At 57.1% G+C, this 57,671-nt stretch carries 46 protein-coding genes and 12 pseudogenes (1 of these 58 running past the window's edge); 35 read left to right on the top strand and 23 right to left on the bottom strand.

The features are described 5' to 3' along the window. Positions 1–809: 809 nt before the first annotated feature. Both AMC88_RS27060 and nodD3 read left to right on the top strand, forming a co-directional pair. Positions 810–1,835, top strand: coding sequence for an LLM class flavin-dependent oxidoreductase (locus tag AMC88_RS27060; RefSeq protein WP_011053483.1), 1,026 nt, complete (start codon positions 810–812; stop codon positions 1,833–1,835). Positions 1,836–1,986: 151 nt separating this feature from the next. Then, a complete protein-coding gene (gene nodD3 / locus AMC88_RS27055; RefSeq protein WP_004677763.1) occupies positions 1,987–2,895 on the top strand; it encodes a transcriptional regulator NodD3 in 909 nt (302 codons plus the stop codon). 407 nt (positions 2,896–3,302) lie between these two features. Here nodD3 and nodD2 read toward each other — a convergent pair whose 3' ends face one another. Continuing rightward, the gene (gene nodD2 / locus AMC88_RS27050) at positions 3,303–4,259 is read right to left on the bottom strand and encodes a transcriptional regulator NodD2 (protein ID WP_004677768.1); all 957 of its coding nucleotides are present in this window, start codon (positions 4,257–4,259) and stop codon (positions 3,303–3,305) included. Between the two features lie 387 nt (positions 4,260–4,646). Here nodD2 and AMC88_RS33400 point away from each other — a divergent pair. After that, positions 4,647–4,813: pseudogene (locus tag AMC88_RS33400) on the top strand (IS3 family transposase); the annotation flags it as partial. 111 nt (positions 4,814–4,924) lie between these two features. Here the strand turns inward: AMC88_RS33400 and AMC88_RS27040 are convergent. The 4 genes from AMC88_RS27040 to AMC88_RS27025 all read right to left on the bottom strand — a co-directional run bounded on the left by AMC88_RS27040 (position 4,925) and on the right by AMC88_RS27025 (position 9,014). Then, positions 4,925–6,514: a class I tRNA ligase family protein gene (locus tag AMC88_RS27040; protein WP_011053481.1), complete on the bottom strand. Its 1,590-nt coding sequence runs from the start codon at positions 6,512–6,514 to the stop codon at positions 4,925–4,927. Position 6,515: 1 nt separating this feature from the next. Then, complete coding sequence (locus AMC88_RS27035; RefSeq protein ID WP_004677772.1) at positions 6,516–6,845, bottom strand: cupin domain-containing protein; 330 nt, start codon at positions 6,843–6,845, stop codon at positions 6,516–6,518. A gap of 21 nt (positions 6,846–6,866) precedes the next feature. After that, a complete protein-coding gene (locus tag AMC88_RS27030; RefSeq protein WP_029875810.1) occupies positions 6,867–7,646 on the bottom strand; it encodes a phytanoyl-CoA dioxygenase family protein in 780 nt (259 codons plus the stop codon). Between the two features lie 81 nt (positions 7,647–7,727). Beyond that, positions 7,728–9,014 (bottom strand): lysine N(6)-hydroxylase/L-ornithine N(5)-oxygenase family protein, encoded by a 1,287-nt coding sequence (locus tag AMC88_RS27025; protein WP_010009012.1) that lies wholly within the window; start codon positions 9,012–9,014, stop codon positions 7,728–7,730. 763 nt (positions 9,015–9,777) lie between these two features. Here AMC88_RS27025 and AMC88_RS32690 point away from each other — a divergent pair. Next, positions 9,778–10,226 (top strand): annotated as a pseudogene (locus AMC88_RS32690) (IS3-like element ISRel21 family transposase); the annotation flags it as partial. 26 nt (positions 10,227–10,252) lie between these two features. Here the strand turns inward: AMC88_RS32690 and tnpC are convergent. The 3 genes from tnpC to tnpA are packed head-to-tail and all read right to left on the bottom strand — an operon-like array spanning position 10,253 to position 12,687. After that, positions 10,253–11,887 (bottom strand): IS66 family transposase, encoded by a 1,635-nt coding sequence (gene tnpC, locus AMC88_RS27015; protein WP_029875830.1) that lies wholly within the window; start codon positions 11,885–11,887, stop codon positions 10,253–10,255. 45 nt (positions 11,888–11,932) lie between these two features. Beyond that, positions 11,933–12,280 (bottom strand): IS66 family insertion sequence element accessory protein TnpB, encoded by a 348-nt coding sequence (tnpB, locus tag AMC88_RS27010; protein WP_008536947.1) that lies wholly within the window; start codon positions 12,278–12,280, stop codon positions 11,933–11,935. Further along, positions 12,277–12,687 (bottom strand): IS66-like element accessory protein TnpA, encoded by a 411-nt coding sequence (gene tnpA, locus AMC88_RS27005; RefSeq protein WP_029875829.1) that lies wholly within the window; start codon positions 12,685–12,687, stop codon positions 12,277–12,279. The genes tnpB and tnpA overlap by 4 nt, the downstream gene beginning before the upstream one ends. 79 nt (positions 12,688–12,766) lie before the next feature. Between tnpA and AMC88_RS27000 the strand changes: the two are divergent. Further along, positions 12,767–13,426: pseudogene (locus AMC88_RS27000) on the top strand (IS3-like element ISRel21 family transposase); the annotation flags it as partial. Between the two features lie 300 nt (positions 13,427–13,726). Here the strand turns inward: AMC88_RS27000 and AMC88_RS26995 are convergent. Beyond that, entirely contained in the window at positions 13,727–14,641 is a 915-nt protein-coding gene (locus AMC88_RS26995) for a hypothetical protein (protein ID WP_010034735.1), read from the bottom strand. Positions 14,642–15,578: 937 nt separating this feature from the next. Between AMC88_RS26995 and nodA the strand changes: the two genes are divergently transcribed. Then, positions 15,579–16,166, top strand: a complete 588-nt coding sequence (gene nodA, locus AMC88_RS26990) for a nodulation N-acyltransferase NodA (protein ID WP_004679687.1) — start codon at positions 15,579–15,581, stop codon at positions 16,164–16,166. Between the two features lie 410 nt (positions 16,167–16,576). Here the strand turns inward: nodA and AMC88_RS33805 are convergent. Next, positions 16,577–17,035, bottom strand: a pseudogene (locus AMC88_RS33805) (GDP-mannose 4,6-dehydratase). A 230-nt stretch (positions 17,036–17,265) separates the two neighbouring features. On the opposite strand from AMC88_RS33805, the pseudogene AMC88_RS32675 reads away from it, so the two are divergent. From AMC88_RS32675 to AMC88_RS26935, 9 genes and pseudogenes are all read left to right on the top strand, one after another. Next, positions 17,266–18,209 (top strand): annotated as a pseudogene (locus tag AMC88_RS32675) (IS630 family transposase). Positions 18,210–18,459: 250 nt separating this feature from the next. After that, positions 18,460–19,353 carry a nitrogenase iron protein gene (gene nifH / locus AMC88_RS26970; protein ID WP_004675840.1) on the top strand — a complete coding sequence of 298 codons (894 nt, stop codon included), beginning with the start codon at positions 18,460–18,462 and terminating at the stop codon, positions 19,351–19,353. Positions 19,354–19,460: 107 nt separating this feature from the next. Beyond that, positions 19,461–20,963: a nitrogenase molybdenum-iron protein alpha chain gene (gene nifD, locus AMC88_RS26965; protein ID WP_064820025.1), complete on the top strand. Its 1,503-nt coding sequence runs from the start codon at positions 19,461–19,463 to the stop codon at positions 20,961–20,963. Between the two features lie 123 nt (positions 20,964–21,086). Then, a complete protein-coding gene (gene nifK, locus AMC88_RS26960; RefSeq protein ID WP_018247184.1) occupies positions 21,087–22,628 on the top strand; it encodes a nitrogenase molybdenum-iron protein subunit beta in 1,542 nt (513 codons plus the stop codon). A gap of 58 nt (positions 22,629–22,686) precedes the next feature. Then, positions 22,687–22,989, top strand: a pseudogene (locus tag AMC88_RS26955) (nitrogenase component 1); the annotation flags it as partial. Between the two features lie 33 nt (positions 22,990–23,022). Then, the gene (locus AMC88_RS26950; protein ID WP_009991126.1) at positions 23,023–23,511 is read left to right on the top strand and encodes a NifX-associated nitrogen fixation protein; all 489 of its coding nucleotides are present in this window, start codon (positions 23,023–23,025) and stop codon (positions 23,509–23,511) included. 24 nt (positions 23,512–23,535) lie between these two features. Next, the gene (locus AMC88_RS26945; RefSeq protein WP_009991124.1) at positions 23,536–23,739 is read left to right on the top strand and encodes a CCE_0567 family metalloprotein; all 204 of its coding nucleotides are present in this window, start codon (positions 23,536–23,538) and stop codon (positions 23,737–23,739) included. Then, entirely contained in the window at positions 23,736–24,053 is a 318-nt protein-coding gene (gene fdxB, locus AMC88_RS26940) for a ferredoxin III, nif-specific (protein ID WP_004677870.1), read from the top strand. Before AMC88_RS26945 ends, fdxB begins: the two co-directional genes overlap by 4 nt. 874 nt (positions 24,054–24,927) lie before the next feature. Further along, the gene (locus AMC88_RS26935) at positions 24,928–25,383 is read left to right on the top strand and encodes a phasin (protein ID WP_010024976.1); all 456 of its coding nucleotides are present in this window, start codon (positions 24,928–24,930) and stop codon (positions 25,381–25,383) included. A gap of 13 nt (positions 25,384–25,396) precedes the next feature. Here AMC88_RS26935 and AMC88_RS32660 read toward each other — a convergent pair whose 3' ends face one another. Beyond that, entirely contained in the window at positions 25,397–25,627 is a 231-nt protein-coding gene (locus AMC88_RS32660) for an NAD(P) transhydrogenase subunit alpha (protein WP_225880318.1), read from the bottom strand. 478 nt (positions 25,628–26,105) lie between these two features. Here AMC88_RS32660 and hemN point away from each other — a divergent pair, with 478 nt between their 5' ends. After that, a complete protein-coding gene (hemN, locus tag AMC88_RS26930) occupies positions 26,106–27,458 on the top strand; it encodes an oxygen-independent coproporphyrinogen III oxidase (RefSeq protein ID WP_064820035.1) in 1,353 nt (450 codons plus the stop codon). 965 nt (positions 27,459–28,423) lie between these two features. On the opposite strand, the gene AMC88_RS26925 is transcribed toward hemN, so the two are convergent. Further along, on the bottom strand, positions 28,424–28,867 hold the full coding sequence (locus AMC88_RS26925; RefSeq protein WP_004674399.1) for a pseudoazurin: 444 nt from the start codon (positions 28,865–28,867) through the stop codon (positions 28,424–28,426). A 306-nt stretch (positions 28,868–29,173) separates the two neighbouring features. Then, positions 29,174–29,890: pseudogene (locus AMC88_RS33800) on the bottom strand (Crp/Fnr family transcriptional regulator); the annotation flags it as partial. Positions 29,891–30,131: 241 nt separating this feature from the next. Between AMC88_RS33800 and ccoN the strand changes: the two are divergent. The 10 genes from ccoN (at position 30,132) to AMC88_RS26870 (ending at position 39,063) form a co-directional block, all read left to right on the top strand. Then, a complete protein-coding gene (gene ccoN, locus AMC88_RS26915; protein ID WP_004674403.1) occupies positions 30,132–31,754 on the top strand; it encodes a cytochrome-c oxidase, cbb3-type subunit I in 1,623 nt (540 codons plus the stop codon). 8 nt (positions 31,755–31,762) lie between these two features. Beyond that, entirely contained in the window at positions 31,763–32,497 is a 735-nt protein-coding gene (gene ccoO, locus AMC88_RS26910; RefSeq protein ID WP_004674404.1) for a cytochrome-c oxidase, cbb3-type subunit II, read from the top strand. Between the two features lie 8 nt (positions 32,498–32,505). Further along, a complete protein-coding gene (locus AMC88_RS26905) occupies positions 32,506–32,658 on the top strand; it encodes a cbb3-type cytochrome c oxidase subunit 3 (protein ID WP_004674411.1) in 153 nt (50 codons plus the stop codon). A gap of 1 nt (position 32,659) precedes the next feature. Further along, entirely contained in the window at positions 32,660–33,523 is an 864-nt protein-coding gene (ccoP, locus tag AMC88_RS26900; protein ID WP_004674413.1) for a cytochrome-c oxidase, cbb3-type subunit III, read from the top strand. Between the two features lie 11 nt (positions 33,524–33,534). Then, positions 33,535–33,720: a hypothetical protein gene (locus AMC88_RS34270; RefSeq protein WP_004674416.1), complete on the top strand. Its 186-nt coding sequence runs from the start codon at positions 33,535–33,537 to the stop codon at positions 33,718–33,720. A 167-nt stretch (positions 33,721–33,887) separates the two neighbouring features. Continuing rightward, positions 33,888–35,462, top strand: coding sequence for a cytochrome c oxidase accessory protein CcoG (ccoG, locus tag AMC88_RS26890; protein WP_011053473.1), 1,575 nt, complete (start codon positions 33,888–33,890; stop codon positions 35,460–35,462). After that, complete coding sequence (locus tag AMC88_RS26885) at positions 35,459–35,944, top strand: FixH family protein (protein WP_011053472.1); 486 nt, start codon at positions 35,459–35,461, stop codon at positions 35,942–35,944. The genes ccoG and AMC88_RS26885 overlap by 4 nt, the downstream gene beginning before the upstream one ends. Continuing rightward, the gene (locus tag AMC88_RS26880) at positions 35,941–38,211 is read left to right on the top strand and encodes a cation-translocating P-type ATPase (RefSeq protein ID WP_064830114.1); all 2,271 of its coding nucleotides are present in this window, start codon (positions 35,941–35,943) and stop codon (positions 38,209–38,211) included. Before AMC88_RS26885 ends, AMC88_RS26880 begins: the two co-directional genes overlap by 4 nt. Next, entirely contained in the window at positions 38,208–38,366 is a 159-nt protein-coding gene (gene ccoS, locus AMC88_RS26875; RefSeq protein ID WP_011053470.1) for a cbb3-type cytochrome oxidase assembly protein CcoS, read from the top strand. Before AMC88_RS26880 ends, ccoS begins: the two co-directional genes overlap by 4 nt. A gap of 31 nt (positions 38,367–38,397) precedes the next feature. Then, complete coding sequence (locus tag AMC88_RS26870) at positions 38,398–39,063, top strand: Crp/Fnr family transcriptional regulator (RefSeq protein WP_064820033.1); 666 nt, start codon at positions 38,398–38,400, stop codon at positions 39,061–39,063. Positions 39,064–39,338: 275 nt separating this feature from the next. Here AMC88_RS26870 and AMC88_RS26865 read toward each other — a convergent pair. Continuing rightward, positions 39,339–39,524 (bottom strand): annotated as a pseudogene (locus AMC88_RS26865) (hypothetical protein); the annotation flags it as partial. 688 nt (positions 39,525–40,212) lie between these two features. Then, a complete protein-coding gene (locus AMC88_RS26860; protein ID WP_010025697.1) occupies positions 40,213–41,199 on the bottom strand; it encodes a nodulation protein NodZ in 987 nt (328 codons plus the stop codon). A gap of 1,627 nt (positions 41,200–42,826) precedes the next feature. On the opposite strand from AMC88_RS26860, the gene nodB reads away from it, so the two are divergent. The 7 genes and pseudogenes from nodB (at position 42,827) to AMC88_RS26825 (ending at position 48,543) form a co-directional block, all read left to right on the top strand. Next, on the top strand, positions 42,827–43,486 hold the full coding sequence (nodB, locus tag AMC88_RS26855; protein WP_011053465.1) for a chitooligosaccharide deacetylase NodB: 660 nt from the start codon (positions 42,827–42,829) through the stop codon (positions 43,484–43,486). A 7-nt stretch (positions 43,487–43,493) separates the two neighbouring features. Continuing rightward, positions 43,494–44,825: a chitooligosaccharide synthase NodC gene (gene nodC, locus AMC88_RS26850; RefSeq protein WP_029875592.1), complete on the top strand. Its 1,332-nt coding sequence runs from the start codon at positions 43,494–43,496 to the stop codon at positions 44,823–44,825. A 15-nt stretch (positions 44,826–44,840) separates the two neighbouring features. Beyond that, positions 44,841–45,458, top strand: a complete 618-nt coding sequence (gene nodS, locus AMC88_RS26845) for a nodulation methyltransferase NodS (protein WP_011053463.1) — start codon at positions 44,841–44,843, stop codon at positions 45,456–45,458. 35 nt (positions 45,459–45,493) lie between these two features. Next, positions 45,494–45,697, top strand: a pseudogene (locus AMC88_RS26840) (carbamoyltransferase N-terminal domain-containing protein); the annotation flags it as partial. A 480-nt stretch (positions 45,698–46,177) separates the two neighbouring features. Then, complete coding sequence (gene nodI / locus AMC88_RS26835; protein ID WP_016737487.1) at positions 46,178–47,128, top strand: nodulation factor ABC transporter ATP-binding protein NodI; 951 nt, start codon at positions 46,178–46,180, stop codon at positions 47,126–47,128. Positions 47,129–47,131: 3 nt separating this feature from the next. Next, positions 47,132–47,920 (top strand): ABC transporter permease, encoded by a 789-nt coding sequence (locus AMC88_RS26830; RefSeq protein ID WP_011053461.1) that lies wholly within the window; start codon positions 47,132–47,134, stop codon positions 47,918–47,920. 206 nt (positions 47,921–48,126) lie between these two features. Beyond that, a complete protein-coding gene (locus tag AMC88_RS26825) occupies positions 48,127–48,543 on the top strand; it encodes a cupin domain-containing protein (RefSeq protein WP_010020624.1) in 417 nt (138 codons plus the stop codon). A 352-nt stretch (positions 48,544–48,895) separates the two neighbouring features. Here the strand turns inward: AMC88_RS26825 and nodD1 are convergent, their stop codons facing one another. The 4 genes and pseudogenes from nodD1 to AMC88_RS33390 form a co-directional block, all read right to left on the bottom strand. Next, positions 48,896–49,834 carry a transcriptional regulator NodD1 gene (nodD1, locus tag AMC88_RS26820; RefSeq protein ID WP_029532439.1) on the bottom strand — a complete coding sequence of 313 codons (939 nt, stop codon included), beginning with the start codon at positions 49,832–49,834 and terminating at the stop codon, positions 48,896–48,898. A 168-nt stretch (positions 49,835–50,002) separates the two neighbouring features. Further along, complete coding sequence (nolE, locus tag AMC88_RS26815; RefSeq protein WP_064820032.1) at positions 50,003–50,335, bottom strand: nodulation protein NolE; 333 nt, start codon at positions 50,333–50,335, stop codon at positions 50,003–50,005. 388 nt (positions 50,336–50,723) lie between these two features. Then, positions 50,724–51,399, bottom strand: a pseudogene (gene istB, locus AMC88_RS26810) (IS21-like element helper ATPase IstB); the annotation flags it as partial. A 7-nt stretch (positions 51,400–51,406) separates the two neighbouring features. Continuing rightward, positions 51,407–51,701, bottom strand: a pseudogene (locus tag AMC88_RS33390) (transposase); the annotation flags it as partial. Positions 51,702–51,880: 179 nt separating this feature from the next. Here AMC88_RS33390 and AMC88_RS34790 point away from each other — a divergent pair. Then, a complete protein-coding gene (locus tag AMC88_RS34790) occupies positions 51,881–52,192 on the top strand; it encodes a MafI2 family immunity protein (protein WP_011053458.1) in 312 nt (103 codons plus the stop codon). On the opposite strand, the pseudogene AMC88_RS34750 reads toward AMC88_RS34790, so the two are convergent. The 4 genes and pseudogenes from AMC88_RS34750 to AMC88_RS32615 form a co-directional block, all read right to left on the bottom strand. Continuing rightward, positions 52,189–52,974, bottom strand: a pseudogene (locus tag AMC88_RS34750) (IS5 family transposase). The gene AMC88_RS34790 and the pseudogene AMC88_RS34750 overlap by 4 nt on opposite strands. 59 nt (positions 52,975–53,033) lie before the next feature. Continuing rightward, a complete protein-coding gene (locus tag AMC88_RS26790; RefSeq protein ID WP_011053455.1) occupies positions 53,034–53,429 on the bottom strand; it encodes an FkbM family methyltransferase in 396 nt (131 codons plus the stop codon). Between the two features lie 194 nt (positions 53,430–53,623). Further along, positions 53,624–55,681 carry a carbamoyltransferase family protein gene (locus AMC88_RS26785; RefSeq protein ID WP_011053454.1) on the bottom strand — a complete coding sequence of 686 codons (2,058 nt, stop codon included), beginning with the start codon at positions 55,679–55,681 and terminating at the stop codon, positions 53,624–53,626. Between the two features lie 760 nt (positions 55,682–56,441). Then, complete coding sequence (locus AMC88_RS32615; protein ID WP_011053452.1) at positions 56,442–56,858, bottom strand: hypothetical protein; 417 nt, start codon at positions 56,856–56,858, stop codon at positions 56,442–56,444. Positions 56,859–57,033: 175 nt separating this feature from the next. Between AMC88_RS32615 and AMC88_RS26775 the strand changes: the two genes are divergently transcribed. Continuing rightward, positions 57,034–57,671: the 5' portion of an MreC domain-containing protein gene (locus tag AMC88_RS26775; protein ID WP_029875595.1), read on the top strand. The gene runs 37 nt beyond the window's last position; 638 of the gene's 675 nt are visible here — the first part of the coding sequence; its start codon is at positions 57,034–57,036; its stop codon lies off the right edge, out of view.

Below are 57,671 nucleotides of genomic sequence, written 5' to 3'. Positions count from 1 at the left end.
TCGTAAAACCTGTGATCCTATGAAGTTAAGATCGGGAATGTTAAGGACATATAACAGCGTGCACGAAAGACGCGGAAGCCAACTGCGTCACATCTATTTCTGGTATCGGCGCTGTTGCGCTGCGGCCAAAACCGCACTGGCTCCTGATCCTTCCACCTTCGGAAGGGGCCGTGATCTCGCCTGGGTCGACCGTATGCTAGTTCGATCAGCAACCCTTTGACGGTGAAGATTCCTGGTTATTCACCTGGTGGATCAATGCCATACAAACAATCAATTTTACGAAGCCATGGGATGTTATTAAACACCTCGATTATGAATTGGGGACCCCATGATGTTGCTCCACCGAGAGCAGCCGAGGGCAAGGTCACAGACCTGGCCGGTAAATGGAGACGAACATGGCCAACGTGGAACTGCAGAAGGCGCTCTCGTCTGCCAATCAAGCGCCGAGACATAGCTCTGGGTCCTTTCTTCGCCTACTGCAGGAGCCTCGTCGCATTAAACCGAATACCAGCTTTAACACATTTGGGTCGCCACAAAAGCTGAACAACCACTATCCGATCTTGCCAATCCTTGGCTTCTCAAAAGTGAACGGAGCTGTGGGTATGCGAGATGGGGTGTTACCCACCGCGAAGTCATACATGAATACGAATGATTCAATGTCATTTCAACGTGAGCATTATGATTAGCTCATCGGCGTCAGCATCGTTTTTTAGAACCAGCAGCTTTTCGATGATTCCTGGCGAAAGACATCGGGGCCACCCTCCGGTCTTGGTCACCGAAAATTCGCCGCCAAACTTGGAGACATTTAAATGACAAACTCTCTTCCCGCAAAGCTGATGGTTGGTATCTTCGACCATTTGGACGAAGACGGAAGGGAGATTGGGCGCCAGTATGAAGATCGGATGAAGTTGGCAGAGGTCTGCGATCGCCTTGGCTTTTATGGATATCACGTCGCAGAGCACCACTGTACTCCCCACGGCAGAGGACCTTCGCCGAATCTATTTCTAGCAAGCGTAGCTCAGCGCACGCAGCATCTTCGTCTCGGTCCTTTGGTTATGCTGTTGAACCTTTATCATCCGTTACGTGCGTTTGAAGAAATTTGCATGCTGGATCATCTGAGCGGTGGCAGGCTCGAGTTGGGCATGGGGCGCGGCTCCTTACCAATCGAATGGAGCTTTTTCGGTATTGATGAGGAGGTGGCGACATCGCGCTATCTCGAAGCCAGCGAGATCGTCATCCAAGCGATGAAGGAAGGAGCTCAGGCTCTTTCCTACAAAGGCGACCACTTTGAACTAGACAAAGTCCCGTTGATGTTGCGGCCACACCAACGTCCTCAGCCTCCGAGATGGATTACAACCAGTCGTCCTGAGGTTGCGCGCTGGGCGGCTGAGAACGATACAAATCTTGCCTGCGGGGGCCCTGCTTCTGCTGTTCGCCAGATCACTGATGCCTACCGAGCACACGAGAGACGTACCGCCGGGGGCAGGAAACGGGCGCCGTTCCTTGGGTTGGTCCGAATGGTGGTGGCCGGCAGCACGACGAAGCATGCCATTTCGCTCGCGGCCCCGGCTTATCAACGGTGGCTTCGGAGCTTTAGGTTTCTGTACGAGATTAACGGGATACAGACTCCTCAGAACCTCCCGCCGGATTTTGATGCAGCAGTAGACTGTCAGTTGTGCGTAGTTGGTACTGCTGCTTCAGTTAGGCAAGATCTTCTCGATCATGTCGAGGAAGCAGGTGCTAATTATCTTCTTTGCCAGCTGGCGTTTGGTGATTTGCCATTGGAGGCTTCCTATTACACTGCAACGAGCGTTCACTCTGGAGTTATGGCTTAATCTGGACTGGCCTCAGGTTGCTTTCCGATCACAGAGATTAAGTCTCTGTGGCCGCGCCCTCAAATCGATTGAGGAGCGTCAAGGCGAATTCAGCCATCGCCGTAGGAACAGCCATTGTGGAATGGGCTGCACTATTGGATAGTTAAAAGATATGCGATTTAAGGGCCTCGATCTAAATCTCCTTGTCGCGCTCGATGCACTAATGATTGAGCGCAACCTTACTGCGGCGGCACGTAGCATTAATCTGAGCCAGCCCGCAATGAGTGCAGCTGTCCGCCGGCTCCGCTCCTATTTCCGCGATGAACTATTTACGATGCGTGGTCGTGAGTTCGTTCCAACTCCGCGTGCGGAAGACCTCGCGCCTGCGATTCGTGAGGCTTTACAGCATATTCGGCTCAATATCATACCCTGGGATAAATTTACTCCTGATCAATCAGATCGTCATTTCCGAGTAAGCTTATGCGATTTCGTTACAGTTGTTCTTTTTCAGAAGATACTGGAGCGTCTTGCGCGGGAAGCACCCGGCATTAGTTTTGACTTGCTGCCTCTTACTGACAATCCAGACGAGCTTTTGCGACGCGGCGACGTAGACTTCCTTATTAGCCCACCGCTATTCATGTCGAGCGCGCACCCTAAGATAGATCTATTTCAGGAACGACTGACTTGCGTCGGCTGCAGTAATAACAAACAACTTGAGGAAGCCCTTACTGCCGAGGAGTATTCTTCAATGGGGCACGCGGTAGTTAGGTTCGGTCGGACGCAGCAGCCTACCATAGAAGATTGCTTCTTGCAGGAGCATGGCCTCAAGAGGCGGGTCGAAGTCGTTGTTTCAAGCTTTAGCATGATCCCCGCCGCCCTAATGGGCACCGATCGCATCGCAACCGTTCCGTTACGACTAGTTGGGCTTTTTGAGGACACGATACCATTGCGGATGACTGCGCCCCCGATAGCGCTGCCGACATTCACCGAGGCAGTCCAATGGCCGGTACTTCACGACAAAGATCCGGCAAATATCTGGATGCGAGATATAATGGTTCAGGAGGCAGCGCGATTGCCGTGACCATCCTGAAACCTAGGAAGCTGGGCTGCATTGGGAGCGACGACCCGCGACGCGGCCGATTAGCTGAAGACGGCACCACCTGTGAGTGACCCTAGGCCATTTTATCGACGAAGCTGAGCGCTACGCCCGTCGCCGATCGGCCGCCCTTCGGACGATTGCGCGACGTGCTGTCTAGCACCTTCGGCGGCAAATCGAAGGGTGCTGGGGGACCACAATTGCTCCGCACCGCAACCCGCCGCTACCGCCGCAAATACAGCAACCCAAAACCGTCGGAGCGAACTCAAAACTGGATAAAACTTGGGGGCAAGGTCAGCGGCCTTCCCCGGATGGATACCTTTGAAAAGCCTCTTTGGTGGCTGTTGAACTTATTCGGGCTCGGGCGGATCTTACTCAAGCAGGAACCTTGGTCAGGAACCGGATTGTTGTAGCAACCCATGTATTTTAGGTGCGTTGGAGGACATCATACGGGAAGCTTCCTCAACCAATATCTCCCTGAACCAGATGCTCCCTGGATCGGCATTATGGAGCGCTGGCCATTGAACAGCTTCTGTGAAGACGGGGAGCGGTAACGGAAGGTTGATGATCCGCAAAGGGAAAGTACTTTCGTAATGCTCGACTAAGCGAAGCGGTAGGTTAGCTATGCGGTTCGTGCCACGCAGGACTGGTGGTATTAAGCTAAACCCTTGCACGACGACCTCCACCCGCCTCTGAATACCATTCTCGAGCAAGAACCAGCCCTCGACCGATGGCTTCAAAAAGCGCCCAAACGCGGCAGCGACGTGTCCCGTGGAGACATATTGCTCGATCGTCAGCGCTGAAGGTAGGTCCACATTTGTCGAACAGGCTACACATACAAACTTCTCTGTGAACAGTTTTGCACTCGGGTGTGCGCCCGAGAGAAAAAATTCAGGCACGATGAGGAAGTCGACGTCACCGCGGCTAAGCATCTCGTACGGATCACTATCCAAAGGCAGCAACTCAAAGCTGACTGCGGGCGCTTCTCGAGCAACTCGCTCAATGATTTTATTGAAGTATATCAGCATCATGAAATCGGACAGAACTATTCTAAAGCATCTGTCAGACTTCGACGGATTAAACGGCTCCCAAGAGATGATTGAGCATTGTACCTGCAAGAGAGTTTCACGCACTGCCGAGGCAAGTCCTTCGGCACGGGGCGTCAGCCGAAGTTCTCGACCATTCATTGTAAACAATTCGTCGCGGAAATAGTCCCGAAGCCTACCAATGGCGGCACTCATTGCTGGTTGACTTAGATTGATACTACGTGCGGCAGCCGTTAGGTTGCGCTCGGTCGTGAGCGCATCCAATGCAACGAGCAGGTTTAGATCAAGGCCCTTGAAACGCATCTTTAGTCACATCCAAACAACGGATATTTTATATCCAAACAATCGATTTTTCCAGTACAGAACCTTCCAGCATAGATCCAATGAAGGTTCGTCAAAAAGGCTTAGGTTAGTTTGGTGATCAATTAAGTAGGCCGCATAGTTACGATAGACGTTATAGTTGCAGATAATCCACTTTAAATATCGAATGGCACCTTAGCAATAGGCGATGTGGAGCGGCGTCACCGAGCGACATGAAATGCTAGTGAACGGATGGGCGGAAGTAGGTTCATCATATCGCGATACCGGAGAGGCTTTGCCGTACGCTGGCTATCGACTGGCGGGCTCCTTCTGTTTGGAAGCATGTTCAAGATATTGGTGGCGTGCCAGTAATTTGTGATGAAAAGATCAACGCGCCTGAAGGCGCTTGAGGAAGAGAACGCCACACTGAAGAGACTGCTCGCCGAGCAGATCCTGGATACGGCCCCACTTCCCGAGCTCCTTAAAAAATAGAAAGGCCCGCCGCCAAGCGCGACGCCGTCGCACGCCAGAAAGCCGTCGTGGGCCTTTCGGAACGAAGTAGGTCGCCCGACTGCCGCCTTGCGTTCTCCGCTATCGAGATGCCGTCATCCGGTCGGCGTCCGCGTTACTCGCCTCGGGATCGTCAAAGCGGTTGCCGTCATTAAAAGCTAAGAATTCGGCCGGACTTGCCTAAATCGTCTTTCATAAGCCTCTATGAAGGCTTCCGGAATCGGGTCGCTAAACAATGGGAAATCAACCGGTTTGCGTAAGCCGGTGCTTGGCCGGATAGTGCCGCCATCGAGCCCCGGCCGCCATCCGGCTCCGAAAAAGAAAGCACCATACCGCGCCGCAAGCATCGGGGTCACAGGATTAAGAAGGCTTAGAAATACGGAAACTTCCGCTGCGCTGACTGAGGTATCTGCCCTTGAAAAAGACGCAACGTCGAAAAAGGCGTCTATGGCGTCCATGGCATCCCAGACGCGCAAGTCCTGCACCGCTTCGGAATATCGTTTAACATTGTGGTTCTGCTCGACTGTCAGCTTGTCGGCCGTCAGCGTCTCGTTACATCCGGCGTACTTGCGCAAAGCCGTTTCGAAAGCACGAATTCTAGCCGCGGTCTGAAGCAGCCCCTCGATCAGAAAATCGTTGTCGTTTGCGCCAAATGGCTTGGCGATGCTAGCCAAATAGTAGCGCAGCACGTTCGTGTCGATATCTGCTGCCACCTCGTCAGCCCACACAGCGTGGTCACGGCTAGTAGAAAATTTCGCGCCTTCGAGCTTATAAAAGTCCTGAATTGCATGGTTGTATGGAATCGCATAACCGCGCGAGAACAAACTAGCAGTAACGCCGATCGTGTAATAAAACCGGTTATCCTGACCCATGAAGAATACGAGTCTCGTGCTCGCGTTGCGCATAGTGTCATCGAGATCTGCGCCATTTTGCTTGCAGAGGCGTTCGATTCCTGTCTCATAGCACCACAATCCTTCAAACCAAGTCATTAAAGTTTGGCCTGCCACCTCCACCGGGGAGTTCAAAGTCACACCACGGTCGAAATGCCGCGACATCGGCAATGCCATCAGTTTTGACCGTAGCCAGTCAAGTTCTTTGCGCTTTATGGATTCCGGCCATCCGCTCGCCTCAATGGCGTGATCGAGCCCCGGAGCAAATTTTTCAAGCTCAAAATGAACCTGTCGAATCGGGCGCAAGATAAGGCTCTGGCCGCATGTCGTGTGAATCGGGTTGCGTAGTAGATTGTGTTGCAGCGCCGAGCCGCAATCTTCGCAAAGGTTACTATCTGTTGGCGCGTTACAAGCTGGACACTCTCCGACCGCGAGTGAGTCTGCGGCGAACTCTTCGCACGTCCCGCAATACAGTTGCTCTCCGTCGCGCAGCTCAACGTAGCCGGACGCTCTTAGTTGGTCGTAGATCGCCAAGCTGCGGTCTTTGTGGTCTTCGCTTGAAGTCCTTACAAATACGTCCGGTTCAATATCAACTGACCGCAGACACTGCAGAATTTCTTCAATGTGCATGTGTGCGACGTCATCAACCGGCCTGCCAAGCTTTCGGGCTTTCACCAGCGTGTAAGTGCCATGTTCGTCCGCACCTGTCACGTGATAGGCCGCGTTGCCTACCATGCGGTGGTAGCGTACGAACACGTCGGCGAGAAGGTACACGCCACCTATATGCCCAAGATGCAGCTTGCCGTTCGGGCACGGCGGCGCCGAGCAGGCAAAAAAAGTATGTTGGTTTGCTCTCAATTCAATCCCACCATATCGAAAGGAACTTTAAGCTGGTTTGAGGGCTGCTATTTTTGATCGCGTGTTTTTGGTGCGGCGCTATATAGACCATCGTGTCCCCACTGACTGCGGAGGTTTCTCCATCGGATTGAAACACGCCGCTGCCCGAGATCAATACCCAGAGTTCGTGCTCTGGGTGCGAATGAAGATCGACCGCATCGCCAGGTACCACCTCCACAATCGATGTGCCGAAAGCCGTTGCGACTGCCTGCGGTAGATGCTCAAGTAACCGGCACACCAGAACGCCATACTCCTGGCGCATGATTGAGCGGTCGATCTGTTTCGTATACATGTTTGCCTCTGTCCTCTGCCTTCAATCGCGATAGAAAATGCCGTTCGGCGGCTTGAGCTCGTCGATGTTGGAGACCTTGCCCTCGGGAGGGTTGTAGGCGCGTTTCAGTTTGTTGTATTCGGCCCTCGTTGGCCCACCAGTTGAGGCACGCTGGAACACGAGATAAATCACCCTTCGAGAATTTTCACTTTTGTTGGGCTTTGAGTAATGTGGGGCATAGTCGTCAAAGATGAAAATGTCACCGGCCTTCCACGTTACGGGCTCCCAGGCCAGCCTGTCCGCGACCTCGGGGTACATTACGCCGCCGGCGTCCATTGGGAACACGCCCTTTTTGTGGTTCCCGGGGCTGAAGAAAAGCCCTCCGTTGTCTGGGCCGGAATCGTCGATGCCTATTGCAACAATCGCGTGCACCATCCGGTCTGGTAGCTTATGTGGGATATGGTAGATGTCCTGATGCGGGCGATAGCCGCCGCTGTCGGAGTACTTAAAGATCAGCAACTCTTTGAGCATGCGGGCATCTTCCCCCAGTAACTCTTCGACGATCGACTCGATACGGTGGTCAGCCAGCAGTAAATCACGCACGGGGGCGTTAAATTCGAGGAAGTTCTCGACCTTCGAAATGATCCTCCTACCGACAGTTGTTTTTTCGAACCATATCAGCCATTTGTCTTCACTTGTCTCCCAGCACGAAACATCAGCCACAAGAGCTGAAAGTTTATCTCGGCTTTCTAGATCGAGAAATGACTCAATCCTAATGTATCCAACGTCATCCCATGTTGATTTTTGTTCTTTGGTTAACATGTGTAACTCCTTTTTAGATTTAAAGCCGCCTGGTAAAGCTGCGTCGTGAGCAGGCGCCCCGAGCTGCACTGCACTGGAGTGTTATCTTGCGTTTTGTGTCTCTTGAGCGGGAAGTAAACCTAGGCACCCAAGGATCGGCCGATCTGGGACGTTCAGATAGTATTCACGCCGAAGCAGGCTATTGATGATGCGACCGTTTCGGTAGGCGACGAGCGATAGATTCACACTCTGCAAGCCACTTTGGACTGGGGATCGGTTTTGCAGATATACCTGGCCGGGGGCGTTGTCCTCGAATTGAACGGAGTAATCGTCCTTCACGACCGGCAGACCGCCTTCCATAGAAGCGGAAGCCAATAGGCGATCGATAAACGCTAGCGGGCGAGGCTCGAAACCGGTGGCGAGTACGACCCGATCAGCCACTACAGTCGGTCGCTGACAGGTGCCGTGCGAAGCCAACAGCGCGTGCCAACCGTCCGCATGAGGAGACAACTCCTTCATGACGACTGCGGGTAGCAGTTGAATGACATCGTCAATATTGCCAGTCGCGCTGCGGTGATAGATAGTTTCGTAAATGCGGTTGCTCAATTCTGCTGAAATGCCGTCACTGGTGAGTTTTTCGTCGTCGACAATAGTGCGACGTTTTTTAAGTGGCAGCGAATGAAAGCGCTGGCTGTAAGACGGCGTGTATGACACGTTGATAAAAGAGCTGTCATCCCTCGTGAACAGGTTCCCGCGTGACGTCACCCATGTAATTTTACCGATACCCGGACTGCCCAATAGGTGTTCAACAACCTCCGCACCGCTCTGCCCCCCACCAACGACTAATACGCGTTCACCGATGTCGATTTGTGGCCGATCCAGATAGCTCGCCACATGGTAGACCTTCTCGCCCAGCCAAGGTTTGGCGCATTCGGGAATTGTTGCAACGACACCGACGCCAATCGCAACTGAGCGTGCATGGTAGTGATCTCGAGTCGTCGTCACGCGGTAACCCTCGTCTAATCTGGTTACGTCGGTAACCTCCTCCCCAAACCGGAGTTGTGGCAACTGATGCGCAACCCATTGGAAATACTGTGTGAACTCTCTTCGCGACGTGGTCGCGTCGCACCGGTTTACGAAGCTGTACAGCCGTCCATGCACCGCGAGGTAGTTGAGAAACGAAAACGGACTGGTCGGATCTGCAAGTGTCACACAGTCCTTCAGCGGAGATACCTGCAGGCGACTGTTGGGCAGCAGCAGCCCAGGATGCCAATCGAAGCCGCTTTCCTTTTCGAAAAAGGCAGTGCGCAGCGGCGTCGGACACGCGAGTGCTGCAAGACTAAGATTAAAGGGTCCGATGCCTATACCGATGAGATCCAGCACTTGCATAAACACACTTCCTTTGGTTGGGCGGGCACGTGGGCAGCGATACGGAAATCATTATGAAGGACGTCTGTCTCCTACACCGCCCTCCACAATGTCTGACTGGCGATTGCGATGTTGAGAGCGACCAGACCCGCCATCACGAGCATGGCAACGTCGATGCCATAAACAGCAATTAATGTGCCACCGAGATACGGGAATTCGAACGAACCCACGAAAATAAGCGAGTGTAAAGACTTGGGAGGCCGTTGAGATTGACAGACCACGTTCGCCAGCGAGGTTCACCACCATCGCATTCAAGGTCGAATAAGTGAGACCGTAGCCTATCGCAAAGAGAACGGTGGCGACGACGTACAGCAGCTCGCTTCCCGGGTTCAAAACCAAAAGTCCGATCCCAATCAGTGTCGTCACGAAGAGGGTGAGTGCTAGGCGCCCAAGCGGCAACTTACCGATCATACCCGCGACGGAGAATCGCAATGTGACAGTCGTGACGGTGAATGTCAGAAAGAAGACATTCGGTGAGAGTCCGCGCGTTTCGGCATATATGCTTTAAAACGTGGACAGGCCTGCGAACGTACAAGCACCGATCGCCAACATGACCACCGGCAACACCGTTCTCCCCCACAAAATAGACATGGTCGTCGGATCGGATAAGCGACGGCGCTGGTAGAAAGTTGCGGCTGATGCTGATCTGAACCCTTCAAACTGGACCAATTTTGGTTAGAGTTTTCCGGTGCATTTTCCTGGCTGGGAAAGGGACCAGAAGACGATGAAAGCGTCGCAGTTTTCGGACGCTCAGAAGGCGTTCATTCTGAAGCAAGGTGATGAAGGCGTGTCGGTTGCTGAAATCTGCAGGAAGGCGGGGATCAGCCAGGCGACTTATTTCAACTGGAAGAAAAAATACGCGGGCATGCTGCCACCGGAGATGAAGAGGCTGAAACAGCTCGAGGACGAGAATTCGCGCCTGAAGAAGATCGTCGCGGATCTGACGCTGGACCGCGAGATGTTGCAGGATGTCATCCGCCGAAAGCTCTAAGGCCTGCTCGGAAGCGGGAGATGGTGAAAGGCATGTGCTGCGATTGGGCGATCTCGATCCGACGTGCTTGTGGAGCGTTGAACTTCGATCGATCAACTCACCACTATACCTCTCGCCGTGCTGATCAGGCCGGTCTGGAACGTCGTATTCGCGAGATCTGCGAGATCCGTGTGCGGTACGGCTGTAAGCATCCGGTGAAGGACGCAGGTCAGGCCGCTTGAGCATCCAGCGCCGTCGGCGTCCAGTTCCACGGAAGCAATTGTTCCAGTTTGCTCGTCGGCGTGTCAGCGATGTTGGCGAGGACATCAGCAAGCCAGGCTTGCGGATCGATGTCGTTGAGCTTTGCGCTCATGATCAGCGTCGCCATGAAGGCTGCGCGATCAGCACCACGATCCGATCCGGCGAAGAGCCATGACTTCCTTCCGAGAGCAAAGCCTCGCAGCGCCCGCTCGGCTGCATTGTTCGTCAGGCAAATTCTCCCATCTTCCAGGAATGACGTGAAGCCGTCCCAACGCTTCAGCATGTAATCGATAGCCTCGGCGACAGGAGAACTGCGCGACAGCTTTGCCCGCTCGGTCCGCATCCAGTCCTCGAGTTCTTTGACGAGTGAGAGGCTGTCGATGCGACGGCGCTGCAGGCGTTCGTCGGCGGCAAGCCCGTTGATCTCCCGCTCGATGTCGAACAGGGCATCGATCCGTTTGACAGCCTCCAGCGCCAGCGGCGAGATCGGCATGGCACGGCTGCCGCGTTTGGCATTCGTGGCAATGTCAGCGAGCACAAAGAACTTGCGGCGTGAGTGCGCCCAGCACAGTGCCTGCGTCAGCGGATCGGGATCGCGGTCAACCTTGAACAGGGGATTGTAGCCGCCATAAGCATCCGCTTGCAGAATGCCGGTAAAGGTCTTCAGGTGGCGCTCGGGATGCTCCTGCCGCCGGTCCCGCGACGCATAGTAAAGAGCTGCCGGTGGTGACTGCCCGCTGAACGGTCGGTCATCCCGGACATATGTCCAGATGCGCCCCGTATCGGTTTTGCCTTTCGCCAGGATCGGCACGGTGGTGTCGTCGCCATGCAGCCGCTCGGCGGCCAGAACATGCGCCTCGATCAACGAATGAATGGGCTTCAGCGCCGCCGCGCAAGCACCGACCTGGTCGGCCAGTGTCGATAAGCTGAGGTCGATCCCCTCTCGGCCATAGCGCTCGCTCTGGCGGTTCAGCGGTTGATGCTGGGCGAACTTCTCAAACAGGATCATCGCCAGCAGGTTCGGCCCGGCAAAACCGCGCGGCGTCACATGGAAAGGTGCGGGCGGCTGAGTGATCTTCTCGCATTCGCGGCAGGAGAACTTCTCCCGCACAGTCTGGATGACTTTCCACTGGCGCGGGATCACCTCCAGCGTCTCGGTGATGTCCTCGCCGAGCTTCGACAGCCTGGCGGAACCGCAGCAGCGGCAACTCGTCGGGGCGGCGATGACGACGCGCTCGCGCGGCAGGTGTTCGGGAAACGGCTTCCGTGATGGACGCTTTCGCTCGAACGCCCGGACTGTAGAAGCCTTGGCAGCAATCTCCGCCGCCAGTTCGTCTTCACCAGCGTCGGCTTCGAGTTCCTCGAGTTGCAGCTCCATCTGCTCGAGAAGTCGCGCCTTGCGCTCGGACCGGCTGCCGTAAAGTTCACGGCGAACCTTCTCGATCTCCAGCTTCAACCGCGCGATCAGCGCTTCTGAATGTGACACGAGCGCCTTGGCACTGGCGGCTTCCGCCTCGGCTTTCATACGCCAGGCACGCTCTTGCGCCAGCAGTGCAAGCGCACTGGCAAGATCGTCAGGAAGCTGTTCGGCCGCATCGTTCATGGTAGGATGGAATCATATTCGACCCAGCCATTCCAGTGCTTTTGCTCATCCTGCCGACGTCGGTCGCCAGGTTTTTTGCGGCATCCGCCAGTCTATACCTTCCAGCAGATAACCGAGCTGCGCCGGTGTGATCACCACCGATCCATCTGCCGCCGACGGCCAGACGAAGCGTCCGCGTTCAAGCTTCTTCGTAAACAGGCAGGCTCCCTGGCCGTCATGCCAGATGACCTTGATCAGGCCACCACCGCGACCGCGGAACACGAACAGGTGTCCGCACATCGGATCGCGCTTCAGCGTCTCCTGCACCATCAGCGATAGGCCGGGGAAGCCTTTGCGCATGTCCGTATGGCCTGTCGCCAGCCAGACCTTCACACCACTCGGAACCGGGATCATCTCCGTTCCAGCACGACATCGAGAATACGGCCCAGCGCCTCGGTATCGATGTCGCTGTCCACGCGAATACGACGGCCCCGACCCAGCTCAATCGTCACATCGCTACGCTTCCGGCGGGACTGCGATGGGGCAGGCGGCCCCGAGGGAATGGGCGTGGCTGGAGGCGCGGCCTCGGATAGGATCACCGGCACCAACGTGCTCGCCGTTTCCGTCTTCGGCTCCTCGATTTGGCAAAGCTCCTTGCGCCAACGGAAAAGCTGGCTGACATGGATACCGGCCGCACGGGCAATCTCGGAAAGCACCGCATCTGGCTCAAAGCAGGCCGCAACAAGCCGCTCTTTGTCTTCCCGAGACCAGCGCCGTCGGCGCTCGACAGACGTGATCACTTCAATCGGATGCTTCGTCATAGGACTACTCCTAGTGTTTGCACTAGGACTTCCGATGTTCGTCTCAACCTCGCAAGACGGCCCTCACCGGGCGCTTACGTACGGCTATCGCCGCGTGCATGTGCTGTTGGAACGCGAGGGTTGGGGCACCAACATCAAGCGAACCTACCGCATTTACAGGGACTTGGGGCTACAGTTGCGGAACAAGACACCGAAGCGGGGGGTAAAAGCCAAGCTTCGCGAGGATCGGCACATGGCCGTCGGACCCAACGACGTCTGGGCGATGGACTTCGTTCACGACCAACTCGCAACGGGTAAGAAACTGCGCGTGCTGACGGTGGTCGACACCTTCTCGCGCTACGTGCCGGTGCTTGATCCACGTCATAGCTATAGAGGCGAAGACGTTGTGCAAACCCTTGAACGGGTGTGCCAAAAAGCCGGCTATCCGAAAACGATCCGTGTCGACCAAGGGACCGAGTTCGTGTCGCGCGACTTGGACCTGTGGGCCTATTCCAAGGGTGTGACGTTGGACTTCTCACGCCCCGGCAAGCCGACTGATAATGCTTTCATCGAAGCGTTCAATGGCCGCTTCCGTGCAGAATGCCTGAACCAGCATTGGTTCCTGACCCTTGCGGATGCCCGCGAAAAGATGGAGGATTGGCGTAGATACTACAATGAGGAAAGACCTCATGGTGCGATCGGCAACAAGGTGCCGATCTCGTTGGTGAATTCGGGAGGCGCAACCAGCCCGCCTCCCTGAATGAAGCCGGAAAACTCTAGCATCCGGTGGTCCAACGTTTGGGAGCGTTTCAAGACCGCCGAGGCTCTAATCGCCGCCGGATGAAAATTCAGTGGCAGGTCATTTGGTCTCGATGTTGCACAAGGAGCCAATTCCAGCGGCCACGAAGTACTTGGTATGCACCCGTGGGAACAACATGGGCGCTTCAATTGAACGGAAACTCAAATTTATGGCTGGCTCTGACAAATTACGGACGATCAGCGATAGTTCGGGTCTCCAGCGGGATTGCAGCATGAGGCCGGCAGTCAATACCAAAGGACATTACTGCGACTTCGCCGAATGCCGGTAATAGACATCCGCCAGAATGTGGTGGTCATGGCGGTAGACTTCGGCCATGATATTATAGAGGCTTGGATCGTGAGCCTCGAAATCTTCTGATGTGGCAATGGTGAGATTGCCTCGGCTGTAAGCCAAGTTCGTATTGAACCAAAATCGCGTGCCCTCGGCCCAATACTCATCGACGTTGTTCTCCATATAGGAACACGCCCAGAGGCCTTTCTCGTAGGCGTGCGAATAGGCACGTTCAACTCGTGCAACGAGATCAGGATCTACCGTGCGCAGCGCGTTGAAAATATTATGTGAGAATTCGTGAACAAGAATGTTCCCGCCGTAATACCGCGTGCCCGGCACGCCCATCAAATTCTCCACAGCTCCCGTCGTGTAGAGCCCGCCCATGCCGCGCGCCCTTTGTGCCCAGTAGTCTCGGGCAGTCATCTTGCCGATCGTGTTGGCGTAATCCCGCCGCTCGTCAGGGGTGAGACGTGGATCATCGGGAAGAGGCTTCTTCCAATCCCGCTGCTCGGGAATATCAGTCGTCGTCTCGTCAATTGCCATGACGCCCACCCGCGCTCCAGCCTGGATTAAAGCATCGCGGACATCACGGCGTTCTGACAACATGTAGAGGACAATGTCACGTGAGATCAATAGTGCCGTGTCTGGAACCTTGTTTGACGAAATAATAGGTATGCCCGCTGCGTCAGCATATTTGGCATAAAATGGATCCAGATTGAGTGATGTCGGTGGGCTGCGAACTATGAAAGTCTCGAAACTCGATACATCAGCCGCGGACAAAGGCGAGTCAGATAAGACATTCTCAGCGCCGCCGAGTCTGCCTGCGGATGCAGCAAGAAGGTACCCACCGCACAACACCATCCCCATCGAGCATACATCCATCATCGTGACCTCTCGTTAACGGCTGTCTTTCGTGAGACGACGCAACAACCGTGCCAGTCACTAAGTATTTCCTCGGGGGCTCATCGGCGCCGCCGGCTCTGTACCAGACCATGTGCGTGACGATCGGCATCCGGTGACCAGGGTATGACGATCACCTCATACCGTTATCTAGGAGAAAATTGCGATCTCGCGGCCGCCTCGCCAGTCCTGGGAGGCGTTTGCTGTGTCCGGGGTCCTAAAAGCTTGCACCGGAAACGCACTGATCTGCGAATCCATTCCTGTACCCATCATCTTCTCCCGAGGTCGGGATCGCCAGGCAAGTATGTCCTCTGGCAATCTTCGCCGATACCCAGCGTGCCGGTCCATGGGCTGCGATAGCCAAAGCGAACCAGGGCGTTTTGCGAGGGGAACCCCTTTCAGATTCAACAGGAGAATGCTGCTGCCTATCGCCGCGTCCCATTTTGTGTGGAATCAGACTGTCGCAAACCGAACATTCCGAAAAAACCCCTCCGCCAGGTCGGGTCGTTCGACGACTTTCGACGCCGGGATAGACCAGCCCGGTTCCGCCGAGGGTTCTAATGTGATCTCGACAATTTGCCTGATTATCGCCGAAAACGTCTTTGGCTTGCTTCTGCCTGAGTAGCGAGCCTCTCAGTCATGGTCAACTTTTCAGTTCAATGTCCTGGATGCCTGATCAAGATGATCCAGCATGATGGACAAGGCGGCATGTTCACGAAGAAGTTGGAGCCCGGCCGCTTCATCTGGCGTCGGCAGCCGATGGCAGGCCGATTGATTGGAACGCATCCATTGGACGGATGAGTTCCATCCAAACAAATGATTTCACCAGCTTATACCAGTGCCATTAGAAGCGCCCCAACGAGTGCGTATCAAGTAGTTGCTCTGTCGACGCCTGGACAGAGTATTAAGTGGAGGTTTAGGTATGAGCCCTCAGGTGCGGTGGAAAGTGTGCTGGGAAAACGAGTTGGAGCTCTCTGACCACACGGAGCTCGCAGATTTCTTTCGGAAGACCTATGGGCCAACTGGAGCTTACAACGCCCTTCCATTCGAAGGTGCTCGTAGTTGGTCAGGAGCTAGGCCCGAGCTTCGCGTAATAGGCTATGATGCGCACGGTGTGGCCGCTCACATGGGGTTGTTGCGTCGTTTCGTTCGGGTTGGCGAGGTCGATCTACTCGTATGCGAGCTTGGATTGTGGGGCGTGCGTCCAGATCTTGAGGGGTACGGCATTAATTCGATGCGCATTGTTTACCCAGTGCTGCAGCAACTTGGCGTTCGGTTTGCGTTCGGCGGTGTTCGGCAGGCGTTGCGCAACCTTGTTCTCAGGCTCTGCCGAAATGGTCTTGCGACGGTTTTGGAAGGGGTACGCGTGCGATCCACCCTTGCCGATGTTTATCTCAACCTCCCGCCGACGCGCTGTGAAAACGTAATTTTGGTAGTATTCCCAATAGGATGCTCAATGAGTGATTGGCCATCGGGGACCTTGATCGAGCGGAATGGCCCTGAGCTATGAAAGAGCATGGTCCCATAGCTGAAGTTATCCGAAGAGACGGTGGCGGCCCAGTGATCGGTGCGTCTATTTAACCCTCGATGACGGACCGACCCACACGATGACACATCCCGCACCTTTCGATCTGCGAACGCTTAGACGTCAAGCGTGAGATATTCGAGACAAGCAGGACCATCAGGAACATATGCCCCGAAGCCTCGGTACCGCAATCCGGGCACCTGGTGGAAGTATGAACATCATCGGCTAATGCCGTATTTTTGCGCGCTCGCGGGTTCACGATCCGCGCTCCTCGTTCGACCCGCTAACTGACGCCACTGCCGCAGAGCACGGCATCGGAGCCTGCGCACAAGCGCACTGCCGACCATACTGCGATGGCCGACAACCCAGATCTTCTTGTTGGACAAGTCGTACACTCAGAGCTCTTCCCGGCTGTTCAGGGCCTTCCAGTGCTTGACATCCTCGCGCACCATCTCGGCGACGAGCTCCTGAACCGGGGCCTTGTGTTGCCAGCCCAGCTTCTGGCGGGCCTTGGTCGGATCACCGGCAGAAGATCAACTTCCGTCGGGCGGAGGTATCGAGGATCGACTTCAACAAGGCAGGCACCGGACGCGGAGTCGTAGCCAGTCGACGCCGGACGCCTTCCATTCCAAAGTAATGTTCAAGTCGGCAAAAGCCCGCTCGAGAAATTGGCCGACACTCGTCGTCTCGCCGGTCGCCAAGACGTGGCCATCCGGTTTGTCCTGCTGCAGCATGCGCGACATGCCCTCGACATACTCACGTGCGTGGCCCCAGTCGTAGCTCCTGGCGCTGTTTTTGGCCAGCTGTCGGGCGCGGCGGGCCTGCGCGATCGAAGTTGGCTTGTTCAGCCACAAGGCGAAGCTCTATCACTGGGCGCTCGCAGCGTCTCCCGTGCGATACGCCATTTCTCTCTTGGCTACAGGGATGTGCGATTGTCTCCTGTTTTCAAAGCTCTTTGTCCTGCTGATGGTCGCGGTCGCGCTGGCGCGCGGTCGACCTAGACATGTCCTGCGATTGATGAATCGATTGTGAGGTGACGAGAGCGACCGAAGCTGATTCAACATCCACAGCGGAGAGGTGGATGATGGGACAGGCCCTGAGCGATGATCTCCTAATACGGGTTTTGAAAGCGTCTGCGGCGGGCATGTCGGCTCGACAGGCTGCGGCTCGTTTCGGAGTTGGGATTTCGACGGCGATCCGCTGGATTGAAGAGCGAAAGAGGGTGAGTTAACTGCTCTGCCACAGAGCTGGAGACGACCTTCGGCAGTGGATGCACACGAGGAATTCGTTGTCGCGTTGATCAACGAGCGTAGGGATGTGACGCTCGATGAGATGGTTGAGCGCTTGTCCGTCGAGCGGCAGGTGAAGATCAGCCGCAGCGCACTTGGCGCCTGGCTTCGAGGCCGTGGGTGGACCTTTAAAAAAAGACCGCACACGCACTGGAGCAGGACCGACCGGACGTCCTGAAGCGCCGGCGCGCCTGGTTCGATGGTCAATTGGACCTCGATCCGGAGAAACTGATCTTCATCGACGAAACCGGCCTCTCGACCAAGATGTCACGTCTGCGCGGACGTGCATTGCGAGGTGAGCGTTTGCCGTGCCGGCGTGCCGCACGGCCATTGGAAAACAACGACTTTCACCGGTGCGTTGCGCCTCAGCGGAATGACCGCCCCATTCGTCTACGATGGCGCGATGAACGGCAACGTCTTCCTTGCGTATGTCGAACAGGTGCTGGTGCCGCCCCTGGAGATCGGCGACGTCGTCATTATGGATAACCTGCCTGCACACAAGATAGCCGGTGTCCGCGATGCCATCGAACGTGCCGGCGCCAAGCTCATGTTCCTGCCGCCCTATAGTCCGGACTTCAATCCAATCGAGAACGCATTCTCGAAGCTGAAAGCCATGTTGCGAGGCCGAGCCGAGCGAAAGATCGATGCTCTATGGGATGCGGTCGGGGCCTTGATACCTCGCTTCACTGCGGCAGAATGCGCAAACTACCTTAAGGCCGCTGGATATGACCCAGATTGAGCAGGATTTGCTCTAGCGGTGCAAGTGATGCCATCACGACACCGTCTGTCGGCTTTGTCTGATCGGCGACATTAGGTTTGTTTGGCAGTTTCCTGTGGTGGTTCGGAGTAACTTTCTGAAACCCAACAAAAGGATCTTTCCTTTGGCTCGATCGGCCCACATGGCACGGGTTTTGAAGATTGCCATGCGAGGCGGCGCGAGCTGCCTGCCTTTTACTCAGCGATGGATGGAACGAAAGAAGGAAGGCGATATGTCAGATTTGCGTCAAATCGCATTTTACGGCAAAGGGGGGATCGGCAAGTCCACCACCTCCCAAAATACGCTCGCAGCGCTTGTCGACCTCGGGCAGAAGATCCTGATCGTCGGATGCGACCCGAAAGCCGACTCCACCCGGCTGATCCTGAACGCCAAAGCACAGGACACGGTTCTGCATCTGGCAGCGCAGGAAGGTTCGGTGGAAGACCTTGAGCTCGAGGACGTGCTCAAGGCCGGCTACAAAGGCATCAAGTGCGTGGAGTCCGGCGGTCCGGAACCGGGCGTCGGCTGCGCCGGGCGCGGCGTCATCACCTCGATCAATTTCCTTGAAGAGAACGGTGCATATGACGATGTCGACTACGTCTCCTATGACGTGCTCGGCGATGTGGTGTGCGGTGGCTTTGCGATGCCGATCCGTGAGAACAAGGCCCAGGAGATCTACATCGTGATGTCCGGCGAGATGATGGCGCTCTATGCCGCCAACAACATCGCCAAGGGCATCCTGAAATATGCCCATTCCGGCGGCGTGCGGCTCGGCGGCCTGATCTGTAACGAGCGCCAGACGGACCGCGAGCTCGACCTCTCCGAGGCGCTGGCTGCCAGGCTCAATTCCAAGCTCATCCACTTTGTGCCGCGTGACAACATCGTCCAGCACGCCGAGCTCAGGAAGATGACGGTGATCCAGTACGCGCCGGACTCCAAGCAGGCCGGGGAATATCGGGCGCTAGCCGAGAAGATCCATGCCAATTCGGGCCAAGGGACCATTCCGACCCCGATTACCATGGAAGAGCTCGAAGACATGCTGCTCGACTTCGGCATCATGAAGAGCGACGAGCAGATGCTGGCCGAATTACAGGCCAAGGAGTCAGCGGTGGTTGCGGCTCAATAACTGCCGCTGTCGACAGGACGCGCTGGCCCTTGAGCCAGCGCGTCCTTCCACGAAAGACGCTTCGGCGACGACGACCTAACCCGAACCTTGAAAGGGGGCAGGGGCCCATGAGCCTTGATTACGAGAATGACAGCGTTTTGCATGAAAAGCTCATTGCGGAAGTGTTAGCGCAATATCCAGACAAGGCGGCGAAGCGCCGCAAGAAGCACCTCAGCGTCGCAACGAGCCGCGACGAGCCTGGCGATGAGCCGAAGGCCCTTTCCGAATGCGACGTCAAATCGAACATCAAGTCCATTCCGGGCGTGATGACGATCCGCGGCTGCGCCTATGCCGGCTCCAAAGGCGTGGTATGGGGGCCGGTCAAGGACATGGTCCACATCTCGCACGGGCCGGTCGGTTGCGGTCATTATTCCTGGTCGCAACGCCGCAACTACTACGTCGGCCTGACGGGCATCGACACGTTCGTGACGCTGCAGTTCACCTCAGACTTCCAGGAAAAGGACATCGTGTTCGGCGGCGACAAGAAGCTTGAACAGGTCATCGACGAGATCGAGGAGCTTTTCCCCCTCAACAACGGCATCAGCGTGCAGTCGGAATGCCCGATCGGGCTGATTGGCGACGACATTGAGGCGGTGTCGCGCAAGAAGGCCAAGGAGCACGAAAAGACGATCGTGCCGGTACGCTGCGAGGGCTTCCGCGGCGTCTCGCAATCGCTCGGCCACCACATCGCCAACGACGCCATCCGTGACTGGGTTTTCGACAAGAACGAAGTCGAGTTTGAGACCGGCCCTTACGATGTCAACGTCGTCGGCGACTACAATATCGGTGGCGACGCGTGGGCTACGCGTATTCTATTGGAGGAGGTGGGGCTGCGCGTGGTCGGCAACTGGTCGGGTGATGCCACGCTCGCTGAAGTCGAGCGCGCGCCAAAGGCCAAGCTGAACCTCATCCACTGCTACCGCTCGATGAACTACATCTGTCGGCACATGGAGGAAAAATACGGCATCCCGTGGATGGAATACAATTTCTTTGGTCCGTCCCAGATCGAAACCTCCCTGCGCGAAATAGCCAAGCACTTCGGTCCGGAAATCGTCGACAAGACCGAGGCTGTCATCACCAAGTACCGGCCCCTGGTCGATGCTGTCGTCGACAAGTACCGGCCGCGCCTCGAAGGCAAGACGGTGATGCTCTATGTCGGCGGCCTGCGTCCTCGCCACGTCATCACGGCCTATGAGGACCTCGGCATGCGGATCGTCGGCACCGGCTACGAGTTCGCCCACAACGACGACTATCAGCGCACCGGCCATTATGTGAACAAGGGTACGCTGATCTATGACGACGTGACCGGTTACGAGCTGGAAAAGTTCATCGAAGGCATCCGCCCCGACCTTGTTGGGTCCGGCATCAAAGAGAAGTATCCGGTGCAGAAGATGGGCATCCCCTTCCGCCAGATGCACTCCTGGGATTATTCCGGCCCGTATCACGGCTATGACGGCTTCGCCATATTCGCCCGCGACATGGATCTGGCCATCAATAATCCGGTGTGGGATCTCTACGACGTCCCCTGGAAAAAAGAGGCCGCGCCAGCTGAGGCGGTTGCGGCCGAATGAGAGCCTGGCCTGTCTTGGGAAGGGGCAGGCCAGGCTCTTCCCATCGGACTTGATCCGCACTCGTGACAGATGACATCCCATTGCCGCCACCGGTGCGGCGCGATGAAAAGAAAGGTGCTTACTATGCCGCAGTCGGCGGAAAAAGTTCTCGACCATGCTCCCCTGTTCCGCGAGCCGGAATACAGGCAGATGCTCGCCGAGAAGAAAGCCAATTTCGAATGCCCCCACCCGGATCAGGTCGTTGCCGATCAAAACGACTTCACGAAGACCTGGGAGTATCGCGAAAAGAACCTGGGCCGCGAAGCCCTGGTCGTGAACCCGGCCAAAGCCTGCCAGCCGCTCGGTGCCGTCTTCGCAGCCGCAGGCTTTGAGCAAACGATGTCCTTCGTCCATGGCAGCCAGGGCTGCGTCGCTTATTACCGTTCGCATCTGTCGCGTCACTTCAAGGAGCCTTCATCGGCGGTCTCGTCCTCGATGACGGAGGACGCGGCAGTGTTCGGCGGGTTGAAGAACATGGTCGACGGGCTCGCCAATACATACAAGCTCTACGATCCGAAGATGATCGCCGTCTCGACCACCTGCATGGCCGAAGTCATTGGAGACGACCTCCACGGCTTCATCGAAAACGCAAAGAACGAAGGGTCGGTCCCGCACGACTTCGATGTTCCTTTCGCCCACACGCCTGCCTTCGTCGGCAGCCACGTCGATGGCTATGACGGCATGATCAAGGGCATTCTGGAGAACTTCTGGAAAGGCAACGAGCGGAAGGAGGTTGCTCAAGCCATCAACATCATTCCCGGCTTCGACGGCTTCTGCGTCGGCAACAACCGCGAACTGAAGCGCCTGCTCGACATGATGGGCGTATCCTACATCTTCATCCAGGATGCCTCCGACCAGTTCGACACGCCGTCTGACGGTACGTACCGCATGTATGACGGCGGCACGAAGATCGAGGACTTGAAAACGGCGTTGAATGCCGAAGCGACCCTGTCGCTGCAGCACTATAACACGCGCAAAACGCTGGAATATTGCAAGGAGGTCGGTCAGGTTACGGCTTCGTTCCATTATCCGCTGGGTGTTCAGGCGACCGACGAATTCCTGATGAAGGTCTCGGAGATTACCGGCAAGGAAATTCCTCCGACAATCGGCCTGGAACGCGGCCGTCTCGTCGACGCTATGGCAGATAGCCAAGCCTGGCTGCACGGGAAGAAATACGCGATCTACGGCGATCCTGACTTCGTCTACGCCGTTGCCCGGTTCGTCTTGGAAACCGGCGGTGAGCCGACCCACTGCCTTGCTACCAACGGCACGTCGGCCTGGGAAGCCGAGATGAAGGCGTTGCTCGCATCCTCGCCCTTCGGCAAGGATGCCCAGGTCTGGGCGGGCAAGGACCTGTGGGCGTTGCGCTCGCTGCTCTTTACCGAGCCGGTTGATCTTATGATCGGCAATTCCTATGGCAAGTATCTCGAGCGCGACACCGGCACCCCATTGATCCGGCTGACCTTTCCGATATTCGACCGGCACCATCACCACCGTTTCCCGCTCATGGGCTACCAGGGCGGCCTGCGCGTCCTGACGACGATCCTCGACAAGATCTTCGACAAGCTCGATCGCGAGACGAGCGAGCCGGGTGTGACGGACTATTCTTACGACCTGACCCGCTAGGAGCGGCGGCGGTCGGCCTTGTGAGGCCGGCCGCCTTCATCTGAACTTGGAGACCGCAATGCCCTTGCTCAATGCTAAAGTCCAGGATGTCTTTGACGAGCCTGCCTGCGAGAAGAACCGCAGCAAGGATTCCAAGGCGCGCAAAAACGGCTGTTCGAAGCCGCTGATCCCCGGGGCGGCAGCCGGCGGATGCGCTTTCGATGGCGCCAAGATCGTGCTGCAGCCGATCACCGACGTCGCGCACCTGATCCATGGGCCTCTCGGCTGTGAGGGCAATTCCTGGGACAACCGCGGATCGGCTTCTTCAGGTCCCACGCTCTGGCGCACGAGCTTCACGGCGCTGACCGAAGCAGGCGCCATTGAAAAGAAGCCTTTCGATGAGGAGGACTAAGAAATGGGTACATTGACAGGAAGTACGAATGGCCCTGCTGTCAACGAAGATGGGGATCTCGCCACCCCTTTTCTCAGATGCCTGATAAGGCTCATCCGCGCTCAGGATGCCCATGGGGCGTGGGAAGGCAAATCGGACACTGACCTGCTGGCCGACTTCATCCTCACCAAGGAGCAGCGCCGTAAGATCCCGATCATAGGCGATCCGGATCCTGATGTGCTGTGGAGGCTACAGAACTTTTACAGTTGCGTGGGGCTTGTGATCGAAGAGTGCACAGGCCTGTTGGCATCGCCGATCATGACGATCGGCCATGAGGGCTTCGGCCGCTTGCTTTTGACGACTGGACGGTTGGTCGTTCTGTCGAAGACCCTGCGCGATGTCCACCGGTTCGGCTTTGAGACGCTAGGCAAGCTCGCCGAGACCGGCACGAAAATGGTCGATGACGCTATTGAAGTTATCGAAACCTATCCCGACGTGGCGCGGGCATCATGAAATCAATTTTCGAGGAAAGAGATCATGTCAGACATTGTGGAGCAGCTGAAGAAGGTCCGCAAGCTGCAGTCCCGCGCCGCCGCTGCGAAGATGGAGTTGCACGATCTTGCCGAGGACCTTCCGATTAATTGGGCTAGAATCAAGACCATAGCAGGAGAGACGTTCGACGCCTTCGCCGAGTTGAACGCTGCGAAGGAAGAGCTCGCTGCATTGGAGAATTCACGATGACTGGCCCTTTCGTCACGCGCGACGGCTCCAGCTGGGTGCCGGAGTACCTGACCTGCATCGATGCTACAACCTGCATCGGCTGTGGCCGATGCTTCAAAGCCTGCTCTCGCGAAGTCATGCACCTCTATGGCGTCGGTGAAGCGGGTGAAATCCTCGGCATCTGCGACGACGAGGAGGAAGACTTCGATGGCGAGCTCAATCGTATGATCATGGTTGTCGATGAGGCCGGCCGCTGCATTGGTTGCGGCGCCTGCGCGCGCGTCTGCCCGAAGAACTGTCAGACCCATGTCGCGGCAGACAAGGTTACTGCGTGATCTCGCGAACAAGTCAACGCTGTTACCTTCAGATCGTTTGTTGTCTCCTGCTGCTCGTCGTCTGCGCAAACGAACGAACGTAGTTACTTCGTGTGGCATTCCATCCACAAAGTTGGCGCTGCGATGGTGGCTAGTTCGTCGCTTCTTTCAATAGGACTTTTTTAAAAGCGCGAAGTGGCGATCGCTGTCTCGTCGCCCTCGGCGATGAACTTATCCGGTTGCCAAGGCAGATGCCCCGCGATTGGATCGCCACAGATCGTGCCGTTCGTGTCCCATGCCTGATCCGCGGATGCGGCGGTTCTAATCAATGGCGGCCGGTGCAAAGAAGGCACTGCAATTGCACGCAATGTCTCGCGCAAGCTGACCGTCAAGGTAAGCACCAGTGCGCAGCTGACGGAGGCACTTGCGGCGAGGACCGCAACGCCACTTTCCACCCCGCAGGCTCAATACGATCCGACACAGGACGATCCTGAGCGCGGTTGAATTACATGCTAATTCCCTTGTCCCCAGCGCAACCGTCGACATTTCTCGCAAATGTCGGGCATCCGCCACTTTTGTCAGGTTTGTCGTGATTGGAACGTTTTGTTCGCCGGTCTCTCCGTCAAATACACATCAACCTGCCCTCAACCCGCCCATTGATAAAAGAAAATCATCTTCTTGGCGCGTCGGAGCAGTTGGCATGGTGTTTGCTGATCCCTGGTTACAAGCGGCAGAAAGCAGTCTGCATGATGCCGGTTCATGAAACGAACGGAACGGAGGCCACCTGACCGTTCGTCATCGGATCCGCGTTCTACCAAGCGGCCATGCATCCGCCGGCGGAAGGGTCAATCCCGATGTCACAGCTTGCAACCAACTCAAAGAGAAGGAAAATGCAATGACCAAGATTTCCGAAAGATCCTTTGAAACGATCGAAAACCCGGGGTCATCGTCGCTCAAGGTGCCAGATCAGTTCGGCGCATCTGTTGAAAAGGGGAACAAGAAGGTGACAGAGGCTTTTTTGAAATTTGCGTCCGGCGCTGAAGCGACACAGAAAATGCTGCCTCCGATCCTCGAAACGACAAGTCTATTCGGCAACGAATTGTGGTGGAAGACGATCGCTGCACTGCAGGCCGACGCCGAGGCCAGCTTCTCACATTTGCAAGCTTTGCTGGGCGCGAATTCGCCGTCGCAGATCCTCGAACAGCAGTCGACCTTTTTCCGCAAGCGCGTTGAGACAAGTTTGCAGCACGCCAAGGAAGTCCGGGTGCTCTCAAGCAGGGCGGTGGAGGAAATCTCAAAGCCGGTCAAGGATGCTTTTGACAAGGTGCTGACGGACCTCAAGGCGACGTAAAACTGAGGAGACCCTAGAAATACCGCGCGGTGATCTGCCCGGTGAAGAAACACCTGAAGTTCGCACTCGCTTCGATGACCGCCCGGTAACCCCGATCTTTCCCATTCATCTTCTGTGCACGGCTGATGCGCGGGACCATGTCTATGGCGCTTATATTCGCGCCCGAATGCAGAGCCCGCTTGAGCAACTCATTGTTGGCTGCGGGATAGAAGAAAGCGATTAGCGTCTTTTCAGGCGACAGCAGGGCGACCTCATTGATCGAGGCGCACCTTGACGATCACGTCGGCGGCCGCGGCGAGGGCCTGTGGAATTGGAAAACGACCACGACTTCCGCGTTTCGGTAGGCTTCGCTCGAGATTCCCGCCGTTAGGCCGGCACCAGTTCCACTGGCGATCAACAAACTATCGCCGGGGGCCAGCGCATGGAGCGAGCCGAAACCGTGGGATGGCTCGACCGGCGACAGCACGCGGACACCAATTTGTTTCACCCGTTTTGCGTATCAGTCATTCTTGCTCATTTCCTTGTGGCACGTCTCTTCGAACAGCCGGGACCGCGGCTCGACCCATGTCAGAACGAGATGTTAGGCGGGTTCGAAAGTGCTGACTTTCACAGCGGACAAAGATCCGGCTGATTCTGGCCTGAGACGTCATCATTGATTTGGGACAAGGAAGCCGGCGCGGCCGGAGGTCATAAAGCATCCTGTTTTGAAAAGGGATGCGAAAATGTCTGATGATCTGATCGCCAAATACGGCGATGCGCGGGTTCCGCGTTATACGAGTTACCCGACGGCGGCGGCTTTTTCTGCAGCCGTGGGGCCGGATGAATATGCCGGCAATCTCGCCCATATCGCCGCGGCTGGCCCGGTTTCGGTTTATCTCCACGTCCCGTTCTGCCGTTCGATATGCTGGTACTGCGGCTGCCACACGACCATCACCCGGCAAGACGCTCCGGTCGCCGACTATCTCGACGTGATGAAGGAAGAGATCGAGCTCGTCTCTTTTGCGGCCGGAAACGACGTGCCCGTCAAGTACGTGCATTTCGGCGGCGGCACGCCGTCGGTCATGAAGCCGCAGGAATTTTCGGCTCTAATGGCAAAGCTCAGGAGTGCCTTCACGTTTGAAGCGAAAGCCGGCGTCGCAGTCGAGATCGACCCTCGCACATTGGTCGCCCCCATGATCGATGCGCTCGCCGAAAACGGCGTCGACCGCGCAAGCCTCGGCGTCCAGAGCTTCGATCCGATCGTGCAGGCCGGTATCAAGCGGCTGCAATCCTTTGAGCAGACGGAAAGGGCGGTCGCCGGGTTGCGCTCAGCAGGCGTCAGCAGCATCAACTTCGACCTAATTTATGGCCTTCCGAAACAGACTGTCCAATCTTGCATCGAGACGGTCCGGCTGGCTGCAGAACTGCGTCCCGAACGTTTCGCCGTTTTCGGTTACGCTCACATACCCGCTTTTAAGAAAAATCAGCGCCTGATCGACGAAGCATCGCTGCCGGACGCAAAACAGCGGAACGAGCAGGCGGAAGTGATCGCCGAGGAGCTCCAGAAGGCCGGATATCTGCGCATTGGGCTCGATCATTTTGCACTGCCGAACGATCAGTTGGCGCTCGCCGCGCGCAACAGAACGCTGAGGAGAAACTTCCAGGGCTATACCACGGATGATTGCGATAGCCTGATCGGCCTCGGCGCATCTGCGATCGGGCGGCTGCCGGCCGGCTATATGCAGAACCACGTGCCTCTCGGCCTCTATGCCGAGCGAATTGCCTTCGGGGTGCTGCCGACCGCCAAGGGATATCTTCTCAGCGAGGAGGACAAGCTTCGGGCGAGGGTCATCGAGAGGCTGATGTGCGATTTCGAAGCCGATCTCGGCCAGTTGAGCAGCGGATCGGGTTTCGACACCGGCTTCCTTGTCGAGCGCAACGACCGTCTCGGCGAGCTCATGGCCGACGGCGTCGTGACGATCAGCGGTGAGCGGATTGTCGTATGCGAGGAGGCGCGCTTCATGGTCCGTGCAGTCGCGGCGGCATTCGACGCCTATTTTAGCTCGCACGGGCACACGCACAGCAAGGCAGCCTAGTACTTGTCGCCGGAAGTGTGCATCGGTTCCGGCGACACGAAACGCATCAAAGGCCGCGCGAGAAGACATCGAGTTCCCGTTTCTCGATCGAGGACCCTGCAGTTATCTTCCCAGGAGTCCCGTCGACAACGGCACGTCGAGGAGGATCGACGTCGCAAGTTCGTGTGAAGCAGGGCGGGCGCACTCACAAATACGGTCATCGGGCCGCCCTGTCACAAGTAGATGGGCGCCCGTATCACCGCCTGGACGTCGAGGTCGTTATCGTCGAGCTTTTCGGCTCATTCAAATACAGCTCGATCTCGGCAGGCCCCGGCCCAGGGTATCGTTGGCGACTGACGTCGAACCTTTAAGGTGGCGTGGGCAAGCGCCGGTCCGCAGAGTTGTGCCCATCGCGATTATGGCGGCCGCGCAGGCGCCTGAAGGAGCCTTTTCGCGAGGTGAGCTACCGAGCGCCACATGATCGACGGCTCTCGCCCTCTCACGAACGCGGTTGTTCGAGCACGTCGAAGGACGAGGCAGGGGTCTCCTAGTTGTAGGACTTGCCTGCCGCGGGGATTTCGATCAAACGTTCGACGGCGCCTTCCGTGCAATTCTTGGGTAACCAGAACGAGACCCCGGGTTTTGGCTGGCATCTCCTTCGCAACTGCCGCGCAAAAAAACGACCTCGTTATATTCGTCGTCAGCGAGATTGCCGCCGGGCTAGTGATCTTGCCCACGCGTTCCTTCACAGGTCTGCCGTGCAGATCATAGCTCTTTTCACAGGCCACATTCACTTTCTCGACGGTCCCACCAGGTTTCGGCATCGGCTTTGCCGACAACCGTGTCCGACCACTGCCTTGGACGTCTTGCCTGACAGCGCCTGGCTCTGCTCGATGCTCACTGAGCATCAGCTGCTCCTGGCGAGGCAAACAGCTGCCACGAAAGCCATCGTCATGGGCTGCGCGGTCATCCGCACCTGCTGTGTCTCACTGGGTGATGTTTGTGAGGTCGGCATCGAGCCGCTTGCGCACCATGTTCGGCACCTTTGCAGTCTTGATCGCTTCGAGATTGGGCGGACTGTCACCCACCTGGATCAGGGCAACCATGCCCATGCCGGAATGTGGGGTGCATTTCAGGACATAGACGCCTGGAACATCGAATTTCGCGCGATATAGCTCATTCGGCTTTGACTTGAAGTCGGCAACGCCATCCGGAATGAGGCCTTTGAAGGTTTCGACGTTGTGGCCCTTGTCGGTGGGGATGAAGGTGACGGTGTCGCCGGGGGCGATCTTCAGGAAGCCAGGCTCGAACACCATCGCGCCTTCCGTGCCTTTGTTGAGCATCCGAACCTGGTGGTCGGCCGCCATCAACGGCGCTGCCGAAACAATCAAGGCTGCCGCTGCAGCGATCAGACCGAATTTTAACCGCATTTGCAAGCTCCTTTTCTGCGAGACCCAATCAGCCTCATGAATGTGTCTTAGCAGATGCCGGAATTGGGCTCTTTGACGCCCGTCAAATTCGGGGAAAAAAGGCAGAAGGTCCCAATTTTTGCCTGCTTGCCCAGCGCCCTTGCGAGGGACATGGCAGCCTGCAAGCGATGTAGGAATCACCGAAGGACAAGCACGCTCGGCGAACGTCGGCGCTGCTGAACAGCTTAGGATTGCCGTGACTGAGCTCATATCGCGTCGAGAAGTTCGCGGAGGGCATGAATGTCGATCCCGCGGCTTGTCGCGTGTGTTGAGGTTTACCCTCTGACAGAAATCCTCGGAAAAATCATCAGTGTCGCCCGATAACCGTACCAGCGGGCAAGATTGACGTTCCGCAGGTCGTGCCTGCCCTCGGGAATAACGATGTTGCGCGACGCAAGTTTCGTAACGGTGTGGGCCAGGGTCTCGCTGGTCAGGCCGAGATGATCCGCAATGTCTTGACGATTCATGGAAACGCGCAACGGACCTTGGCGGACGCGGGTTGCGCCGGAATGCAAGCTTCACGATGAAGCTGCAGGGGCGCTCCTCGGCGTTCTTCTTCGGCAACAGCACCATCTGTTCATGCGAAGCGGCCGCCTCCTGCCAGAGCAACGAGAGCTAGGTCGAGCGAGCGCATTAGACCGAGCGACTTCCCCGTGGAAACTCATGTGCGATATCCGGCGGATCTTGCATTTCGTGACGGCCTCAGCCGTAAATAGGAAATCGTTTTGCAGCGACGCGCCGTTGAGATCGCCGGCGAATTGAAGAGCGATTATCACCCGACGATCTTTCGCCGATGATACGAAGCAGGCGCACGACACCTTCTTCCACCTGGACAAGATGGTTGCTTATCACCCTCCCACCAAATCGCCTTACCGGCTGCTACGGCCTGGCCGCCGAGCCTACGAACAGCGAAGAGAGGGATTGGCCGGCATGTATGGCTTCGCGCCCCTTCGCGCCATTGTCGAACGCGTGGTTGTTCTGCACAGCATCTTCATCGCCCCTTGTGGCAGTGGGTGCGGTAGAAAGCAGCTGCGTCACACGGGAGTAAGCGGGCGGTGCCAAAGGGGGAAGTTTGCAACAGAGTGTAACAACGTCGGTTCGTCCACCGCTTCCAGTCCGCTTGTTGATGTAGATCAAGGAGCCGTTCCCGTCTTCGTGACAGTCCTGCCTCGAAATCCGAGAAAGCCGGCCGCGAGGCGGTCGTCTGCGCACTGGAGACGACATCATGAATTACACGACAGAAACGATGGTGATCGCGGTCGCAGCGTTTCTGGCGCTGCTCGCGGCCGCATTCGCGCACGATCATCTGTTTGCAGTCCATATGGGTATACTTTGCCTCTGCCTGGTTGCGGGAACGCTGCTGCTTGTCAGAAACGCAGAGTTTTCGCCGACGGGCCAACAGCGCAAAACAGAGCTTACGGGCTATTGCGACGAGGTAATCCGCTACGGCCTGATCGCTACGGTGTTCTGGGGCGTCGTCGGCTTCCTCGTCGGCGTGATCATCGCGCTGCAGCTCGCCTTTCCCGACCTCAACATCGCGCCCTATTGGAATTTCGGAAGATTGCGGCCGGTTCACACATCGGCGGTGATCTTCGCCTTCGGCGGCAACGCGCTGATCATGACATCCTTCTATGTGGTGCAACGCACCTGTCGCGCGCGTCTCTTCGGAGGAACACTCGCCTGGTTCGTCTTCTGGGGCTACCAGCTGTTCATCGTGATGGCTGCGACCGGCTACGTGATCGGCATCAATCAGTCGCGCGAATATGCCGAGCCCGAATGGTACGTCGACCTGTGGCTTACCATCGTCTGGGTCGCCTATCTGGCCGTCTATCTCGGAACGATCCTGAAGCGCAAAGAGCCGCATATCTACGTGGCAAACTGGTTCTATCTCAGCTTCATAGTCACCATTGCGATGCTGCATGTGGTCAACAACCTCGCTGTTCCGGCGTCGTTCCTCGGCTCCAAGAGCTATTCTCTCTTCTCCGGCGTCCAGGATGCACTCACCCAATGGTGGTACGGCCACAACGCCGTCGGCTTCTTCCTCACCGCCGGCTTCCTGGGGATGATGTACTATTTTGTGCCGAAGCAGGCCAACCGGCCGGTTTATTCCTACCGGCTGTCGATCATCCACTTCTGGGCCCTGATCTTCATGTATATCTGGGCCGGCCCGCATCATCTGCATTACACGGCGCTGCCTGACTGGGCGCAGACGCTCGGAATGGTCTTCTCCGTCATGCTCTGGATGCCCTCCTGGGGCGGCATGATCAACGGTTTGATGACCCTTTCGGGCGCCTGGGACAAAATTCGCACCGACCCGATCATCCGGATGATGATCGTCGCCATCGCATTTTATGGGATGTCGACCTTCGAAGGCCCGATGATGTCGATAAAGGCGGTCAATTCGCTCAGCCACTATACCGAATGGACGATCGGTCACGTGCATTCCGGAGCACTTGGCTGGGTGGGTATGATCACCTTCGGGGCGATATACTACCTGACGCCGAAACTGTGGGGGCGCGAGCGCCTCTACAGCCTGCGGATGGTCAACTGGCACTTCTGGCTCGCGACGCTCGGGATCGTGATCTACGCCGCGGTGCTCTGGGTCGCGGGCATCCAGCAGGGGCTGATGTGGCGAGAATACAATTCCCAGGGCTTCCTCGTCTATTCCTTCGCTGAAACGGTCGCGGCGATGATCCCCTATTACGTGCTGCGTGCCGTCGGCGGAGCACTCTACCTAGCGGGTGGCCTCGTCATGGCCTGGAACGTGTTCATGACGATCCGCGGCCACCTGCGCGACGAAGCGCCAATCCCGACCAGTTTGGTGCCCCAGGCACAGCCTGCCGAGTGAGGTGAGACATGGCATCGTTACTTGATAAACATAAGACCCTCGAGAAGAACGCGACGCTTCTTCTGGTCGGCTCGCTGCTGGTCGTCAGCATTGGCGGCATCGTTGAAATCGCACCGCTGTTCTACCTGCAGAACACGATCGAAAAAGTGGAAGGCATGCGGCCCTACACGCCGCTAGAGCTCGCCGGACGGAACATCTACATCCGTGAAGGCTGCTATCTCTGCCACAGCCAGATGATCCGGCCGTTCCGTGATGAGGTCGAACGTTACGGCCATTATTCGCTCGCCGCGGAATCGATGTACGACCACCCGTTCCAATGGGGATCCAAGCGGACAGGGCCCGATCTGGCCCGCGTCGGGGGGCGTTACTCGAACGAATGGCACGTCCAGCATCTCGCAAATCCGCGGGCCGTGGTGCCGGAATCAATCATGCCGAGCTACGCCTTCCTCGAAGAGAAGGAGGTGACGGTCAGGAGTATCGGAGAGGACCTCAAGGCCAATGAGGACGTGGGCGTGCCTTACAGCGACGACATGCTGGCGAATGCCGAGGCCGACATGAGAGCCCAGGCCGATCCGAACGCGGACACGGCGGCTCTACTCAAGCGCTACCCAAATGCGAATGTCGGCGATCTCGACGGCGATCCAACCCGGCTGACCGAGATGGACGCGCTGGTGTCCTACCTGCAGATGCTCGGAACGCTGGTTAATTTCTCGACCTATGACGACGCGACCGGCTACCGGTGAGGTGATCCATGGAAACTTACACTGCAATGAGACACTTCTCCGACAGCTGGGGCCTCCTGGCAATGGCCGCATTCTTCGTCGGCGCGGTCATGCTCACCCTTCGCCCAGGTAGCAAGCAGACGGCCAAAGATGCCGCCGATATTCCCTTGAAGGACGATTGAGATGTCGCAAAAGCATATCGATGAACTGAGCGGCGTCGAAACGACGGGTCATGAATGGGACGGCATCCAAGAGCTCAACAATCCCATGCCGCGCTGGTGGATCTGGACCTTCTACGTGACGATCCTCTGGGCGATCGGCTACGCCATCGCTTACCCGGCCATCCCGATGATCACTTCCGCCACTAACGGCTATCTCGGTTATTCAACGCGCGCCGAGCTGCAGCAGGACCTCAATCTCGCTAAGTCATCGCAGACGGAGTTCCATGACCTGATCGCTGCCAAGACAGTGGAGGAGATCGACGCGGATCCGGCTTTGCGTAAATTCGCGATCGCTGGCGGCGCATCCGCTTTCAAGGTGAACTGCGCGCCCTGCCATGGATCGGGAGCGAGCGGCGGTCCGGGGTTTCCGAATCTCAACGACGACGACTGGCTGTGGGGCGGGGATCTGAATGCCATCCAGGCCACGATCTCTCATGGCATCCGCTTCGACGGCGATACGGATAGCCATTCCTCCGAAATGCCGCCCTTTGCCGGTGTTCTGGAGCCCATCCAGATGAAGCAGGTCGCCGCCTTTGTCTGGGGGCTGACCAATACGCCCTCGGATGTCGGTCTGGCGGCGGCCGGAAAACAGGTTTTCTTCGACAATTGCGCCCCATGTCACGGCGAGGACGCCAAAGGAAAGGTGGAAATGGGTGCGCCGGATCTCGCCGACGCAATCTGGCTGAAGTCGCGGGGTGAAGACGCCATCCTTCGTCAGGTTGCCTCTCCCAAACATGGCGTAATGCCTGCCTGGGCAGCGCGCCTGGGGGACACAACGGTAAACGAGCTTACTATTTTCGTTCATGCGCTCGGCGGCGGCACGTAAGGAGAAGAGACATGACAGCCCACGACCGCAATCCGATCCTCCCTCTCTACGGCGCGCCGCGTGCTGTTATCCGATCGCGTGTCTCAGCCCGCGCCCAACAGATGCCTGCGTCTTCGGAGCAGGACGACCCTGCAAAAATCGGCAATTCGATGGTGAGTTTGATCTGCCTCAAAGACCACAAGCAGACGAGCCGATAGTTTCAGCTCCTGTGGAGGACGTCCCAGCGGTTTCTCCGCCGCTGTCCTCCGGCCACGCCCTTACTCTGGGGCGTGGCCTTTTCGCTTCTGCACGGTCGTTCTTGATCTGCATCAAGGAACGGATCCGCCACGGCTGGGAAAAGAGTGGTGAAAATCGGACAGGTCCTATGAATCTCTATACCCGCCCTAATCTAAATGACATTGACCACGTTCGCGTCGAACCCGTCAACGCCCGGCGCAACCGCCAGCCTCTCTATGCGCCGCGCAAGAAGATCTTTCCGAAACGAGCCGAAGGGCCCTTTCGCCGGTTCAAATGGGTCTTGATGCTGCTCACGCTTGGCACCTATTACCTCGCGCCGTGGATTCGCTGGGACCGCGGTCCCTATGCGCCCAATCAGGCAATCCTCGTCGACCTCGCCTCGCGGCGCTTCTTCTTTTTCTTCATCGAGATCTGGCCGCAGGAATTCTACTATGTGGCGGGCCTGCTCGTCATGGCGGGCTTCGGCCTCTTTCTCCTCACCGCCGCTGTCGGCCGCGCCTGGTGTGGCTATGCCTGTCCGCAGACCGTCTGGGTCGATCTCTTTCTCGTCGTCGAACGCGCTGTCGAAGGCGACCGAAACGCTCGGATGAAGCTCGATGCCGACCCCTTCACTTTCGACAAGCTCAGGAAGCGGGTGATCAAGCACGCGATCTGGCTGCTGATCGCCATCGCCACGGGCGGAGCATGGATCTTCTATTTTGCCGACGCGCCGAGCCTGGCGGCTTCACTGTTTGACGGCAGCGCTCCTGCCGCTGCGTATGCCACGATCGCCACCCTGACCGCGACGACCTATGTGCTTGGCGGCCTCATGCGCGAACAGACATGCACCTATATGTGTCCGTGGCCGCGCATTCAGGGCGCGATGCTGGATGAGAATTCGCTTGTTGTCACCTACAACGACTGGCGGGGCGAGCAGCGGTCGCGCCATGGCAAGAAGGCTCAGGGTCTGCCGGTGGGCGATTGCGTGGACTGCAATGCCTGCGTCGCCGTCTGCCCGATGGGGATCGACATCCGCGACGGCCAGCAGATGGAATGCATCACATGCGCCCTCTGCATCGACGCCTGTGGCGGCGTCATGGACAAGCTCGGGAAGCCACACGGCCTGATCGCCTATGCGACGCTCAAGGAATATTCGAGCAACATGTCGCTTGCTACTGACGGAGGACGGACAGCCATCCAGCCCTCCAATGTCCGAAACGACGACGGAAGCTTCATGCCAGCTGTCCGGAATTTCGACTGGCGCATCATCTTCCGCCGAAGAATTGTCTTCTACGGTGTCGTCTGGGCATCGATCGGCGTCGCCATGGTCGTCCATCTCGCCTTACGCGATCGGCTCAGGCTCAACGTTATCCACGACCGGAACCCTCAATATGTTCTGGAAAGCGACGGCTCCATCCGAAACGGCTACACGCTGCATGTCCTCAACATGGTGCCGAAGCCGCGGGACGTGACCATCACCCTCGTCGGGCTGGAGGGGGGCACAATGCGCATTCCCGAGTTCGGCGGGCAGGATGCCCGCAGCTTCACCGCTCACGTCGAACCCGACGCGGCCACGACGCTCAAGGTCTTCGTCACGCGCGCCCCAGACGGGGCAGAGATCAACGAATTCCTCTTCGTCATCGAAGATATAGGTCAAGACGCAGGTCAAGCCGACCGGGCGAGCTATCGCGCGGCGTTCAACGCGCCGGGAGACGTGAAATGAAGACTTCTACTCAGGGCTTTACCGGCTTGCACGTGCTGCTTGCCACCTCGGCATTCTTCGCCGTAGTGATCGCCGTAAACGCCACCATGGCCTTCTATGCTGCGTCCAGCTGGAGTGGCATCGTCGTGGAAAACACCTATGTGGCCAGCCAGGAATTCAACACCAGGGCGGCAGCGATGAAGGCAATGGCCGCCTCCGGCGTCGAGGGCGCGCTCGTCGTTAAGGGCAGCCAAATCCGTTACGACATCCACGACCAGGCCGGCACGCCTGCGATCATCGATGATGTCACGCTGAACTTCAAACGGCCCGTCGGCGATCATGAGGATTTCCGCGTGACGCTCCGGAAGACGGGCGAAGGGCGGTTCGAAGCCGATCACCAGGTTGTCGCCGGCGACTGGATCGTCGAGGCCATATCGAGAATGAACGGGGCGGTCGTCATGCATGAGGCCAAACGCTTCGACACCGCGGAGTTCCGCCAATGACCTGCTGCTCGATGGATGCGGAAAGCGTTCTCGGCCTCAGCGCGACATCCGCCAGCGCCGAGGAGGTATGCCTTGCAAGCCACCCGCTCGGGGCTGGGTTACGCCAGGTCGACCTCAGCGTGCCCGACGTCCACTGTGGCGACTGCATATTGACCCTCGAAAAAGCGCTGTCGGCGCTTGCGTTCGTCAGGAAAGCCCGGGTCAATCTCACCGCCAGGCGTGTCACCTGCGTCTATCAGGAAGAGATCGAGGCGAAGGCGACCGATCCCTCCGAAATCCTCGCCGCGATCACCTTGGCCGGATACCGCGCCCATCTCATCACGTCGACAGCACCCGAAACCGACAGGATCCGGAACCAGCTACTGCTGGCGATTGGAGTTTCCGGCTTTGCGGCCGCCAACATCATGATGCTCTCGGTGTCGGTATGGTCGGGCGCCGATGCGGCCACGCGCGACATGTTTCACTGGATCTCGGCGATGATCGCGGCGCCGGCGCTGGTTTATGGTGGACGCTTCTTCTTCAAATCGGCCTGGAGCGGGCTCAAGCGTAGGCGCACCAACATGGATGTTCCGATCTCGCTTGCAGTGACGCTGTCCTATGCGGTCTCCCTATGGGAAACCATGCACCATGGCGAACATGCCTGGTTCGACGCGTCGGTGTCTCTGCTGTTCTTCCTGCTGATCGGCAGAACCCTCGATCATGTGATGCGGGAAAAAGCCCGCGCCGCGATCAACGGGCTTGCCAGACTGGCGCCGCGCGGGGCGCAGCTGATGATGCCGGACGGGTCGCGGCACTACATCCCGGTCGAAGAGATCGCCGTCGGGGATAACATCGCGATTGCCGCCGGCCAACGCATTCCCGTCGATGGCATGATCGTCAGCGGCGAGAGCGATGTTGACCTCTCCATCGTCACCGGTGAAAGCAGCACGGTCGCCGTCGCCGCAGGCAGCGCGCTGAATTCGGGTGCGATGAACCTGACCGGTTCGCTCGTCCTGCGGGCGACCAAAGTGGCAAGGGATTCGCTTCTTTCCGAGATCATCGGCCTGATGGAAGCGGCCGAGGGCGGCAGGGCTCGTTATCGCCGGGTCGCCGATCGCGCCGCAGCACTTTATTCTCCCGCCGTGCACCTGTTGGCGCTGGCCTCCTTTCTCGCCTGGGGCTTGCTTGGGGGCGATTGGAAACAGGCCATGCTGGTCGCGGTCGCGGTGCTGATCATCACATGCCCCTGCGCATTGGGCCTTGCTGTACCGGTGGTCCAGGTGGTCGCCGCCGGCGAACTTTTCCGCAGGGGCATCGTGGTGAAGGACGGTTCGGCGCTCGAAAGACTGGCCGACGCGGACATCGTGGCCTTCGACAAGACCGGCACCCTGACGATGGGCCGGCCCCGCCTCGTCCGAATCGACTCGATCGCGGGCAATAGAGCCATCGTTTGCGCAATGGCGGCGCATTCACGGCATCCGCTTTCCCAGGGTCTGGTGCGGGACATAGACATCTCTTACCCCTTCGCCTTCGACAGGGTCACGGAAATCGCCGGCGGGGGGCTGGAAGCCTGGCAAGGAGCGGACTTCTATCGGCTCGGCAACCGGGCCTTTGCCTGCGGAACCGGGCTCACGCCCGCGGGCGATACTCCGTTTTCGGAGGTGGTCCTGTCGAAAAACGGCGTCGATCTCGCCCGTTTCCTGTTTGACGACACGCTTCGTCCGGGCGCCGCGGAGACTTTCCGCCAGCTCGCTGCAGCCGGTATCGAAACGTTGATAGTATCCGGCGACAGGCAGGCCGTCGTCGACAACACAGCGCGGGCTCTCGGTATCGGCAAAGCTCTGGGCGACCTGGGGCCGAAACAGAAGGTCGAGGAACTCCAGAGGCTGGGCGCCGAGGGCTATCGCGTGCTCATGGTCGGCGACGGGATCAACGACGCACCGGCGCTGGCCGCCGCGCAGGTCTCGATGGCGCCTGCAACCGCATCCGATATCGGCAGGCAAGCCGCCGACCTTATCTTCTTCAACGATCGTCTCGATGCCGTTCCTGAGGCAATCGCCGTTGCACGAAGATCCGCCAGCCTCATTCGCCAGAACTTTGCTCTCGCCATCGGTTACAACGTGCTTGCGGTACCGATCGCAATCGCCGGCCTGGCAACGCCGCTGATAGCGGCGGTGGCCATGTCGACTTCGTCGATCATCGTCGTGACGAATGCGCTGCGATTAAATGCCTTCGGCCTACGGAGCGAGCCGCTTGCCGGCGGACGTGCGGAAGTTGAAACCGCATGAACATGCTGATCTATCTGATGCCGATCGCACTGCTGATGGGGGGAATGGGTCTCCTGGCGTTCCTCTGGTCGCTGACGAGCCGCCAGTACGAGGACCTTGAAGGAGCAGCTTGGCGAATCCTCGTCGAGGACGAAACCGATTGCAAAAGACCTTGAACCGCTCACGGCCGAAACGAAAGGAAGATCGATGCTATCGAGACATCCCATACTTTTGCGATCTGACCTGTTTCACGGCCTGGACAAAGCAAGGATAGAAGAACTGGCCGACGCGGCTCAGTTCCAGATCTTCGCACCGGACGAGCGGATCATCGCCGAGGGCCAGCAGGCGTCGTTCGTCTATTGCGTGATGCGCGGCTTCGTGCGACTTTCGAAGTCGGAATCCGCGGGGCGCCAGGCAGATATCTGCATCTGCGAACCGGGTGAGACGTTCGGTGAATATCTCCTGTCGGCAGGCGGCTCCTACACCTACAGCGCATGGTCCGCCGACGGCGCAGAGGTCGCGTTGTTCGACCTTGTGGAGTTGCGGGCGCTTGCCGACCGGGACCCCGTCATGCGTCGCAACGTCATGCGCATCATGGCCCGGCATCTGCTCGGTGCCATGGATTGCATAGCGGGAGACCGGCTGCACACGGCTGCACAGCGTGTTGCGAATTACCTCGTCAGCCGCTGCCCGGCCTCAGCATCGCAGGCCACCTTTCGCCTGCCTTACCGGAAAAGAATTCTGGCCGGCAAACTCGGGGTTGCGCCCGAAGCCCTTTCGCGGGCTTTCGCTGCCCTCGGTCCTGCAGGGGTCGAAGTCAGAGGCAGGGTCGTCGTGGTTGACAGCGTCGATCTGCTGCGGAAGGCGTGCTGACCTCGGGGCAGGGCGATAACCGCGCCGGAATTCGACAACCGTCAATATGGCGATCGCTTGCTCCGTTATGGCCAGGCGCAAAAAAGCACCAGGACGGATTGTTTTTGTGATCTCGACTGTCTTCATCGCTTGCTTCAGGCCTTGTCCGCATCAACGGTGGCGCTGACGACACATGCGGATACCGTCGGACTGGCGGGCTTAATAGGGAAGTGCAGACGAACGGGCGCAACGAGCACCAACATGCGACGGAGAGCGTCCGGCGCTATTCTTCGAGGGGCCGTCGCGAGATAACCCATGCTGATGGTGCTTGCGAAGAGGTAGATGAACAGGCCCTTCGCGAGATAATTCTCAAGCGTGCCTGCCGCGGCAAATCCATTTTGCCAAACGAAGAAGCCCACGGCGGATCCAATTGCGAACCCCGTCGCCAAACGCGTGAGTATGAACCTGATCATGCGAGGCATGGCACCACCTCAGACTTAATCATTACAAATGGCCGGGCAACGGAAATGCTGGCTGGCCAATTGAGTTTTGTCAACGACTGGCGCAAGCCGTCATGCAAGCAGCGGCGGGAGCCGGAGACTACAACAGTGCATCTTCTGTCTTTCGCAGCCGGCGTTATCACGCCTGCGAATGCGTCGAGGCTGAGTGAGTTGCGAGTTGCAAGGACGATGGGCGCTAAGGACCTAGCGCGGCGGCGGCTTCTGTGGTCGCGCGGTTTGCCAGACGTGTCGGGATGCGGGAATAAAGAACGGCACCGGCCACGCCCACGACCGCATAGAGCACGAAATCAGCTTGATGGCGATCTGTCGACCAAGCCCGACGAACGCCCTCGCATCAGGCAGGGCGTCGGCTAAGGCGCCGACGAGGCTGTGGCGCGCGAACGTCCTCATCCCATCGGAATCGCCGACGTGCGAGCTTGCTATGCCAATGGTGCGGGTCGAGCGCACGGTGCCGTTTCCATTCACCGAAGGCGCCCAATAGCTACCCTTCACAACAATGATCCGGCAAGCCTTTGGACGCGCGAGACGCTAGGAGAAGATGCGCCCCGGCCTTGTCTCGTCGGGTGCTGCGCCCACATCGCGATCCAGTGAACACCTCTCCTCAATCCTGCGAGGGCGCCGAGAATTTGTTCAGCGGAGTGCCGGTTCATCAAGCCGGCTCATGCTCGGACGATTCATCAGTCAAGATCAAGCGAGTCGGATTTTTCAAGTCGAACTCAATAACACGTGGCACGAAGAGACGGGCATAGCGCGTAAAGGCGCTGGTCGGCGGAAAGCGAATTACCGTATCGCATCGGGCGAGAAGGTACATCTCTGTAAGAGCAGAGATACCACCGTCCACTCCCAGCGATGCACTGTGTAATGGCCCGGCCTGGGCCGCCTGGAAGCATTTCGGGATAGTGATTAGATCGGGGAACACACCGAGTAAATGGTCCCGTACCTGCGCGCTGTCCGTACACAAGAAAACCATCACAGGGCGTCGATGCGGTAGCGCTTTGGCCTTCTCGATGGCAGTGCACACCTGGCGTAAGGCCAACTCCGGATCGGCCCAGTAGGGCGTATGGTCCATTATATCTTCGCCATTGCCATGCCGTACGTGCACACCGATGATACTGCGCCCCTTGAAGTGCTCCTGATAGATGGCGTGAATACGAGCCTGAATTTCAGGTCTAAGGTTGAGGCTCTGAAATATCTGGCGTTCGGCAGCTTGGTCGCACCGCCACATTAAACAGGCATCACAGACTACCGTGTTGGCATCAGTATCGTCCTGGGCTTGAAGAAGCTCGGTCAGTTCGTCACGTTCCCGGAAAATTTGCTCATCGGGGCGGTAAACGCTCTCGATTGAGGGCTTGTTCCACCATGATGGGAAGAACGGTCCCGGAAATGAGAACTGGTTGATCTGGTCATCGCAAATAACCCGTACGCCAGCAATATCTTGAATCGGCTCGAAGAACACCGTAAAAGCGTTCGTGAAGGGTTGATTGAGATAGCAGGAGCCACGCCAATCGATGGCCAGCGTCCGCCCCGTTCGCTGTGCATAGCGCCAAGCTGCCGCCAGCGACCAGAGACAATCACCGAAACCAGTCCGCCGTCGAGAAACAACATACCGATCCCTCTTCAGGTCGCCAGCGAGCATGTTCGTTGCCTTGTTCTGGAAAAGCGCATCGGCTTAAATCCTGCTGAAATTTTGCATATCAATTCCCGGACCTGCATCAACGCTCGTGATTCCCGCCAATTTTATGCATGACCCTTCGTCGCACAGATTTACCATTTTACGCCAGACTGGAAGTTGCGGCGCCATACGCCTTTTCAGTCCGGGCATTGAAGCCGCCGCATAGCCCTCCGTCATCGTTCAGTCGTTTATCTCGCACCCGATCCAACCCATCGGCATCGCACTTGGCTCGGAGCGAGAGGCCGGAGCTTACGTTGCGGTACGGCTCATGTTGGCGCGCTTCGCCGATTCATCGAGGGTGGCGCCGATCTAGCCAATTCCCGTCCTTTCCCGCTACCTGATCTCTATTTCATGCGTCTTCTGGAGCATCCTGGGGAATCCGTAAAATCGATTGTTTGGATAATCTCCATCCGCTTGATGGATAAGTGTGGCCACCATTGCGTCACGGCTGCCACCGTGGCGGCGATGCTGGCGAGTCTCACAACTGCGGCTCGCTGGACAAGCAGTCGATGATCGTGCCGCGGCCCAGGTTGTTGATTCAGACGAGCTCGGTTACCCCCACTTGGAGGCCCATCGCGCCCGTTTGTTTTCCAAATGTGTTCCGCGCTACGACAACAGCTCGATCCATAGTCGCGTGGTCGTCACAGCATTATTGGACCGCCTGCTTTCACCTCTCGACGGTGGTCACCATCCGGGCGACAGTTATCGGCTTAGCCAAAAGCGACGCTCCGACCGTCTGCGGAAGATTGGGGCCAGTGCTCGGATCTAACGAAACGCAAACCGATGGGGTCCGTTCTTCAATTCGGCAAGTGGGACTAGTTCCTCGAGTCGTTTGACAGCCATAGCCGATCAATTCTATCCGGCGCTTTCAGGCTTCCGGAAGGTTTCAATCTGCTCCGGAGCTTTACCCAGAGTAGGTTAGAAAGCCGCCAATGCCGAGCCATGATAAGTTCGTCAAGGGAGCGACGACGGAAATCCGGCGTCAGCCACGACAACAGGCTCGGTCCGTTAGCAGGAACTGTGGCTCGAATTTTATCTATGGCGTGGATGGGTATCATCCAAACAATCGATTTTACGAATTGAATGGCATGATCCATTAGACGAGCATCTTGACGGAAATCAAGTCGTCGATGGCGCGCCAGTGGTGTAGAGGGGTCAAATGTGTGGCTTTGGAATGTAATGCTAGCATAAGCGTTCGATCAGCCCATTGCATCATCTTGCAATCGTCGATAGGTCGGGGTTCGCGACCAATCGTCACTTTGATCGCAAGATCGATCGTTTTGGCAAATCGGCAAAGATTATGAGGCCTTTGCATGCGATTTACGTGCGTTGGGAACCGTTGCGGAAAAGGAATCGCAACTCCGACCATGTCGAGGGAATTTACATTCGCACTCGGTACAGTCCGCAACGAGCCGCGTATTGACAGATTCAAACGAGGCGGTCTGGTGACCGCTATTTTGGGAAACGGCGTACGCTACACGCTGCCACACGCGCGTTTCGACCTGCGTCCACGCGCGGCGTCATCATCCTACCTTTGGGCGGCCGGTCTCCGAATGGCCACCAGGATAATTTACCGGAAAGGACGAGAGCAATGACGCACCTCGATTGCTCGTGCGAAGTGCACGGTGAGCGCGATGACGGCACTGGTCGTCACAGCGTTTATTTGACGTTCGACGACGGTCCGCATCCATTTTGTACACCGGAGATTCTCGATATTCTGGCTGAACACCGGGTGCCGGCAACATTCTTCGTCATCGGCGAGTTCCTGGCCGATCAATCGAAATTGATCCAGCGAATGATTGCAGAGGGGCATGAAGTCGCCAACCACACAATGACGCATCCAGACCTGTCTGACTGCGAACCCGACGAGGTGCAACGTCAGATACTCGAGACAAACAGAGCCATAAAAATGGCGTCGCCTCAGGCGGTGGTGCGGCACATCCGAGCTCCTTACGGCATCTGGACCGAAGAAGTGCTCAAGGCTTCGGCGAATGCGGAACTCACTGCCGTGCACTGGTCGGTAGATCCGCGAGACTGGTCTCTTCCCGGGGCCGACGCCATTGTTAATGATGTGCTGCAGTCTGTCCGGCCGGGGTCAATCGTGCTCTTGCACGACGGTTGTCCCTCCAGTGAAATGCAGCAAGGAGCTGACCACAGTCTGCGCCACCAGACTATCATGGCGTTATCTAGCATAATTCCAGCTTTGCATGATCGCGGCTTTGTATTTCGCTCGCTTCCTCGGGAGTTCTGAAGATCCGATGGATATGCTTGACACAACCAGCACTGTCGCCGTCTCGCTTTATGCACTTCTCTCGACTGCATATAAAAGCATGCAGGCCGTTTATTCTCTGCCGACCGATGTTTCATTGGCGTCCCACGGCTTGGGCGGCTTTGACGAGCTGCCCAGCGTAGATGTCATCGTGCCAAGCTTCAACGAGGATCCCCGCACGCTTTCGGAGTGCCTGGCTTCTATTGCGGGTCAGGAATACGGGGGAAGGCTGCAGGTTTACCTAGTTGATGACGGTTCCGAAAATCGCGAGGCTTTGCGACTTGTGCACGAGGCCTTCGCGCGAGACCCCAGATTCAATATTCTCCTGCTTCCCCAGAATGTCGGCAAACGGAAGGCACAGATCGCTGCGATACGCCGCTCTGCTGGAGATATGGTGTTAAACGTCGACTCCGACACGATCCTCGCATCTGATGTCATCAGGAAGCTCGTGCCTAAAATGCAAGATGCGGCTGTCGGCGCGGCCATGGGACAGTTGACGGCCCGCAACCGAAACGACAGTTGGCTGACCCGTTTGATCGACATGGAGTACTGGCTGGCTTGCAACGAGGAGCGTGCGGCACAAGCTCGCTTCGGTGCCGTTATGTGCTGCTGCGGTCCATGTGTTATGTACCGTCGCTCTGCGCTCGCTTCGCTGCTTGACCAGTACGAGTCACAGTATTTTCGGGGAAAGCCAAGCGATTTCGGTGAGGATCGGCATCTCACCATTCTCATGCTGAAGGCAGGCTTTCGAACAGAGTACGTGCCGAGCGCCATCGCAGCGACAGTCGTTCCGAACAAGCTAGGACCGTATCTGCGCCAACAACTACGCTGGGCGCGGAGCACGTTCCGGGACACGTTGCTTGGGCTGCGCCTGCTGCCCACCCTCAATCGCTTCCTTACGCTCGACGTCGTCGGACAGAACCTCGGACCGCTGCTTCTGGCACTATCAGTGCTGACGGGACTCGCACAGCTTGCATTGACGGGCACCGCGCCTTGGTTGGCAGCCCTGATGATTGTGGCCATGACGATGATCCGCTGCAGCGTTGTAGCGCTTCGGGCCCGCCAACTACGGTTCCTCGGATTCTCTCTGCATACATTCATCAATATTTTTCTGCTACTGCCCTTGAAAGCCTACGCGCTGTGCACGCTGAGCAATAGCGACTGGCTGTCGCGCAGCTCTGCTGGCAACTCGAATCAACATCCGACGGCTGATGCACGCACTACAGAATGTTCTGGACATGCGACAGCGCCTCGAAGGCTCAAGCCCGCCCGCCATCCTGCCAGGCGAACGACGTCTGACTGCATGTGCAGCGACGAGTAAGATCTATTTACCGAGGTGAACGAGTTGACACAGAGCGACAATTATCAATTGCTGAATCGGGAACTGGCTGCACCCGATCCATGGGGACTCGACGCCAATCCATTCGAGCGTGAGCGTCACACGCAAATGCTCCGCTTGGCGCTTGCCCAGGGATCCATCTCAAGTGCGCTCGAAGTGGGATGCGCTGCCGGCGCATTTACGGTGCAGCTAGCCCCCCACTGCAAACGGCTCACCGTGATCGATGTTGTGCCTCAGGCTATAGAAAGATCGCGTCGACGCATAAGGGGTTCTCCGCACATCAGCTGGATAGTCTCTGATGTTCAACAGTTTTCACCTGACGAGAGGTTTGATCTGATCGTTGTGGCGGAAGTGCTCTACTACATCGGAGGAATAGCCGAGATGAGAGGGGCTGTTCGGAATTTAGTGCGGATGCTTGCGCCAGATGGATATCTGGTTTTCGGATCGGCGCGCGACGCCAACTGTCGTCGCTGGGGCCACGTTGCTGGTGCTGAGACGATCCTCGGCATGCTGAACGAAACTTTGCTCGAGGTAGAGCGGCTTGAGTGTCGGGGTGAGTCGGTCAACGAAGATTGCTTGCTCGCCTGTTTCCGAAATCCGTTTTCTGCCTCCTAACGGCTCAACCCTCGACGTTCAGACATGGAGACACTATGCGCATCTGTGGTATCAAATTGACCCATGACGGAGCGGACGCGCTTGTCGAGAATGGGTGGCTCGCCTTCTGCGTCGAGCAGGAGAAGCGGGGCAGCAACCCGCGATATGAAACTGTCGACAATCTCGACGCGATTGGCGCCGCTTTGGCGCAACACGGTCCGGATCCACGCGTTCTTGATCAAATCATCATCGACGGCTGGGGTGCAATGCTGAAAGTTCTCTCGAATCCGTCGAGGGCTCCGGTCTCGTTCCAATGACAGGGCATTTCCCTGCAAGAACTATCCTCGTGATAGGTGCCGCGCGGCCACCGCAGCCCGTGGCTCCGCCTCGTGGCGCCGATCTGCCTGGAGGACCCGTGCGCCTTATATAGTCAGCCCTCGAACTCCGGATTGCGAAATGTTGTTTAACCATCAGACCCGGATGAGATGCCAGGACAGAATTCCGGCTGTTGTCCATCTCGATGAATCTGCACGATTTCAGACCATCCCAGGCACTCTCTCCGTGAAGGCGCCGAGCTACTCTTCGAATGTAACAAGCTCAGGGACATTCGGCTGCTCTGCAACACGAGTGCCAATTACCACGGACGAGGCGTTTTCCCGGATTCTGCTGCAGCCCTTTAATGGAGACGCAATGAACACATACGGTGCGATGGACCAGGAAGAACCCAACCAACCGAAGAAATGCCGGTCAACGGCGCCCGACGGTCAGATGAGCGCATGTTCATGACCGCAATAGATTTTTCCGACGTAAGTAAGACATATGGCGACAAGGCCGTGGTCAGCGCGCTATCGTTCCGCGTTTCCCCGGGGGAATGCTTCGGGCTGCTTGGACCGAACGGCGCGGGCAAGAGCACGATCGCACGCATGATCCTTGGCATGACAGCCCCTGATGCGGGGAAGATTACCGTGCTCGGCGTGCCGGTGCCTGCCCAGGCTCGCTTGGCGCGAAAGGGTATCGGCGTGGTGCCGCAATTCGACAACCTTGAGCCTGAATTCACTGTGCGCGAGAATCTGCTGGTCTACAGCCGCTACTTCGGCATGAATACACGCAAAGTCGAGGCGGTCATGTCGTCGCTCCTTGAGTTTGCACGCCTAGAGAGCAAGGTGAATGCGCGTGTGTCTGAACTTTCAGGCGGCATGAAGCGGCGCCTGACGCTAGCGCGTGCGTTGATCAATGACCCGCAGCTACTTGTCATGGACGAGCCGACCACCGGTCTCGACCCGCACGCGCGCCACCTGATCTGGGAGCGCCTGCGTTCCCTGCTTACGCGCGGCAAAACGATCATCTTGACCACCCATTTCATGGAAGAAGCCGAACGGTTATGCGATCGACTCTGCGTACTCGAAGGAGGTCGCAGCATTGCCGAAGGGCGTCCGCATGACCTGATCGATGAACTGATCGGGTGCGAAGTCATTGAGATCTACGGCGGCGATCCGCATGAGTTGGAATCGCTGGTCGGGCCATATGCCGATCGCATCGAAATTAGCGGCGAGACCCTTTTTTGCTATGTGTCCGACCCGGAGCAGGTGCGTGTGCGGTTACGGCAGCGCGCGGGCTTGCGCATTCTGCAGCGTCCGCCGAATCTTGAGGATGTATTTTTGCGGTTGACCGGGCGCGAGATGGAGAAGTGAACGATGGATGAAGGTTGTGCTGCGGCTCTGCCCGCCAACGCTTTTAACTGGATTGCGATATGGCGACGCAACTATCTGGCATGGAAGAAAGTAGCACTTGCGTCAATTGTTGGAAGTCTGGCCGATCCTATGATCTACCTGTTTGGCCTCGGCCTTGGCCTCGGAATTATTGTGGGTCGCGTTGACGGCACAACCTACGTTGCATTCTTGGCGGGCGGCATGGTGGCGACAAGCGCGATGACGTCTGCGACGTTCGAGACGATTTACGCGGCCTTTACGCGAATGCACGCCCAACGCACCTGGGAAGCCATGCTCTACACACAAATGACACTTGGGGACATCATCCTGGGTGAGTTGGCATGGGCAGCGAGCAAGGCATTTCTTGCCGGTACGGGAATCATAATCGTCGCCACCGTGCTAGGCTATGCGACGTGGCCATCAGTCGTCTATGTGCTGCCAATTATCATGCTCACTGGATTTGCATTCGCGAGCCTTGCGATGGTAGTCACGGCGCTTGCGCCCAGTTACGAGTATTTCATTTTTTACCAGACGCTCGTCCTCACACCAATGCTGTTCTTGTGCGGCGCGGTGTTTCCAATCACGCAACTGCCCCAGACTTTTCAGCAGGTAGCGCAGTTCTTGCCTCTAGCGCATGCGATCGACCTCATACGCCCGGCAATGCTTGGGCGCCCCGCGAGCAGCATGGGCCTGCATATAGGCGCGCTTTGCATCTACGCGCTTTTGCCGTTCTTCCTGTCGGCAGCGCTGTTGCGTCGGCGCCTGATGTCTTGACGCCACTCGCCACCACGCCAGGAGGGGTATTGCGATGCAGTGTCTTGAAAAGACCCGCAGAGCTCTGAAGATAATCATCATAGTCCGGGAACAAACGAACCCATGTCGGCACCGGCGAGACGATGCAGGTTTTTCGCTCTGCAACTGGCCGAACTCGGAAGCAAACACCCTTCAGGAAGATCCGGCGTGTATCAGGAGAAAAGCAAATGAAGGTCATCTCAATCGCTACGGCGCTCTTTGCTCTGGCGTGTCCCGCGAACGCGTTCGAAAACAAAGCGGTCGCGGCTACGCTTATCTTAAGGACCGATCGTACGATTGCCGGTCAGCCCATCATCGTTCCACGGAAGGATGTCGAGGTCATCGCTTCGATTTATGAGATTGCGCCCGGTGCGACGTTACCAATTCATCAGCATCGCTATCAGCGCTATGGCTATGTGCTTTCGGGGGAGATCACGGTCACCAATACAGAATCTGGGAAAGAAAGCATTTTCACGGCAGGGGATTTTATCGTCGAGTCCTGGGGCATATGGCATAAAGGGGCGAACAACGGCACCGAGCCGGTAAAGCTGCTCGTGATCGATCAGGTGGAAAAGGGCAGTGAGAATGTTCTGCCGCAAAAATAAAGACGTTGAGGTATTACCGGAGGGCAATCTGGCGCCACGGCTCGGATGTGGTGAACCCGTCCCATATTAGGGGTTGGTTTGCCGCTCCTTGCTAATGTCGATTGGAGCTGCGTGAACCTTCGACTTGCGTCGTCGACAAACTGTCGAGGAGGTTGTTTCATTGGTCGGCTGAACGGCGGGCGTAGGAGAGCATCTGTCCAGTTCCTCCATACTTGGTCGTCAGTCAGCGCGGCTGTTGGGCCAGCGGCGACAGGATCATCGATCATCCGTGAGACTGTAGCGGCGGCGTTTCAAAGAGGCTCCTCATTCCGACGCCATGAATCACGCCGAACGACAAAACCACGAAAGAATGCTAGGAAATCCTGAGACGTCTCATTACCTCATGGGGCGAAGGCATGCGGGATGCTTCCTGGCATAGCACGTCCCGCATCCAGAGGCTTGCCTGATCACTATTGTGAAGCGCGGGCCATTGGAGGGCCTGTGTGAACGCGGGCAAAGGTAGCGGAAGGTCAGCGATCCGCAGGGGTATTGTCTTTTCGAGCTGCTTGACCAGGCGTAAGGGCATTGTCGCTATGCGCTCGGTCCCTGAAAGCATGAACGGAACCATGCTGAAGCCCTGCACGACTACTTCGACATGTCTCTTAAGCCCGTGCCCAAGCAAACACCATTCCTCGATGGAAGCAGCGTTCCCAAACTTCACCACAACGTGCCCCATCGACATATACCTCTCGAGTGTAAGTTGCTCCGAGAGTAGCTTGTTCGAGCGGCAGCCCACGCACACGAGGGTCTCCTCGAATAACGCCACCTTAGGATGTGCGCGCGACATGAGCAATTCCGGAAAGATGAGAAAATCGGCGTCACCGCGCCGCAAGTAATCATCGTAGTTATCGGCGATCGGCAGCAACTCGAAGCTGACGGCGGGCGCTTCTCGGGCGACACGCGTCACGACCTTTTCAAAAAAAACGAGTGCGGCGTAATCGGAAAGAATGACTCTGAAGCAGCGATCCGATTGAGCAGGGCAAAACGGATCCCAGGATATGATCGAAACCTGGATGTGAAGCAGAGCCTCGCGGACCGAAGGCGCGAGCCGCTCCGCACGCGGGGTTGGAACGAGTTCGCGACCGACCATGGTAAAAAGGTCGTCATTGAAATAGGTGCGTAACCTGCCGACGGCCGCGCTCATGGCCGGTTGGCTCAAGTTGATGCTGCGCGCTGCCGCCGTGAGATTACGCTCGGTCATCAAGGCGTCGAGTGCGACGAGGAGATTCAGATCAAGGCCCTTGAACCGCATGTCTTCATCCATAGCGAGGTGGCGAGATAAAAGGTGAAAAGGCTTGGTCTCGCAGTGTGCGCCGCCACGAGAGATCAGCAAGCAAAGGGTCGCCTAAAATTGAGAAAGTATCGATGTTCCAGCCGCCGTGGCTTTGATGGTCTTACTGCTACCTTCAACCGACACGATTCAGTGGTGCCTGATCATTCTGGCGAGTAGCAGTGTTTTCCGCGGATAAAGGTTTCGGTCTGCGACGTCGATCACTTCGGCGCCTTCAATATGTACTTGGGGGGGTAAGACGCACTCGTAGCACTCACCTTCTTCGGCAGGAGTATCTTGGCAATTGAAGTCTTGAGTGTGCTCCGCTGAATGGGCTTTGTCAGCACCATTCAGGTTTGCGCGGGGGTCACTTGCCGCCGGGCCACAATCTTGGTTACGATCATCTGCTGCAAGTGACGGCCCGGCCCGCAATGTCAATGCGAGCAACGCTGCAACGATGACGTAGTAACCAATAACCTTCATGAGACGTTTCCTTTCTTCGACTAAGGCCAGGCGATACCAGGTAGGATTGATGCCATTCCCGCCGCCAGTGCTTCGGGGCTACAGGCGTTGTTGGATTGGTTGAGAGCCTTTCAACGGATCATACCCGGTGGAGTGGAGACGGCCGTCTATGGAGCATCCGCGAAAATTGGTGAAATCTATTGTTTAAATGCGAGTCATCCATTTGATGCATGTAGACGACGTCTTGCCTGCCCGAGCCAACAAGTGTCGCCAAACCCACTGTTTTCAGGGGCGCCTTTTCACCCAGTCCTTCTATCCTCAGTGGGCTTGCGCATGTCGTTGCCGCCATCCCCTTCATCCGGGATAGCAAAGGGCGCCGCGTGCGGGAGGGACACCCCTGCGTCTCCCGTCAGGCTACGACATTTTGTTCGATCGGCTGCCTTGTATGGAGAAGACCGGATTCCTGACGTTTCAGTGTCATCGTTTGCAATGAGATAGAGGTAATGGCCGCAAGCCGGCTGGGTCGACCACGTTTAGCTTCCATCGCGGAACGTCGCCATTAGCTTTCGACGTTCATTTCGAATGATCGTAGCGTGATGAACAAGTCGGTCTACCGCGGCAAGCGTCATGGCCGGGTCCGGAAAGACGAGGTTCCATTCTCCAAAGGGCTGATTGGCGGTGATGATGATGGACCGCCGCTCATATCTTGGGAGATGAGTTCGAAGAGCACGCGGGTTTCGGCCTGGTCCTGGTGACGTAGGCCAGGTCGTCGAGGATAAGCAGATCGAACTTGTCGAGCTTTGCGACGGCGGATTCGATCTGGAGTTCACGCCGTGCGACCTGCAGTTTCTGGACGAGGTCGGTCGTGCGAGTGAACAGCACCCGCCAACCGTTCTCGATCAGCGCGAGGTCGAGGGCCGCGGCGAGATGGCTCTTTCCGCCGCCCGGCGGACCGAACATGAGGATATTGGCACCTTTCGCGACCCAGCTGTCGCAGCGGCAATGGCCATGACCTGGGCCTTGGAGACCATAGGGACTGCATCAAAATCAAGGCTGTCGAGCGTCTTTTCCGGTGGCAGGTTTCGCCTGGGCAAAATACGCCGACGCTTTGCGCAGAATCTCGTTGGCCTGACGAAGCTCGCGGCTCTCCCGCTCAAGAGCATTCATATTCTCGGCGACATCGTTCGGCCGGCCTGCTCGCTTACCGCTATCGACCTCGGTCTTCTTCACCCATTCGTGCAGCGTGCGTGGCCGGCGAGCAGCCGATCTTGGCCGCGATAGATGAAACGGCAGCCCACCGCGCGGGGTGCTCGGCTTCGTGATCCAGCACCATGCGGATGGCACGCTCACGGACTTCAGGCGAGAATTTGTTCGTTGTCTTGCTCATATCGGCTCCAATCTCTCATGAGTTGAAGCCTCCGGCAAACTCGGCGCGGTTCTTGAATCCCAAAAAGGGAACCGGCTATAGGCTTGTGTTTTTAAGCAAAACGTCACCCTCCACTCCTAGGTCCTGTTGACAAAGTCAGCAGTGATAATGCGATAAGATGGCTCCTAACGGAGGATTTGATGTCTGGAGCTGATCGGGAAATACGACTTCGACTTAGTGTGCAACGCGCCTTGCTCGGGGCCGTATCATCGACGCTCGCCGCCGTTACGTGTGGCTGGAGTGGCAACGAGATTGTCCTCGAATTCTTGGTCGATCCCGATTTCAGCGATGATGACCGCGAACGCATGGAGGTAGTCGCATCCGAGGTCATCTCGGATTTCGGTTATGAAACAATAATGACTGTCTTCACATCCCCACCATCGGATGGACCGAAGGTTCCGGTTGATAGGCGATGGTGGGCTTACAGGCGATTTGAGCCATTGCTGGGCTAAAGGCGTTCCATGAAGTGCGGCAGCCAGATTTTTGCGGCGGCCAGCAAAAGGAACGCTTCGAAGGAAGTTCGGGTCTTGTCGTAACGGGTGGCAATCCGTCGGAACTGTTTGAGCCGGTTGAACATTCGTTCGATGCGGTTGCGGTCTTTATAAACTTTGAAGTCGCAGGAAGGCGGGTCTTTCCGGTTCGCTTTCGGCGGAATCACGGGCCGAATGCCGTGGATCAGCAACTCTTCGCGGGCGGAGTCGCCGTCGTAGCCCTTGTCAGCAAGGAATGATTTAGGTTTGCCAACGGGTATGGTAAGAAGCGCTGGAACGGCGCTAGCTATAATTAGAAGCCTCGCCACCTGTCAGGACAAAGCCGAGAGGACGTCCCTGACCGTCTGCGCGGGCATGGACTTTTGTCGTAAAGCCGCCGCGTGATCGACCAAAACCCTCCTTATAAGTCCCCCTTTAGCGCCCGCAGCCTGCGAATGGCCGCGAACCGTGGTGCTGTCAATCATATGTTGCCAGTCATCGGTCAATCCAAGTTCGACAAGCGTTTCCAGAAGTGCGTCCCAAACACCTTGTTCGGCCCAGCTGCGGAAACGAACATAGACCGAATTCCACTTTCCATATCGCTCGTGCATATCGCGCCACGGACAGCCGACGCGCAGAACATGGAGCATCCCGTTAAAAAAGCGGCGGTTGTCGTGGGATGGCCGAGACTTGCGACCACGCTCGGTCGGCAATAGCGGTTCGACAATCCGCCATTCCTCATCACTCAAATCGCCTCGTGCCATAGCTGCTTCCTAAAAAGCAGTCTTGAATCACGCCTAGGCTGATTTGGGAATCCACTTTGTCAACAGGACCTAGTCTCAACCGAAATCGGAGGGTCAAACCGAACCCACTCGTACTCAGAAAGATGGTTCTTGGGACGGCGTATCGAGCCCGAGAGATCCCATTCCTTAGCGCTGTCATTGCCATTGCTGGGATGAAACTCGATCATCCCGTTTCGGTCGCTGATCGCAACCTCGGATAGCCTCATCCGATCCCGATCAGAACCCATTTTCTCCTTGAAGCGTGCAGCGGCTCTGGGGTCTGGCTCAAAGCAATAGAGCTGGGCGCTCGGAAGAAGGCGCAGAAAGCGTTGAGCATCGCTTCCGTCATTGCACCCAATGTCAAAGATTACAGGGTTAGGCTTATCGAGAAGCGAAACGATCTGTCGATGTACGTTTAACTCACACACCGGATCCATCACAGTCTCCTTAACTTTTCGAAGTGCCCCTGCTGAACGAGCTCGGACAGGATATCACTGAAATACCGAGCCATTTGGCCCTTCTTTCGACATGGTTGTTGACGCGTCGCCGTGCGATTAGGTGGGCACGGCGCATTGTCGGTCGCGGGCTTTGCTATTCGCGAGTTTGTTTGGCGTAACGACGCGACCCCAAGCTATGCTGAAAGCCCACTAGTCACCGAGGCCTCAGCGGGGACGGATACCTGTGATTTGCGGCCACGTACCGGGCTTAAGCATATGCAACGCTGCTCCCAAATCTGCCGAAGTTCATTTAGGAAAGTCTCACGACTACCTGAAACAGGCGCGATTCCATCCAAAATGTCGCCAACCAGGGCTTCTCCCTCAATCCTAATTAGCTGTTCAAACAACTCCGGTGAAATACGCACGGCCTGCAGGCTGGAGGCGCCTGTGCGGATCTCACATACAGTCTCTTGCCGATCCAGGGTGGAATATGCACGCGCCTGATGGAGACTTGCGTAAGGTGGCAAGGAAACTGCTAGTTTATTCCACTCCTCCATCGTTGAGATTCGCTTCTTGACGAGAAATGGACCGATCACAAGTGCATCCAGGTCGGTCGTCAAAAAAGTCGTTACGGCATCCCTAACCGAATCCACTACCGGCTCGGCGTTGTTGTTAAACGACGTGTTGAGCAAGATCGGAACGCCGGTTCGCTTCCCGAAAGCATTGATTAGCTCCCAATATGCGGGATTTGTCTCGCGTGACACTGTCTGCAAACGAGCCGTACCATCTACGTGCGTGATGGCGCCTAGCGAACTACGCTTGGGTTCGCGCACAGACACTACGAAATTCATAAAAGGAAATTTGCGCAAGGTACCTGGCAGATCAAAAAATTCCACGGCGTCCTCCTCCAATACCGAGGGAGCAAATGGGCGGTAGCCTTCCCGCTTCTTGACCATCATATTAATTCGATCCTTGTTTGACGCCGGCCTCGGATCAGCAAGAATACTCCGGTTGCCTAGCGCCCGTGGACCGAACTCCGAACGCCCCTGCACCCAGGCGATCACGGCGCCATCCGCAATCCATTCGGCTGCTTTGCCTGTCACGTCATCACTCCGTTCAATTTCGAGATGCTGGCCCCAAGCAAAAAGTTCCTCCTCCACGCTTCCTTCGCTCTCCAGGTCGGGTCCCCAATAGACGTTTTGCAAACGCTCACGAGGTGCCGGATGCCCCAGATCATGAGACGCCATCAATGCGGCGCCTAGTGCGCAGCCAGCGTCATGGGCAGCCGGTTGCACGAAGATGTCGTCAAACATCCCCGAGTACAGCAGCTTGCCATTCAAAGTGCAGTTGTGAGCCACTCCTCCGGCCAAACACAGTCGTTCGATGCCCGTAACCTTGGTGTAATGCCGTAGGACGTGGAACACGATCCGTTCCAGTGCTTCCTGCAGTGAAGCACTCACATCTTTATGCTGCTGCGTGAACGGCATGCCTTTCTGGCGTATTTGAATGTTACTGAGCAACGTAGGACCAACTCGGTCGAGATGGACCCGATAACCACCGTCGTCTAGGAGTTCGTAAAATTGTTCGAAGATCTCGCGGTACGAAGCGGGATTGCCGTAAGGTGCCAGACCCATGATCTTATATTCATCGAACGCGCCATAACCTAGGTAGCGGATCGTTTCCAAGTATAGCAGCCCTAGAGAATCATTCTCCGGAAATGTCACGAGTGGCTCAATCTCCGTGCTGGAACCAATCGCCAAAAGCCCCGAAAGAAAGTCTCCACCGCCGTCAATTGAGAGGACCAAACTTCGCTCGAAGCCCGACATGAAAAACGAGCTCACCGCGTGCGACATATGGTGGCTCACGAACGACACACGTGAGGGATCAATTTCGGCACCAAATTCTTGCCCGAGTAATCCGCACAACAACAGTCTCGCGTCCGGTATTGGGGTACTTGGGTGAGAGAGGCGCACGCGCTCGAGCACAGCGTTGCAATAGGCCTCGGTCGCATAATACGCGATGCGGTCGATGTCGCTCAGGTGAACACCTGCAGATGCGAGGCAATATTGAATCGAACGCGTTGGTAACTTGTTGGAGTGCTTGATCCGGTTAAGGCGCTCCTCCTCGACCGCCGCTATCACTCGCCCGTCGCGAACGAGAACCGCAGCCCCATCGTGCATAAAGGTGTTCGGTAGATCGAACGAATTTTCGTAGACTCTGCTTAGACCGCCACTGAGCCCTAGACACAGCATGTTGCTCTCCAGTTCGTTTCGAAAGGTAGGTCGCTCTGGTCTGGCCACCGGCTTTCGCAGTTTCATAGGGTGGCGCTTGACAGTGCAGCTAGAGCTCACGGGTCGAAGCCGAAATCAGATCGTGACCGGATCGGTGAGATTGCCGACAATCGGCGCTAACAGAGCCCCAGACCGAAGCATTTGCGGCAGTAACGCCGCGTAACGTATCCACATTACCCAGTCCTTCATCTTTCCGCCCGACAGCCACAACGACGTTTGGTGGTCGCTGCAAAGGTCGCAGACCGTATCCTTGCAGCGGCGAGTGCGCCTGCGTTGGCTCCGAGGCATAGCACACAGAATTCCGCCGCCGGCCTCCGTCATTCGCATATGCGCCAGTACCGAACTCAGCTCCCACGCGGTGGGGCCGCCATTGATAATCACGTCGAACGGCGCCCACGGCGTGAGAACCGATCTGCAACAAACGCTAGAAGGGGAAGCAGTAGAAAGATGACCAGCGCGCGGTGAAGACGAATAGGAGGCGGCATCGACCGGGGCAAAAGTGCGTCCCGTGAGAGCCCACTGAAACGTCGAGAAGCAACGACCAAGATTCTACCCGATCACGTCGAGCGCAAGATAACGATCGAGACCAGGCAGCAGACCGACTGCCTCATCTCGTTTTCCCAGCACAGTCTCCACGGCACCCGAGGACCCATTTTAAGAACTCCGAATTACGGCTTTTACAAAACGCTTCTTCAGCGTCTTCTAATGGCAACCGTTTCGATCAGTAAAATCGATTGTTTGGATGGAATGCATTCACGAAAACGATGGCGTGACTCAGCAGTGAAGCGAGCGGCGACCCCATCCTTCTCTCTATGGCGGCCGTGTGCAAGGCAGATCCGCCTGTGACATTCGACCGACAAACTCCTCGTGTCTTGTCATAAAAGCAACACTCCTTCGCTACTCTTGTTTCAGCCGACAAAGCCAAGCCGCATGTTCGTCTCGGCACATCAATGAGCCTAATGGCGGCGCTAGCTGCAAGGAAACTGCGTTCGGTCTTGGTCAGCACCGCCGCTGCGAGTGCCGCGAAACGTGGGCCAAGCGCTTCAACATTTTCCCCGGCGTAAGTGCGCAGCATCTGGTCTTTGAAGCGCCAGCCGACGAAGGAGAAGCCTGGGTTGGTGCGCGGCTCCTTCACCACTTTAGGGACCGGGACGATAAATCGGCAGAGGCCGCGGTAACTCCAAAAAATAATGCGGCGCTAAAAAATTGGCCTCAGGCTAGACCGTGGGTATAGACTGGTAGTCCGGTAGGCGCTATTCGTGCTGTTCCAGCATAACATCAGCCACCCCGTGGATTCTCCAAGGCCTCTTATATTGAAAAAAGTGCAACGCAGTTTTGCCGTCGAGTACAAGAACGGCAGGCGAAAACTTGATGCCAGATCGAACTCGATCTGGGGCAATGTGGATCTAAAGTCAGTCGCGCGCGATCTAGAGGAAGAGGCATTGCCTTTTCTGTCAGGTAGCTCTCAGAGTGGCAAACCCGACAGCGAAATGTCTTTGCCGGAACAAGATCAGGCCGAGCAGTTGTTGACAGCGCCTCTCGGGCCGTCGACAACTGCATCAGATACACAGGAGATGAGCATGGCCGACGAGACTAATACGACAACCAAGGTCGATGGACAGACCGTTGTCGAAACGCCTAATGCGCCGAAGAAACAGCGCAAACCGCGCGCCAAAAAAGTCGCGGCACTCGAGACCGCGTTAGCTGACGCTACGGCAGAGCCGGCAGCTGCGCTGGCCGGGGACGGTGGTGTGAAGAGGAGAGGGCGCAAGACAAAGGCTATCGAAGCCACGGCGAGCGCCAAACGCGCACCTGTGCGCCGTGCTCCAAAGGCTGTGCAGGCAGCGCCGGCTGCCCCGATGACGGCGAGCGATGAAATGGCAGACCTTTTGCAGTTGGAAGAGGAAAATCAGCGGCTGCGCAAGCTTCTTGCTGGAAAACTTCGCGCTGA

Origin of the sequence: Rhizobium phaseoli (assembly GCF_001664385.1) — a bacterium.
Classification (GTDB): Bacteria; Pseudomonadota; Alphaproteobacteria; order Rhizobiales; family Rhizobiaceae; genus Rhizobium; species Rhizobium phaseoli.
Note: the sequence above shows the minus strand (reverse complement) of the source record. Positions and strands in the feature narration are given on the sequence as shown.

Excerpts from the sequence above, each read along its gene's own strand:
- ccoS (WP_011053470.1), top strand. The coding sequence starts at position 38,208 with ATGAACATGCTGATCTATCTGATGCCGATCGCACTGCTGATGGGGGGA.
- nodB (WP_011053465.1), top strand. The coding sequence starts at position 42,827 with ATGACGCACCTCGATTGCTCGTGCGAAGTGCACGGTGAGCGCGATGAC.
- AMC88_RS26935 (WP_010024976.1), top strand. The coding sequence starts at position 24,928 with ATGACCAAGATTTCCGAAAGATCCTTTGAAACGATCGAAAACCCGGGG.
- tnpB (WP_008536947.1), bottom strand. The coding sequence starts at position 12,280 with ATGATCCCGGTTCCGAGTGGTGTGAAGGTCTGGCTGGCGACAGGCCAT.
- AMC88_RS26830 (WP_011053461.1), top strand. The coding sequence starts at position 47,132 with ATGGATGAAGGTTGTGCTGCGGCTCTGCCCGCCAACGCTTTTAACTGG.
- AMC88_RS26925 (WP_004674399.1), bottom strand. The coding sequence starts at position 28,867 with ATGCGGTTAAAATTCGGTCTGATCGCTGCAGCGGCAGCCTTGATTGTT.
- ccoO (WP_004674404.1), top strand. The coding sequence starts at position 31,763 with ATGGCATCGTTACTTGATAAACATAAGACCCTCGAGAAGAACGCGACG.
- nolE (WP_064820032.1), bottom strand. The coding sequence starts at position 50,335 with ATGAAGGTTATTGGTTACTACGTCATCGTTGCAGCGTTGCTCGCATTG.
- AMC88_RS27030 (WP_029875810.1), bottom strand. The coding sequence starts at position 7,646 with ATGTTAACCAAAGAACAAAAATCAACATGGGATGACGTTGGATACATT.
- AMC88_RS26860 (WP_010025697.1), bottom strand. The coding sequence starts at position 41,199 with ATGCTCGCTGGCGACCTGAAGAGGGATCGGTATGTTGTTTCTCGACGG.
- AMC88_RS26825 (WP_010020624.1), top strand. The coding sequence starts at position 48,127 with ATGAAGGTCATCTCAATCGCTACGGCGCTCTTTGCTCTGGCGTGTCCC.
- ccoP (WP_004674413.1), top strand. The coding sequence starts at position 32,660 with ATGTCGCAAAAGCATATCGATGAACTGAGCGGCGTCGAAACGACGGGT.
- AMC88_RS26785 (WP_011053454.1), bottom strand. The coding sequence starts at position 55,681 with ATGCTGTGTCTAGGGCTCAGTGGCGGTCTAAGCAGAGTCTACGAAAAT.
- AMC88_RS26885 (WP_011053472.1), top strand. The coding sequence starts at position 35,459 with ATGAAGACTTCTACTCAGGGCTTTACCGGCTTGCACGTGCTGCTTGCC.
- nifH (WP_004675840.1), top strand. The coding sequence starts at position 18,460 with ATGTCAGATTTGCGTCAAATCGCATTTTACGGCAAAGGGGGGATCGGC.
- nodI (WP_016737487.1), top strand. The coding sequence starts at position 46,178 with ATGCCGGTCAACGGCGCCCGACGGTCAGATGAGCGCATGTTCATGACC.
- AMC88_RS26950 (WP_009991126.1), top strand. The coding sequence starts at position 23,023 with ATGGGTACATTGACAGGAAGTACGAATGGCCCTGCTGTCAACGAAGAT.
- AMC88_RS26995 (WP_010034735.1), bottom strand. The coding sequence starts at position 14,641 with ATGATGGATGTATGCTCGATGGGGATGGTGTTGTGCGGTGGGTACCTT.
- AMC88_RS26870 (WP_064820033.1), top strand. The coding sequence starts at position 38,398 with ATGCTATCGAGACATCCCATACTTTTGCGATCTGACCTGTTTCACGGC.
- AMC88_RS34270 (WP_004674416.1), top strand. The coding sequence starts at position 33,535 with ATGACAGCCCACGACCGCAATCCGATCCTCCCTCTCTACGGCGCGCCG.
- fdxB (WP_004677870.1), top strand. The coding sequence starts at position 23,736 with ATGACTGGCCCTTTCGTCACGCGCGACGGCTCCAGCTGGGTGCCGGAG.
- AMC88_RS26945 (WP_009991124.1), top strand. The coding sequence starts at position 23,536 with ATGTCAGACATTGTGGAGCAGCTGAAGAAGGTCCGCAAGCTGCAGTCC.
- hemN (WP_064820035.1), top strand. The coding sequence starts at position 26,106 with ATGTCTGATGATCTGATCGCCAAATACGGCGATGCGCGGGTTCCGCGT.
- AMC88_RS27060 (WP_011053483.1), top strand. The coding sequence starts at position 810 with ATGACAAACTCTCTTCCCGCAAAGCTGATGGTTGGTATCTTCGACCAT.
- nodD1 (WP_029532439.1), bottom strand. The coding sequence starts at position 49,834 with ATGCGGTTCAAGGGCCTTGATCTGAATCTCCTCGTCGCACTCGACGCC.
- AMC88_RS26790 (WP_011053455.1), bottom strand. The coding sequence starts at position 53,429 with ATGGATCCGGTGTGTGAGTTAAACGTACATCGACAGATCGTTTCGCTT.
- AMC88_RS34790 (WP_011053458.1), top strand. The coding sequence starts at position 51,881 with ATGTCTGGAGCTGATCGGGAAATACGACTTCGACTTAGTGTGCAACGC.
- nodC (WP_029875592.1), top strand. The coding sequence starts at position 43,494 with ATGGATATGCTTGACACAACCAGCACTGTCGCCGTCTCGCTTTATGCA.
- AMC88_RS26880 (WP_064830114.1), top strand. The coding sequence starts at position 35,941 with ATGACCTGCTGCTCGATGGATGCGGAAAGCGTTCTCGGCCTCAGCGCG.
- nodD3 (WP_004677763.1), top strand. The coding sequence starts at position 1,987 with ATGCGATTTAAGGGCCTCGATCTAAATCTCCTTGTCGCGCTCGATGCA.
- nodD2 (WP_004677768.1), bottom strand. The coding sequence starts at position 4,259 with ATGCGTTTCAAGGGCCTTGATCTAAACCTGCTCGTTGCATTGGATGCG.
- nifK (WP_018247184.1), top strand. The coding sequence starts at position 21,087 with ATGCCGCAGTCGGCGGAAAAAGTTCTCGACCATGCTCCCCTGTTCCGC.
- AMC88_RS27025 (WP_010009012.1), bottom strand. The coding sequence starts at position 9,014 with ATGCAAGTGCTGGATCTCATCGGTATAGGCATCGGACCCTTTAATCTT.
- tnpC (WP_029875830.1), bottom strand. The coding sequence starts at position 11,887 with ATGAACGATGCGGCCGAACAGCTTCCTGACGATCTTGCCAGTGCGCTT.
- nodA (WP_004679687.1), top strand. The coding sequence starts at position 15,579 with ATGAGCCCTCAGGTGCGGTGGAAAGTGTGCTGGGAAAACGAGTTGGAG.
- AMC88_RS26905 (WP_004674411.1), top strand. The coding sequence starts at position 32,506 with ATGGAAACTTACACTGCAATGAGACACTTCTCCGACAGCTGGGGCCTC.
- tnpA (WP_029875829.1), bottom strand. The coding sequence starts at position 12,687 with ATGACGAAGCATCCGATTGAAGTGATCACGTCTGTCGAGCGCCGACGG.
- ccoG (WP_011053473.1), top strand. The coding sequence starts at position 33,888 with ATGAATCTCTATACCCGCCCTAATCTAAATGACATTGACCACGTTCGC.
- AMC88_RS27035 (WP_004677772.1), bottom strand. The coding sequence starts at position 6,845 with ATGTATACGAAACAGATCGACCGCTCAATCATGCGCCAGGAGTATGGC.
- ccoN (WP_004674403.1), top strand. The coding sequence starts at position 30,132 with ATGAATTACACGACAGAAACGATGGTGATCGCGGTCGCAGCGTTTCTG.
- nifD (WP_064820025.1), top strand. The coding sequence starts at position 19,461 with ATGAGCCTTGATTACGAGAATGACAGCGTTTTGCATGAAAAGCTCATT.